This window comes from Pseudomonas sp. B8(2017), from assembly GCF_002113575.1.
Lineage (GTDB): Bacteria > Pseudomonadota > Gammaproteobacteria > Pseudomonadales > Pseudomonadaceae > Aquipseudomonas > Aquipseudomonas putida_Z.
Genome location: NZ_NEIO01000008.1, coordinates 172,129 through 221,314 on the forward strand (window position 1 = coordinate 172,129; position 49,186 = coordinate 221,314).

Annotated in this window: 44 protein-coding genes, 1 tRNA gene and 1 pseudogene (1 of these 46 cut by a window edge); 16 read left to right on the top strand and 30 right to left on the bottom strand. The window is 63.2% G+C overall.

The features are described 5' to 3' along the window. Together CAG22_RS14510 and CAG22_RS14515 are read left to right on the top strand one after the other, a co-directional pair. Positions 1-895, top strand: the 3' portion of a protein-coding gene (locus CAG22_RS14510) for an NCS1 family nucleobase:cation symporter-1 (protein WP_025339793.1). 596 nt of this gene lie to the left of the window's left edge; only the last 895 of its 1,491 coding nucleotides appear in the window; its start codon lies beyond the left edge, outside the window; the stop codon is at positions 893-895. Between the two features lie 137 nt (positions 896-1,032). After that, positions 1,033-2,316, top strand: a complete 1,284-nt coding sequence (locus tag CAG22_RS14515; RefSeq protein ID WP_085692372.1) for a Zn-dependent hydrolase — start codon at positions 1,033-1,035, stop codon at positions 2,314-2,316. Between the two features lie 230 nt (positions 2,317-2,546). Here the strand turns inward: CAG22_RS14515 and CAG22_RS14520 are convergent, their stop codons facing one another. The 5 genes from CAG22_RS14520 to nhaB form a co-directional block, all read right to left on the bottom strand. Next, on the bottom strand, positions 2,547-3,074 hold the full coding sequence (locus CAG22_RS14520; RefSeq protein WP_085692373.1) for an AAA family ATPase: 528 nt from the start codon (positions 3,072-3,074) through the stop codon (positions 2,547-2,549). 34 nt (positions 3,075-3,108) lie between these two features. Beyond that, positions 3,109-4,068 carry a ribonuclease Z gene (locus CAG22_RS14525; protein WP_085692374.1) on the bottom strand — a complete coding sequence of 320 codons (960 nt, stop codon included), beginning with the start codon at positions 4,066-4,068 and terminating at the stop codon, positions 3,109-3,111. A 177-nt stretch (positions 4,069-4,245) separates the two neighbouring features. Next, positions 4,246-4,791: a lipocalin family protein gene (locus CAG22_RS14530; protein WP_085692375.1), complete on the bottom strand. Its 546-nt coding sequence runs from the start codon at positions 4,789-4,791 to the stop codon at positions 4,246-4,248. An 80-nt stretch (positions 4,792-4,871) separates the two neighbouring features. Next, the gene (locus CAG22_RS14535) at positions 4,872-5,486 is read right to left on the bottom strand and encodes a dihydrofolate reductase family protein (protein ID WP_085692376.1); all 615 of its coding nucleotides are present in this window, start codon (positions 5,484-5,486) and stop codon (positions 4,872-4,874) included. Between the two features lie 203 nt (positions 5,487-5,689). After that, positions 5,690-7,192: a sodium/proton antiporter NhaB gene (gene nhaB, locus CAG22_RS14540; protein ID WP_003258843.1), complete on the bottom strand. Its 1,503-nt coding sequence runs from the start codon at positions 7,190-7,192 to the stop codon at positions 5,690-5,692. Positions 7,193-7,342: 150 nt separating this feature from the next. Between nhaB and CAG22_RS14545 the strand changes: the two genes are divergently transcribed. Continuing rightward, a complete protein-coding gene (locus tag CAG22_RS14545; RefSeq protein WP_013973305.1) occupies positions 7,343-8,155 on the top strand; it encodes a crotonase/enoyl-CoA hydratase family protein in 813 nt (270 codons plus the stop codon). 36 nt (positions 8,156-8,191) lie between these two features. After that, positions 8,192-9,022 carry an NAD(+) diphosphatase gene (gene nudC / locus CAG22_RS14550; protein ID WP_085705661.1) on the top strand — a complete coding sequence of 277 codons (831 nt, stop codon included), beginning with the start codon at positions 8,192-8,194 and terminating at the stop codon, positions 9,020-9,022. Here nudC and CAG22_RS14555 read toward each other — a convergent pair. The 12 genes from CAG22_RS14555 to CAG22_RS14615 form a co-directional block, all read right to left on the bottom strand. Continuing rightward, the gene (locus CAG22_RS14555; protein ID WP_013973303.1) at positions 8,990-9,769 is read right to left on the bottom strand and encodes a TSUP family transporter; all 780 of its coding nucleotides are present in this window, start codon (positions 9,767-9,769) and stop codon (positions 8,990-8,992) included. The genes nudC and CAG22_RS14555 overlap by 33 nt on opposite strands. Before the next feature lie 119 nt (positions 9,770-9,888). Beyond that, entirely contained in the window at positions 9,889-10,830 is a 942-nt protein-coding gene (locus tag CAG22_RS14560) for an RHS repeat-associated core domain-containing protein (RefSeq protein WP_256582427.1), read from the bottom strand. A gap of 118 nt (positions 10,831-10,948) precedes the next feature. Then, positions 10,949-11,779 carry an alpha/beta fold hydrolase gene (locus CAG22_RS14565; protein WP_085590565.1) on the bottom strand — a complete coding sequence of 277 codons (831 nt, stop codon included), beginning with the start codon at positions 11,777-11,779 and terminating at the stop codon, positions 10,949-10,951. 239 nt (positions 11,780-12,018) lie between these two features. Continuing rightward, the gene (locus CAG22_RS14570) at positions 12,019-13,308 is read right to left on the bottom strand and encodes an FAD-binding oxidoreductase (RefSeq protein WP_085705663.1); all 1,290 of its coding nucleotides are present in this window, start codon (positions 13,306-13,308) and stop codon (positions 12,019-12,021) included. Positions 13,309-13,540: 232 nt separating this feature from the next. Then, complete coding sequence (locus CAG22_RS14575) at positions 13,541-15,496, bottom strand: DNA topoisomerase III (RefSeq protein ID WP_085705664.1); 1,956 nt, start codon at positions 15,494-15,496, stop codon at positions 13,541-13,543. Positions 15,497-15,719: 223 nt separating this feature from the next. Beyond that, positions 15,720-16,148 (bottom strand): GNAT family N-acetyltransferase, encoded by a 429-nt coding sequence (locus tag CAG22_RS14585; RefSeq protein WP_003258855.1) that lies wholly within the window; start codon positions 16,146-16,148, stop codon positions 15,720-15,722. Next, positions 16,141-17,307 carry a cupin domain-containing protein gene (locus CAG22_RS14590; protein ID WP_013973298.1) on the bottom strand — a complete coding sequence of 389 codons (1,167 nt, stop codon included), beginning with the start codon at positions 17,305-17,307 and terminating at the stop codon, positions 16,141-16,143. Before CAG22_RS14590 ends, CAG22_RS14585 begins: the two co-directional genes overlap by 8 nt. Positions 17,308-17,388: 81 nt before the next feature. Beyond that, on the bottom strand, positions 17,389-18,759 hold the full coding sequence (gene purB / locus CAG22_RS14595; protein WP_013973297.1) for an adenylosuccinate lyase: 1,371 nt from the start codon (positions 18,757-18,759) through the stop codon (positions 17,389-17,391). 235 nt (positions 18,760-18,994) lie between these two features. Beyond that, positions 18,995-19,621: a high frequency lysogenization protein HflD gene (hflD, locus tag CAG22_RS14600; protein ID WP_015270973.1), complete on the bottom strand. Its 627-nt coding sequence runs from the start codon at positions 19,619-19,621 to the stop codon at positions 18,995-18,997. Then, complete coding sequence (gene mnmA, locus CAG22_RS14605; protein ID WP_075045646.1) at positions 19,618-20,742, bottom strand: tRNA 2-thiouridine(34) synthase MnmA; 1,125 nt, start codon at positions 20,740-20,742, stop codon at positions 19,618-19,620. The genes hflD and mnmA overlap by 4 nt, the downstream gene beginning before the upstream one ends. A 59-nt stretch (positions 20,743-20,801) precedes the next feature. After that, positions 20,802-21,242: an NUDIX hydrolase gene (locus CAG22_RS14610; protein WP_025339778.1), complete on the bottom strand. Its 441-nt coding sequence runs from the start codon at positions 21,240-21,242 to the stop codon at positions 20,802-20,804. Between the two features lie 202 nt (positions 21,243-21,444). Next, the gene (locus tag CAG22_RS14615; protein ID WP_085664675.1) at positions 21,445-23,670 is read right to left on the bottom strand and encodes an NADP-dependent isocitrate dehydrogenase; all 2,226 of its coding nucleotides are present in this window, start codon (positions 23,668-23,670) and stop codon (positions 21,445-21,447) included. Between the two features lie 427 nt (positions 23,671-24,097). Between CAG22_RS14615 and icd the strand changes: the two genes are divergently transcribed. Then, positions 24,098-25,354, top strand: a complete 1,257-nt coding sequence (gene icd, locus CAG22_RS14620; RefSeq protein ID WP_025339776.1) for an NADP-dependent isocitrate dehydrogenase — start codon at positions 24,098-24,100, stop codon at positions 25,352-25,354. A 73-nt stretch (positions 25,355-25,427) separates the two neighbouring features. On the opposite strand, the gene cspD is transcribed toward icd, so the two are convergent. Beyond that, entirely contained in the window at positions 25,428-25,682 is a 255-nt protein-coding gene (gene cspD / locus CAG22_RS14625; RefSeq protein WP_025339775.1) for a cold shock domain-containing protein CspD, read from the bottom strand. A gap of 230 nt (positions 25,683-25,912) precedes the next feature. Here cspD and clpS point away from each other — a divergent pair, with 230 nt between their 5' ends. Both clpS and clpA read left to right on the top strand, forming a co-directional pair. Next, on the top strand, positions 25,913-26,275 hold the full coding sequence (gene clpS / locus CAG22_RS14630) for an ATP-dependent Clp protease adapter ClpS (protein WP_013973290.1): 363 nt from the start codon (positions 25,913-25,915) through the stop codon (positions 26,273-26,275). 30 nt (positions 26,276-26,305) lie between these two features. Continuing rightward, positions 26,306-28,576 (top strand): ATP-dependent Clp protease ATP-binding subunit ClpA, encoded by a 2,271-nt coding sequence (gene clpA, locus CAG22_RS14635; protein WP_025339774.1) that lies wholly within the window; start codon positions 26,306-26,308, stop codon positions 28,574-28,576. Positions 28,577-28,741: 165 nt separating this feature from the next. Here clpA and infA read toward each other — a convergent pair whose 3' ends face one another. The 3 genes from infA to aat all read right to left on the bottom strand — a co-directional run bounded on the left by infA (position 28,742) and on the right by aat (position 30,507). Beyond that, entirely contained in the window at positions 28,742-28,960 is a 219-nt protein-coding gene (gene infA / locus CAG22_RS14640; RefSeq protein ID WP_002553999.1) for a translation initiation factor IF-1, read from the bottom strand. A 102-nt stretch (positions 28,961-29,062) separates the two neighbouring features. Further along, entirely contained in the window at positions 29,063-29,770 is a 708-nt protein-coding gene (locus tag CAG22_RS14645; RefSeq protein WP_013973288.1) for an arginyltransferase, read from the bottom strand. A gap of 56 nt (positions 29,771-29,826) precedes the next feature. Next, positions 29,827-30,507: a leucyl/phenylalanyl-tRNA--protein transferase gene (gene aat, locus CAG22_RS14650; protein WP_085705665.1), complete on the bottom strand. Its 681-nt coding sequence runs from the start codon at positions 30,505-30,507 to the stop codon at positions 29,827-29,829. A gap of 35 nt (positions 30,508-30,542) precedes the next feature. On the opposite strand from aat, the gene CAG22_RS28515 reads away from it, so the two are divergent. From CAG22_RS28515 to cysG, 7 genes are all read left to right on the top strand, one after another. Further along, entirely contained in the window at positions 30,543-30,815 is a 273-nt protein-coding gene (locus tag CAG22_RS28515; protein WP_170929301.1) for a hypothetical protein, read from the top strand. A 78-nt stretch (positions 30,816-30,893) separates the two neighbouring features. Next, positions 30,894-33,440 (top strand): DNA translocase FtsK, encoded by a 2,547-nt coding sequence (locus tag CAG22_RS14655; RefSeq protein ID WP_371916854.1) that lies wholly within the window; start codon positions 30,894-30,896, stop codon positions 33,438-33,440. Positions 33,441-33,502: 62 nt separating this feature from the next. Continuing rightward, positions 33,503-34,138 (top strand): outer membrane lipoprotein chaperone LolA, encoded by a 636-nt coding sequence (gene lolA, locus CAG22_RS14660; RefSeq protein WP_003258873.1) that lies wholly within the window; start codon positions 33,503-33,505, stop codon positions 34,136-34,138. 12 nt (positions 34,139-34,150) lie between these two features. Further along, positions 34,151-35,476, top strand: a complete 1,326-nt coding sequence (locus CAG22_RS14665) for a replication-associated recombination protein A (protein WP_013973284.1) — start codon at positions 34,151-34,153, stop codon at positions 35,474-35,476. Then, positions 35,473-35,847, top strand: coding sequence for a fluoride efflux transporter CrcB (gene crcB / locus CAG22_RS14670; RefSeq protein ID WP_075045642.1), 375 nt, complete (start codon positions 35,473-35,475; stop codon positions 35,845-35,847). Before CAG22_RS14665 ends, crcB begins: the two co-directional genes overlap by 4 nt. Positions 35,848-35,877: 30 nt before the next feature. Beyond that, positions 35,878-37,158, top strand: a complete 1,281-nt coding sequence (gene serS / locus CAG22_RS14675; RefSeq protein ID WP_025339770.1) for a serine--tRNA ligase — start codon at positions 35,878-35,880, stop codon at positions 37,156-37,158. After that, positions 37,159-38,550 carry a siroheme synthase CysG gene (gene cysG / locus CAG22_RS14680; RefSeq protein WP_013973282.1) on the top strand — a complete coding sequence of 464 codons (1,392 nt, stop codon included), beginning with the start codon at positions 37,159-37,161 and terminating at the stop codon, positions 38,548-38,550. A gap of 33 nt (positions 38,551-38,583) precedes the next feature. Here cysG and CAG22_RS14685 read toward each other — a convergent pair whose 3' ends face one another. The 8 genes from CAG22_RS14685 to CAG22_RS14725 form a co-directional block, all read right to left on the bottom strand. Next, the gene (locus tag CAG22_RS14685; RefSeq protein WP_085705667.1) at positions 38,584-39,543 is read right to left on the bottom strand and encodes a glutathione S-transferase family protein; all 960 of its coding nucleotides are present in this window, start codon (positions 39,541-39,543) and stop codon (positions 38,584-38,586) included. Positions 39,544-39,635: 92 nt separating this feature from the next. After that, entirely contained in the window at positions 39,636-40,640 is a 1,005-nt protein-coding gene (locus tag CAG22_RS14690) for a glycosyl transferase family protein (protein ID WP_085705668.1), read from the bottom strand. Beyond that, positions 40,637-40,972: a TusE/DsrC/DsvC family sulfur relay protein gene (locus CAG22_RS14695; protein ID WP_003258880.1), complete on the bottom strand. Its 336-nt coding sequence runs from the start codon at positions 40,970-40,972 to the stop codon at positions 40,637-40,639. Before CAG22_RS14695 ends, CAG22_RS14690 begins: the two co-directional genes overlap by 4 nt. After that, positions 40,969-41,265: a sulfurtransferase complex subunit TusB gene (gene tusB / locus CAG22_RS14700; RefSeq protein WP_046614859.1), complete on the bottom strand. Its 297-nt coding sequence runs from the start codon at positions 41,263-41,265 to the stop codon at positions 40,969-40,971. Before tusB ends, CAG22_RS14695 begins: the two co-directional genes overlap by 4 nt. Then, positions 41,265-41,624 (bottom strand): sulfurtransferase complex subunit TusC, encoded by a 360-nt coding sequence (tusC, locus tag CAG22_RS14705; protein ID WP_085705669.1) that lies wholly within the window; start codon positions 41,622-41,624, stop codon positions 41,265-41,267. Before tusC ends, tusB begins: the two co-directional genes overlap by 1 nt. A 1-nt stretch (position 41,625) precedes the next feature. Then, positions 41,626-42,018 carry a sulfurtransferase complex subunit TusD gene (gene tusD, locus CAG22_RS14710; protein WP_061551162.1) on the bottom strand — a complete coding sequence of 131 codons (393 nt, stop codon included), beginning with the start codon at positions 42,016-42,018 and terminating at the stop codon, positions 41,626-41,628. A 279-nt stretch (positions 42,019-42,297) separates the two neighbouring features. Further along, a complete protein-coding gene (locus tag CAG22_RS14715) occupies positions 42,298-43,677 on the bottom strand; it encodes a nucleobase:cation symporter-2 family protein (protein ID WP_013973275.1) in 1,380 nt (459 codons plus the stop codon). A gap of 293 nt (positions 43,678-43,970) precedes the next feature. Further along, entirely contained in the window at positions 43,971-44,642 is a 672-nt protein-coding gene (locus tag CAG22_RS14725) for a Bax inhibitor-1/YccA family protein (protein WP_003251184.1), read from the bottom strand. A 134-nt stretch (positions 44,643-44,776) separates the two neighbouring features. Between CAG22_RS14725 and CAG22_RS14730 the strand changes: the two genes are divergently transcribed. Then, positions 44,777-44,864, top strand: a tRNA-Ser gene (locus CAG22_RS14730). A gap of 65 nt (positions 44,865-44,929) precedes the next feature. Here CAG22_RS14730 and CAG22_RS14735 read toward each other — a convergent pair. Beyond that, a pseudogene (locus tag CAG22_RS14735) lies at positions 44,930-45,198 on the bottom strand (IS30 family transposase); the annotation flags it as partial. Positions 45,199-45,760: 562 nt separating this feature from the next. Here CAG22_RS14735 and CAG22_RS14740 point away from each other — a divergent pair. Continuing rightward, a partial coding sequence (locus tag CAG22_RS14740; RefSeq protein ID WP_139833463.1) for a retention module-containing protein occupies positions 45,761-49,186 on the top strand: 3,426 nt, incomplete at its 3' end.

Sequence of the window (49,186 nt, forward strand, 5' to 3'; positions counted from 1 at the left end):
GGTGGCGGTCGGCGTCGGCCTGCTGTTCTGGGCCTTGCCGCACATGTCGATGACCGAACTGCTGGCCCAGCCGCCCAAGCGCCCGGAAGGGGCGAACATGCTCGGCTACTTCTGCGCCGGGCTTACCGCCATGGTCGGTTTCTGGGCCACGTTATCGCTGAACATCCCCGACTTCAGCCGCTACGCCCGCAGCCAGAAGGACCAGATTCTCGGGCAGATCTTCGGCTTGCCGCTGACCATGTTCCTGTTCGCCGCGCTGGGCGTGGTACTCACCGCTGCTTCGGCGTCGTTGGTTGGCGAGACCGTGTCCGACCCGGTCAGCCTGATCGGCAAGATCCACAGCCCGTTCTGGGTGGCCCTGGCCATGGCGCTGATCGTGATCGCCACGCTGTCGACCAACACCGCGGCGAACATCGTGTCGCCGACCAACGACTTCCAGAACATCGCCCCACGCCTGATCGGGCGCAGCCGTGCGGTGTGGCTTACCGGCTTCATCGGCCTGGCGCTGATGGGCCATGAGCTGCTGAAGAAGCTGGGCTGGATCGTCTCCGACCTGAGCCTGGAGAGCGTGTACTCCAACTGGCTGCTGGGCTATTCCAGCCTGCTGGGGCCGATCGCCGGGATCATGGTGGTGGACTACTTCCTGATCCGCCGGCAGAAGCTGGACCTGGCCGGGCTGTACCGCGACGACGTGTACCCGGCGTGGAACTGGGCCGGTTTTGCCGCCTTTGCGTTGCCGGTCGCGCTGACCGTGATGGCCATTGGCAACAGCAGTTTCAGCTGGTTCTACGACTACGGCTGGTTCACCGGTTCGCTGCTGGGCGGGGCGCTGTATTACCTCTTCGCCGGCGTGGTCGCGCGCAGCCCGGCGCGGGTGGCCAAGCCCTTGCCGTGAGACCGCGCCGGCTCCTTCGCGGGCTCGCTCGCTCCCACAGGTACTGCACGGTTTTCCAGACCTGTGGTGATCCTGTGGGAGCGGGCATGCCCGCGAAGAGGCCGGCACAGACAACAAAAAGCCTGAAGGAGAAACCCGTGACCCCAGTCAAAGAGATCCTGAAGACCACCGCCCACCACATCGACAGCACCCGCCTGTGGCAGTCCCTGATGGACCTGGCCCGCCTCGGTGCCACAGCCAAAGGCGGCGTGTGCCGCCTGGCCCTGACCGACCTCGACCGCCAGGCCCGCGACCTGTTCGTGCAGTGGTGCGAGGCCGCCGGTTGCACGGTCAGCATCGACGCCGTCGGCAACATCTTCGCCCGTCGCCCGGGGCGTAACCCCAAGCTGCCCCCGGTGATGACCGGCAGCCATATCGACACCCAGCCCACCGGGGGCAAGTTCGACGGCTGCTTCGGGGTGATGGCTGGGCTGGAGGTGCTCCGCACCCTCAACGACCTGGGCATCGAAACCGAAGCACCGCTGGAAGTGGTGGTGTGGACCAACGAAGAAGGTTCGCGCTTTGCGCCGTGCATGATGGGTTCCGGGGTGTTCGCCGGCAAGTTCACCCTGGAGGAAACCCTGGCCAAGCGCGACGCCCAGGGTGTCAGCGTTGGCGAGGCGTTGAACGCCATCGGCTACGCCGGCCCGCGCGCCGTATCAGGCCACCCGGTGGGGGCCTATTTCGAAGCGCACATCGAGCAGGGCCCGATCCTCGAAGATCAGCGCAAGACCATCGGTGTGGTGCTGGGCGCGCTGGGCCAGAAGTGGTTCGACCTGACCCTGCGCGGTGTCGAGGCCCATGCCGGCCCTACGCCCATGCACCTGCGCAAGGACGCCCTGGTCGGCGCGGCGGCGGTGGTGGAGGCAGTCAACCGCACTGCCCTCGGCCACCAGCCCCATGCCTGTGGGACGGTGGGTTGCCTGCAGGCCTACCCGGGCTCGCGCAACGTGATCCCGGGCGAAGTGCGCATGACCCTGGATTTCCGTCATCTGGAGGGTGAGCAGCTGAATGCGATGATTGCCGATGTGCGCGCGGTGATCGAGGCGACCTGTGCCAGGCATGGGCTGAGCCACGAACTGGTACCCACAGCCGATTTCCCGGCGTTGTACTTCGACCAAGGGTGTGTCGATGCCGTGCGCGAATCGGCGCAGGCGCTGGGCCTGCCGCATATGGATATCGTCAGCGGCGCGGGGCACGACGCGATCTTCCTGGCCGAACTGGGGCCGGCGGGGATGATTTTCGTGCCGTGCGAGAACGGTATCAGCCATAACGAGATCGAGAACGCCACGCCCGAGGACCTGGCCGCGGGCTGCGCGGTGTTGCTGCGCGCGATGCTGGCGGCGTCGGAGGCGATTGCCAGTGGGCGGTTGGCGGCCTGAGCGGAGATAGAAGGCGCCTGCGCCGGCCCTATCGCCGGCAAGCCAGCTCCCACAGGTACTGCATATGCCCCAAAGGCCAGCTCCCACAGGTACTGCATATGCCCCAAAGGCCAGTTCCCACAGGGACTGCATATTCCCCACAGGTACTGCGTATGCCTCTGGGTCAGTTCCCACAGGATGCACTGGCCCTGAGGCATGTGCAGTACCTGTGGGAGCTGGCTTGCCGGCGATTAGGCCGGAACAGGCAATGAGAGGCTCGCCAGATACGCCGCAATCTGCCGCCCACCCCGCAAATGCACCACCGGTACCTGCGGCCCTGTGGCCTGGCGGCTCGCCTCGATCCCCGGCCGATACCCACGGTCGAACGTCCATACGAACTTCAAAAAGGTCAGAAACGCCCGGTCCAGCCGCTCGGTACATCCCGCCGGCAGGTCCGGTCGGGGCTTGTTCAGCACGCTGCGCAGGATCACCCGCTTGAGGCAGGTCAGTCTCGGCGTATCCAGCCAGATGACCAGGTCGGCCCGCGGCAGACGCAGGTCGAACGTGCGGCGGGCATAATTGCCTTCGCATACCCAAGCCTCCCCAGCCACCGCATCGCGCACGCGGGTACGGAAGGTCTGGGCATCCGGCTCGACCCAGCCGGTCTCCCAGAACAACGTATCGAGGTGCACCACCGGCACTCCCAAGCGTGCGCCTATCTGCCGGGCCAGGGTCGATTTGCCACTGCCGGCGTTGCCCAGAATCACGATGCGTTGCATGGCCAAGTCCTTTTGGAAAACCGGCCATGCTAAATCATCCGGCCGGTTCGAGACAGCCATCGCGCCCGATGTGATAGCGCTGCAGGTCCTGCGCCAGGGTCAGCTGCCCGCTGTAGTGGGCGAGGGCTTCGTCGCGCACGTTGTCGATGCTCGGGCTGCGCCGTGGGTCGTTCTGGTAGCGGGCGCTGAAGTGCGTCAGCACCAGGTTGCGCACGCCTGCAGCTTCGGCAAAGCGCGCCACTGCAGCCGCGGTGCTGTGGCCGAAGGTTACCCCCGTGCGCTCTACCACCGCCTGGGTGAACGTGGCTTCGTGCACCAGCACGTCCGCGCCCTTGGCGACGTCGGCCAACAATTCGGGGTTGTCGTTGTCGCCGCACACGATCACCCGCCGTGGCGGACGCGAAGGGCGCAAGTAGTCATTGCCGTGCAGCAACTGCCCGCCATGCTGCACCGTCAAGCCCTTGGCCATCTCGCCCCACAGCGGGCCGCGGGGGATGCCGTCGGCTTCCAGGCGCGGTATGTCCAGGCGCGGTTCGGGGTTGAGCTCGGTGAACACGAAGCCGACGCTCGGCACCCGGTGCGAAAGCTGCACGCTGGTCACTTGCAGGGCGTCACTGCGCCACTCGACCAGCTCTTCCACGGCCAGCAGGCGCAGTTCGAACGGCAGGAAGGTATCGCTGGCAACCAGCCCCTGGCGCACCCAGTCGTGCAGGGCGGCGGGCAGGACAAGGTCCAGTGGCTGGGTGCGCCCGCTCATGCCGGCGCTGGCCAGCAGGCCCGGCAGGCCGAAGCAATGGTCGCCGTGCACGTGGGTGATGAAGATGGCGCGCAAGTCGCGGATCGACAGCGGCGTATGCAGCAGCCGGTGCTGGGTGCCTTCGCCGCAGTCGATCAGGTACCAGTGGCTGCCACTGGCTTCGATCACTGCGGTGGCGCTGACATTGCGTGCCTTGGTCGGCACGCCGGCGGAGGTGCCCAGGAACAGCAAATCCATGGTCTGGCTCCTTGTTTCAGTCCAGCAGTGACGTCAGCACCAGCGGGCGGATGGGTGTCGGACGGATAAGGGGTGCAGGTAGCGGCGTGGTACTCAACGGGCTCGTTCCTTCGAGGTGGTAAGGGCGCACACCTTAGCCGGATTGCCGCATGTCGTCGATGGCCTGCCAGGTCTTGCCTACTCGGCCTGTCGCCAGATCAGCTTGCTGGTGTCATAGCCTTGCTCCCGGGCGATCGTCAGCAGTTGTTCGCGCAGCTGGTCGGTGACCGCGGGCGTGCGCGAAAGCAGCCACAGGTATTCGCGGTTCGGGTGGCCGACCAAGGCTACGCGGTAGTCCTGGTCGTGGTACAGCACCCAGTACTCGCCCTTGGTCAGGCCGGGCGCGAGGCGGCTGAACCAGTTGTCGAAGCGCACCCAGAGCTTGTCGGTGCTGCCCGGTTGCTGGGCTTCGGCGATGCCCTTGGCCTGGTTCCACTGGCCGCCCTTTTCCTGGCAGCGGTTGGTCACGTCGAGGCGGCCGTCCTCTCGCAGGCCATAGTGCGCTTCGGACTGCACGCAGTTGCGCTGGAAGAACATCGGCAACCGCGCGAGTTCGTACCAGGTGCCCTGGTAACGTTGCAGGTCGACCTGCTGGGTGCGCGGCGGCGCCGGGTGATCGTTGCCGGCGCAGCCGAGCAAGGCCAGGGTCATGCAGGAAAACAGCAACGTGGTGCGTAGCGCCATGGTGAACCTCCTTGATACGGACGGGGCTTACCTGTGTTTCGATGCGAGCGAGAGGCAAAAGTTGTACGCAATCGTGCCTTTCAGAACGAACCGGTCTGCACTTCGCCGGCACGCACGTAACGGGCGATGACCACGCCCTTGGGCGAAACCTGCGAGTGCTGCAGGGTGAAGGCCGCCGCTGCCGCATCGTCGCCGAACAGGCGCTTGCCGTGGCCGAGCAGCAACGGGTGGATCAGCAGTTGCAGTTCATCGACCAGGCCCGCCGCCAGCAGTTGCTGCACCAGATCGCTGCTGCCCTGGGTCAGCAGGTTGGCGCCGTCCTGTTGTTTCAGGTCGCGGACCGTTGCTGTGATGTCTGCGCCCAGGGCGTGGCTGTTGTGCCAGTCGAGGGTTGCCGGGGTGTGGGTGGCCACGTGCTTGGGCACGCTGTTGAACAGGTTGGCGATGGAGAAGTCTTCCGAGCTGTCTTTTACCTTTGGCCAGTAGCCGGCGAAGATGTCGTAGGTGCGCCGGCCCAGCAGCAACTCGAAGGGCTGGCTGAACAGGGCCTGCATGGCCTGGCCGAAGACTTCCTCGGCGTAGGGCACGATCCAGCCGCCGTAGGTGAAGCCGCCGCTGGTGTCTTCCTGCGGGCCGCCGGGGGCTTGCATGACACCGTCGAGGCTGATGAAGGCGGCTACGATGAGTTTGCGCATGGGGGCTCTCCTGTTGGCAGCCGGGGGTGGCTGGGGGCATGGGATAGTCGAATGGCAGGCAGCAGAATCGACAGGGCCTTGTGCTGTGTCTGCACTGGCCCTATCGCCGGCAAGCCAGCTCCCACAGGTACACCACAGTCCTTGAGTGCAGCGTAAAACCTGTGGGAGCTGGCTTGCCGGCGATAGGGCCGGTACAAGCTACATCACAGCCAGTAGGTCACCGCCCACCACCCCAGACCACCCATCACTACGGTATAGGGCAAGGCCATCCACACCATTCGCCCATACGACAGCCGTATCAGCGGCGCAATCGCCGAAGTCAGCAGGAACAGGAAGGCCGCCTGCCCATTCGGCGTCGCCACGCTCGGCAGGTTGGTGCCGGTGTTGATAGCCACCGCCAGCGTCTCGAAATGCTCGCGGCTCATGCTGCCATTGAGGAACGCCTGCTTCACCTCGGTGATGTAGATGGTGGCAACGAACACGTTGTCGCTGATCGCCGACAGCAGGCCGTTGGCCAGGTAAAGCATGCCCGGTTGCTGCTCGGCCGGCAGCGCCAGCACCCAGGCAATCAACGGGCTGAACAGTTGCTGCTGGTGAATCACCGCCACCACGGCGAAGAACACCACCAGCAAAGCGGTGAACGGCATGGCGTCCTGGAAGGCACGGCCCAGGCGGTGTTCGTCGGTAATGCCGGTGAATGCCGTGATCAGCACGATCACCATCAGGCCGATCAGGCCGACCTCGGCAACGTGCAGCCCCAGGCAGACGATCAGGATCAGTGCGGCGAACCCTTGCACCCACAGCGCGATGCGCTGGGCAGTGGTGCGTGCAGCATCGTCCTCGGCGGCGTAGGCGGCCAGTACCTGACGCACCGGCTCGGGCATCAACGTGCCGTAGCCGAACAGGCGCAACTTCTCCAGCAGCACGCAGGTCAGCAAGCCGGCGCCCAGCACCGGCAGTGACACCGGTGCCACCTTCAGGAAGAAATCGGCGAAGTGCCAGCCCATCTCATGGCCGATCAGCAGGTTCTGCGGCTCGCCCACCAGCGTGCACACGCCGCCCAGGGCGGTACCCACCGCGCCATGCATCAGCAGGCTGCGCAGGAAGGCGCGGAACTGGTCGAGGTCTTCACGGTGCAACTGTGCGACCTGCTGGTCGCTGTCCAGCGCACTGTCTTCGCGCGGGTTGGCCCCGGAGGCGACGCGGTGGTACACCGCATAGAAACCGACCGCGGCGCTGATGATCACGGCGGTCACGGTCAGCGCATCGAGAAACGCCGAGAGGAATGCCGACAGCACGCAGAACAGCAACGCCAGGATCGCCTTCGAACGCACCCCCAGCAGGATGCGCGAAAACAGGAACAGCAGCAGTTCCTTCATGAAGTGGATGCCCGCGACCATGAACATCAGCAGCAGGATCACCGGGAAGTTGTGCTGCAGCTCTTCGTACAGGGCTTGCGGGGTGGTCATCTGCAACAGCAGGGCTTCGACCAGCAGCAGGCCGCCAGGCATCAGCGGGTAGCACTTCAGGGCCATGCCCAGGGTGAAGATGAATTCGAGCACCAGTGCCCAGCCGGCAGCGACCGGGCCGACGGTCACCAGCAGCAGCGGGTTGAGCACCAGGAACAGGCAGATGACTGCCTTGTACCAAAGCGGCGACTGGCCCAGAAAGCTGTGGGCGAGGGCGCCGGTCAGGGAGCGCGACATGAATTTGTATCCTTATGATTCGGCGATGGCGCACGGTGCCGGATCAGCGCGTCTTAGGCAAGGCGTAAAGTCCCGTTTTTGGCACAAGTGCGGTCATCGGGGTGGGTTACCATCCGTGCCATGAACCCTTCACCCGCAGGAGTGCCGCCCGTGACCGAGTACAGCGCATTCAAGGTCGAACTGACCAACAGCATCGCCCACGTTCAGATCAACCGCCCGGACAAGCGCAATGCGATGAACGCGGCCTTCTGGGAGGAGATCATCGACATCTTCCAGTGGGTCGACGACACCGACGCGGTGCGGGCGGTTGTGATCAGCGGTGCCGGGAAGCATTTTTCCGCCGGTATCGACCTGATGATGCTGGCTTCGCTGGCCGGGCAGATGGGCAAGGACGTGGGCCGTAACGCACGCTTCCTGCGCAGCACCATCCTGCGCCTGCAGGCGTCGTTCAATGCCGTGGACAAATGCCGCAAGCCGGTACTGGCCGCGGTGCAGGGTTACTGCATTGGCGGCGCCATCGATCTGATCTCGGCCTGCGACATGCGCTACTGCAGCAGCGACGCGCAGTTCTCGATCAAGGAAATCGACATGGGCATGGCCGCCGATGTCGGCACACTGCAACGTTTGCCTCGTATCATCGGTGACGGCATGATGCGTGAGCTGGCTTTCACCGGGCGCAATGTCGAGGCCGAAGAGGCGCTGCGCATCGGCCTGGTCAACCGGGTCTATGATGATCAGGCCGCGCTGATGGACGGGGTCTTTGCCATCGCCGGCGAGATTGCCGCAAAATCGCCGATCGCCGTGGCCGGCACCAAGGAAATGCTCAGCTACATGCGTGACCATCGCATCGACGATGGCCTGGAGTACATCGCCACCTGGAACGCCGCGATGCTGCAGTCCGAAGACCTGCGCGTGGCGGTGGCAGCGCACATGAGCAAACAGAAACCGACGTTCGCCGACTGATCAGGCCGGGGGACGCGCAGTAAGGGAACCCCCGACATGTCAGCACGCTGGACTACCGCAGTACTCGACCCGCAGATCACCGGGGGGCTGGCCGTGGCCCGCAGCCCGGAAGGGTTCCTGGTGGACGACAACGGCGCGCTGTTCCCTCGCGACTGGCTCAAGCGCCAGGACCTCGACGTGCTGTGCGAGCACGGCATCGGCCACTTCGACGGCCAGCCGGTGTTCCTGCTGGAGCTGCGCAGCGCCACCGACGTGCCTGGCTGCGCCTGGCGCGGCCTGCGCGCGTTCATGCTCGAGGGTGACTTCGACACCTACAAAGTACTGGGCTATGCCGCGCAGATCGGCACCTGGGCCCGCGAGCACCGTTTCTGTGGCAGTTGCGGCCAGGCAATGACGCAGATCCGCTGGGAGCGGGCAATGTACTGCCAGCCTTGCGACCTGCGCAGCTACCCGCGCATTTCGCCAAGCATGATCGTGCTGGTGACCCGTGGCGACGAAATCCTGCTGGCGCGTTCGCCACGCTTCGTCACCGGGGTGTACAGCACCTTGGCAGGCTTTGCCGAGCCGGGCGAGTCGGCCGAGGACTGCCTGGTGCGCGAAGTGCGTGAAGAGGTGGCGGTGGAAGTGAGGAACATCCAGTACGTCGGCAGCCAGTGCTGGCCGTTCCCGCATTCGATGATGCTGGGCTTCCATGCCGAGTATGCCGGCGGCGATATCGTCATGCAGCCGGACGAGATCGAGGATGCCAAGTGGTTCAGCGTCCACGACCTGCCGCCGCTGCCGGCCGGGCGGTCGATTGCCCGCTACCTGATCGATCTGTACGTTGCGCGCCGCCTAGGCTTGGCCGAACCAGTGCTGCCACGCTAGGCGCACGGTCAATGCCAGCACCACGGTGATGAAAACCGGGCGGATGAACTTGCTGCCGCCACTGATCGCCGTGCGTGCGCCGAAGAAGGCGCCAACCATCACCGACAGGCCCATGCACAGGCCGACGATGTAGTCCACCTGCCCGGAAATGATGAACACCGTCAGCGCTGCGATGTTGCTGACGAAGTTCATGCTGCGCGCCACGCCGCTGGCACGGACCAGGTCGATGGGGTAGAGCAGCAGGGTGCTGACCGTCCAGAACGCCCCGGTACCCGGGCCGGCCACGCCGTCATAGAAGCCCAGGGTGAAGCCTTGCGGTACTTGCCACTTTTTCCTGATCGGCGCATCGGCATCCAGCGGCGCCTTGGGCGTGCCGCCGAACAGCAGGTAGACGCCACAGGCGAAGACGATCACCGGCAGCATCTTGTTCAGCCATTCGGCCGGCATGTAGTGGGCGATCACTGCACCGAGCAAAGCACCGACCAAGGTGGCGAACAATGCCGGGCGCCATTGCGCCGGGTGGAACAGCTTGCGCCTGTAGTAGGTGAAGCCGGCGGTGGCCGAGCCGAAGGTAGAGCTGAGCTTGTTGGTGCCCAGTACCAGGTGCGGCGGCATGCCGGCGGTGAGTAGCGCCGGGGTGGTGAGCAAGCCGCCACCGCCGGCGATGGCATCGATGAAACCGGCGACGAAGGCGACCAGGGCCAGGATCAGCAGGGTGAGGGGTTCTACGGTGAGTTCGAAGGGCATGGGGTTTGGGCGGATTCAGGAAAGGAGCCGGAGCGGGATTGCCGCTCCGAGAGCTCGGGATGGTAATGCTCACGCGCCAAGGTTGCCAGTGCCAGTTTTCAGGCCCGGTGACTGACGTTTTAGCGCAAGCTGCTGACGTGGTGTGCTTTTCTCATGTCTGAATTCAGTGAGGATAATGAGGGGAGAGGAGATATTGTTACTGGCTCGACAGGGATATAGACTTTTTCGATCATTGCCACTGTTTTGTTGAGTGCCTTCTGATATTTGTCAAATGCAAGGTACCATTGGTCTTCTTCATTCAGTATGATGACCAGATCAGGATTGGGGCTCCATGTTTCTAACCCTTCTGCCAATTGGTGCAGTTTTGCAGCCTGCTTCAAATGCTTTTTCCGAGTATATATGCTATCAAACCAATTCTTGAATTCGGCCAGCGGTGGGGTGCTCTCGGTGACTTCTTTAGCTGCGTTGTAATATTTGTTCTTGGCGGTAAATGATGAGCTCGGGGCGTCGCTTCCTCTATTGACCAGCCTCCTTAAATTCCGGAGCATGTGGCCTGACGGGTCAACGTTGTTCGTTGGATCACCCTCACAATAGGCATATGCGTTTCGCCCTCCGTTACCAAAAGGGCTCAAGGTGTCAGGTGAAAGAAATCGCATCAAAATGGCGCTGTAAGCACGGTATCCATTGCCAAGGAGGTAGTGGTATGTGAAACGATCACAACGTTGCCCGGTGTAACCCAGAACATTATAAATACGGCTGTGCCCATAAGCGCTGTAACTCAGGCTCTGAATGCAGTCTCGATGTGAACTTTCAACGATCGATGCCTGTGAGTTCACTGCGGTGAGCAGTGTTTCGTCAGATCGCTGCGCGAGTGGAGTATCCAGGGCTGAAAATAGCGTCACGGTTTTGTTATAACCATTGATCTGTGACAGGTGGTCTCTGTTGTAGAATAAGTACTGCTTTTTGTTTTCTGGCATGGTCGGGCTTCTGGCGTGGTAGGTAATGAGGTCACCTTTGGCCAAAATAGCCAGACGCGCTACTGTTAAATTTGCCAGTTGCAAGCATGATCCATGGATGAGTTGCCAGGCCAGCCCTATCGAAGGCAAGCCGGCTCCTGCTAAAGATGGCGAATCTCATAGGAGTGGGCTTGCCCGCGAATCGGCCGATCCTGCAATCACATCAGCTACGGATAAACGCCAGCAAATCCGCATTGATCACATCGGCATGGGTGGTCGGCATGCCATGCGGGTAGCCCTTGTAAGTCTTCAGCGTGCCATTGGGCAGCAGCTTCGCCGACAGCACCCCGGAGTTCTCATACGGCACGATCTGATCATCATCGCCGTGCATCACCAGCACCGGTTGCTGGATGCCCTTCAGGTCTTCGGTGAAGTCGGTCTGGGAAAACGCCACGATGCCATCGTAATGAGCCTTGGCACTGCCAATCATGCCCTGGCGCCACCAGTTGCCGATGATGCCTTCGCTGGCTTCGACGCCAGGGCGGTTGTAGCCGTAGAACGGCCCGGCCGGCACATCCCGGTAGAACTGCGCACGGTTGCTGGCAACCTGGGCCTGGAAGCCGTCGAACACCGATTTGGGCAGGCCACCAGGATTAGCGGGCGTCTGCACCATCAGTGGCGGTACGGCGGCGATCAGCACGGCCTTGGCCACCTTGTCTTCAGGGTGCCGTGCCATGTAGCGCACCACTTCACCGCCACCGGTCGAGTGGCCGACATGCACGGCGCCCTGGATGCCCAGGTGAGCGACGACCGCTGCCACATCGTCGGCGTAGTGGTCCATGTCGTGGCCGTCCCATACCTGGCTGGAGCGGCCATGGCCGCGGCGGTCGTGGGCGACCACGCGGTAACCATGGGCGAGGAAGAACAACAGCTGGGCATCCCAATCGTCGGCGCTGAGCGGCCAGCCGTGGTGGAAGTGGATGACCGGTGCGTCACGCGGGCCCCAGTCCTTGTAGAAGATCTGTACGCCGTCCTTCGTGGTTACATAGCTCATGGTCGGGTCTCCTGTGTGCAGGAAGCGAAGGGAGCTATTGAGAATAGGTGGTTTTTTCCTGGTGCTGGAATTTGTGGGGCACTCCCGGCCCTGCTCGGTCCCCTGTAGGAGCGGCCTTGTGTCGCGAAAGGGCTGCAAGGCAGCCCCAGGGTTTCAGCACAGATGCACACATTGCCGGGGCCGCTTTGCGGCCCTTTCGCGACACAAGGCCGCTCCCACAAGGAAGGGGCGTCAACCGATCAGACGCGGTCGCGCATCCGGTACCAGGCCTTGGCTGCAGCTTCCAGCGGTGCCGCCAGCAGATCGCCGCCGGGGAAGCGGCCGTTGTCGAGGCCTTGGTACAGCGTCAGCAGGTCGTCGTCGCCAAGAATGGCATCGCTGACCGCCCGCGCCGCCGCCAGTGTTGGTAGCACGCCATGGCCCGAGAACCCCTGCAGCCAGTAGCGCTGGCCCTCGCGACCGACATCCGGGGTGCGCTGGATGCTGCAGTCGATATGGCCGCCCCAGGCATAGTCGATGGCCACCCCGGCCAGCTGCGGGAACACCCGCTCCAGGTAAGGGCGGGTAGCGCTGGTGACATCTTTGGGAATACCGCCCAGGTAGGTGCAGCCGCCGCCGAACAGCAGGCGATGGTCCGGGGTGAGGCGGAAATAGTCGGGCACGAACTGGTTGTCGATCACGCAACTGTTGCGCGGCAGTAGCGATTGGGCGAAGTCGGCATTCAGCGGTGCGGTGGCTACCTGATAGGAGCCAACCGGCAACAGGCGGCGCGACAGGTTGCGGTCGAGGCGATCGATGTAGGCGTTGCAGGCCAGCACCAGCACCTGGCAGCGTACTTCGCCGCGGTCGGTACGGGCCACATAGCCGTCGCCGGCTTTCTGGTAGTCGAGCACCTGGCTCTGTTCGTAGATCCGCCCGCCAGCCGCCTCGATGGTGCTGGCCAGGCCCTGAGCCAGCTTCAGCGGGTTGAGGTGGGCGCCTTTGGCATCGTATAGCGCGGCCTGGTAGCGCGGGCTGTCGATCCATTGCGGCAGCTCGTCGCGGCCGATCAGGCGCAGGGCGTCGTAGCCCCATTTGTGTTCGGCCTCGTGCAGGGCTTCTTCCAGCATCTTCACCCGGCGCGGCAGCACGGCGGTCCACAGGCTGCCCAGCCGGTAGTCGATGTCGAAGCCATGGCGCTCGGGCAGTTCGCGCATTTCATCGGCGGCCCAGCACATGCTGGCCCACAGGCGTCGGGTGCGTTCGACGCCTAGGGCCTTTTCCAGCGGTGGCATGTCGCACGACCAGCCGAGCAGTGCCTGGCCGCCGTTGCGGCCGGACGCGGCCCAGGCCACGCGGCTGGCTTCCAGCAGCGTTACGCGCTTGCCGGCCTGGGTCAGGCGTAAGGCGGTATGCAGGCCGCTGAAGCCGGCGCCAATGATCAGGACTTCGGTGTCGTGGCTGCCTTGCAGGGTAGGGTGCAGGGGAATGCTGGCGGGGTAGGTCTGGGCGTAGTAGCTGGCGACGTGCTGGGCGGATTGTTTGAACATGCAGGGGGCTCATGAAATTTGTTTTGATTATTTTCATGAAAATTTAGCATTAAAAATTCATGGCGCCAGTATGTTGGTCAGGTTTTGTGGTTTTTCTGAATTCTCTGTATTCCTGGCCTGCCCTATCGCCGGCAAGCCAGCTCCCACAAGTCCTGCGCAGGTTTTGAAAGCTGTGTAGTACCTGTGGGAGCTGGCTTGCCGGCGATAGGGCCGTAATGACAGTGCAAAAGCCTCAGGTTGAAGCTTTTCTCTTGGGCTGCCGCGGCTTGCTGGCAGCCTTGCTTCCAGCCGCTTTACTCTTCCCACTCCCTCTACGCTTCTTCTTCCACGGCGGCGCAGCCCCCGCTGCCGGCCCGCTGATGGTCATGCGCATGCCGCTGCACCGTTCGACCAGCTTGCCCATCCATGCCGACTGCCGGGCGACGAACTCCTCCAGTGTCATCTCGCCACTCTGCACCATGTCCAGCGCCTGCTCCCAGATAGCCGTGGTGCCTGGGTCGGCGATGGCGCGTGGCACGGCGTCGATCAGGCTGAAGGCCGCAGGGGTGGCGGACAGCGCCTTGCCGTTCTTCACCAGGTAGCCGCGGTCAAGCAGGCCCTGGATGATGCTGGCGCGGGTGGCTTCGGTGCCGATACCGGTGGTTTCCTTCAGCTTCTGCTTCAACCGCGGGTCGTCCACCAGCTTGGCCACGTTCTTCATTGCCTTGATCAGGTCGCCTTCGGTAAACGGCTTGGGCGGCTGGGTCCACAGGTCTTTCAGTTGCAGGCCCTGCACTGTGCAGTCCTGGCCTTCGCGTAGCGCCGGCAGCACCTGGGCCGGTGGTGCATCGCGGCCCTTGGCCGGGGTCAGCGCCTCGGGCAGCGCACGGCGCCAGCCTGGTTCGACGATCTGCTTGCCTACGGCACGCAGGGCATGGCCGGCGCAGTCGAAGTCGGCCTGGGTACGGTCGTACTCGTGGTTGGGCAGGAACTGCGCCAGGTAGCGGGCGCGGATCAGGGTGTACACCGCCTTGTGCTTGGCCGGCAGGCGCGACGGGTCGCTGGCGGCGGCGGTGGGGATGATGCCGTGGTGGGCGCTGACCTTGGCATCGTTCCACGCCCGTGAGCGGCGTTGCGGCTCCAGGTAAGGCTGCAGCGGCGCCAGGCTGGCATCGGCCTGTTGCAGGGCGGCGAGGATGGCTGGCGCTTCGGCGTGCTGGCTTTGCGGCAGGTAGCCGCAGTCGCTGCGAGGGTAGGTGATCAGCTTGTGGGTTTCGTACAGGGCCTGGGCGATGTCGAGGGTTTCCTGGGCGCCGAGGCCGAACTTTTTCGAGCACAGCTCCTGCAGGGTGCCAAGGTCGAAGGGCAGGGGTGCCGCTTCACGCACGCGCTCGGTGGTCACCTTCACGGCCCGGGCAGTACCCGCAGTGCCGATGTCGGCGGCAGCCTGCTGCGCCAGGGCCTGGTTCAGGCAGCGGCCCTGGTCGTCGCAGGCGTCCTCGGGGGCGCGCCACTGGGCGTTGAAGCCAAAGCCTGCGTGTTCGAGCTGCACGTCGATGGCCCAGAACGGTACCGGCACGAAGTCGGCGATGCTGCGGTCGCGGTCGACCACCAGGCGCAAGGTGGGCGTTTGCACCCGGCCCACCGGCAGCACGCCCTGATAGCCCGACTGGCGGCCCAGCAGGGTGAAGAGCCGGCTCATGTTCATGCCGATCAGCCAGTCTGCGCGCGAACGGCCCAGCGCCGAGTGGTACAGGTTGAAGGTTTCGTGGCCCGGCAGCAGCCGCGCCAGGGCCTTGCGAATGGACGCGTCGTCCAGTGCCGACAGCCACAGGCGCTGCACCGGGCCGCGGTAGCGGCAATGCTCGACCAGTTCGCGGGCGATCATTTCGCCTTCGCGGTCGGCGTCGGTGGCGATCACCAGTTCGCGCGCTTCGCCGAGCAGGCGCTTGACTGCCTTGAACTGGCTGGCGGTCTTGGGCTTGACCAGCATCTTCCACTTTTCCGGGATGATCGGCAGGTCGGCCAGGTTCCAGCGCTTGTAGCGTTCGTCGTAGCTGTCGGGCGGGGCGGTTTCCAGCAGGTGGCCGATGCACCAGGTCACGCAGACGTCGGTACCTTGCCAGCAGCCATCGCCCTTGCGGTTGGCGCCGAGCACTTTGGCGATGTCTTTTGCCTGGGAGGGTTTTTCGCAGAGGAACAGGCGCATGGCCGGGGACGCTTCATCGGGGGTGATGGGCGATAGGATGCGCAAGCGAGGGCGCGGAGGCAAGTTTTATCTGGATGGATGTACAGGTTTTTGTCAGGGAAGATGTATTTTGCTGTGCCGGCCTCTTCGCGGGCTTGCCCGCTCCCACAGGTACTGCACAGCATTCAATATCTGTGGGGTCCTTGTGGGAGCGGGCAAGCCCGCGAAGAGGCCGGTACAGGGATCAGGCGCGCGAGTCGCGCACCATGTCCACGTGCGGGATGCCGGCTTCGAGGAACTCTTCGCTGACTACGCGAAAGCCCAGCCGCTCGTAGAACGGCGTGGCGTGCACCTGGGCGCTGAGCATCTGCTGCTTCAGGTCGCGGTTCTGTGCTTCGACAATCACCGCGTTCATCAGCGCGTCACCCACCTTCAGCCCGCGCCAGTCCTTCAGCACCGAGACCCGGCCAATGGTGCCGTCAGGCAGCAGGCGAGCGGTGCCGATCGGGTAGTCGCCTTCCAGGGCCAGGAAGTGCGCGGCGGTCGGGTCGTCCGAGTCCCACTCCAGCTCCGGCGGCACGTGCTGTTCGGCAATGAACACCGCTTCGCGGATGCGGCGGATGTCGGCGTTGTCCTTGTGCCAGTCGGCGAGGCGCACACGAATCTTATTCATTGGCGAATCCCAGGCTTCCTTGTTTGACCAGCTGCTGTACCAGCATAAGGCCATCTTCATCCTGCAGCCATTCGCCCAGGTTGTCGATGTGCAGGGCGTCGGCTGCGCAAACCAGCTTCAGCAGCTCGCGCAGTTTGCCCGGCAGCGGGCAGCTGCGGCCGCTGGCGAACAGCAGCAGGTCTTCTTCGAACTCCGACCAGGCCAGGCGCGCGCTCGGGTTGCGGATCAGGATGGCGCCTTGTTCCAGGGCATCGATCAGCTCTTCCTCGGACAGCTCTTCACCGACGATCTGCTCGGGGTAGCGTGGCTCGGTCATGAACTGGCCGAACCAGGTCAGCAGCAGGTCCTTGTCGCCCATGTGCTTGTCGAGCAGCGCCTTGAGGCGGTCGAGGGCGTCGTGCTGGATCTGGTGCGGGTCGCTGACCGGCTGGGCATCGGCGTCGCTGTAGCGTTCTTCGTCGGGCAGGAACTGGCCGAGGAAATCGGTGAAGTGGGTCAGCACTTCGGCGGCGCTTGGCGCGCGGAAGCCTACCGAGTAGGTCAGGCAGTCGTCCACGGCCACGCCGTAGTGGGCCAGGCGTGGTGGCAGGTAAAGCATGTCGCCCGGCTCCAGGGTCCACTCATCGCTCTGCTCGAAGTCGGCGAGGATGCGCAGGTCGGCGTGCTCCAGCAGCGAGCTGTCGCTGCTGCACATCTGGCCGATTTTCCAGTTGCGCTGGCCGTGGCCCTGCAGCAGGAACACGTCGTAGTTGTCGAAGTGCGGGCCGACGCTGCCACCAGGGGCGGCGAAGCTGATCATCACGTCATCGATGCGCCAGCTGGGCAGGAAGCGGAAGTTTTCCAGCAGTTCGGCTACTTCCGGGACGAACTGGTCCACGGCCTGCACCAGCAGGGTCCAGTCCTTTTCCGGCAGCTCGGCAAAGGTATCTTCGGTGAACGGGCCGCGGCGCAGCTCCCACGGGTGCGCGCCGTGCTCGAGCACGATACGCGACTCTACTTCCTCTTCCAGGGCCAGGCCGGCCAGCTCGTCGGGGTCGATCGGGCTGATGAAGTCCGGGAAGGCCTGGCGCACCAGCAGCGGCTTCTTCTGCCAGTAGTCGCGCATGAATTCGCGGGCCGAGATGCCGCCCAGCAGCTGCAGTGGAGTATCAGGATTCATGTTCAACCTATTGAAAAAATGTAATTTTCGTTCGGGAATAAAAACGCCCGGCCAGGCCGGGCGTTGAACGCGACGGTCAGCTTAGATGCGTTTGGCCTGTGCTGCCGCGTTGCCGATGTAAGTAGCAGGGGTCAGCTGCTTGAGCTCGGCCTTGGCTTCGGCTGGCATGTCCAGGCCGTCGATGAAGGTCAGCAGCGCTTCCGGGGTGATGCCCTTGCCACGGGTCAGCTCTTTGAGCTTCTCGTAGGGGTTTTCGATGTTGAAGCGGCGCATCACGGTCTGGATCGGCTCGGCCAGCACTTCCCAGCAGGCGTCCAGGTCGGCGGCGATGCGGGCTTCGTTGACTTCCAGCTTGCCGATGCCTTTCAGGCTGGCTTCGTAGGCGATGACGCTGTGGGCAAAGCCCACGCCCAGGTTGCGCAGCACGGTGGAGTCAGTCAGGTCACGCTGCCAGCGCGAGATCGGCAGCTTGCTGGCCAGGTGCTGGAACAGCGCGTTGGCGATACCCAGGTTGCCTTCGGAGTTTTCGAAGTCGATCGGGTTGACCTTGTGCGGCATGGTCGACGAGCCGATTTCGCCGGCAACGGTCTTCTGCTTGAAGTAGCCCAGCGAGATGTAGCCCCACACATCGCGATCGAAGTCGATCAGGATGGTGTTGAAGCGGGCGATGGCGTCGAACAGCTCGGCGATGTAGTCGTGCGGCTCGATCTGGGTGGTGTACGGGTTGAACTGCAGGCCCAGCTCGTCTTCGATGAAGGCGCGGGCGTTCTGCTCCCAGTCGATCTGCGAGTAGGCCGACAGGTGGGCGTTGTAGTTGCCCACGGCACCGTTGATCTTGCCCAGCAGCGGTACGGCGGCAACCTGGGCGATCTGGCGCTCCAGGCGGTACACGACGTTGGCCAGTTCCTTGCCCAGGGTGGTCGGCGAAGCCGGCTGGCCGTGGGTGCGCGACAGCATCGGCACGTCGGCGTGGGCGTGGGCCAGGGCGCGGATGGCGTCGGCGATCTGGCGCATCAGCGGCAGCAGCACTTCGTCACGGCCGGCGCGCAGCATCAGGGCGTGGGACAGGTTGTTGATGTCCTCGCTGGTGCAGGCGAAGTGGATGAACTCGCTGACCTTGGCCAGCTCAGGGAGCTTGGCGGCCTGCTCCTTGAGGAGGTATTCGATCGCCTTGACGTCGTGGTTGGTGGTGCGCTCGATTTCCTTGACGCGTTCGGCGTGCTCGAGCTTGAAGTCGGTGGCCAGGCTGTCCAGCAGGGCGTTGGCTTCGGCGGAGAACGCCGGCACTTCGCCGATCTGCGGGTGGGCGGCCAGGCGCTGCAGCCAGCGCACTTCGACCAGGGCGCGGAAACGGATCAGGCCGAATTCGCTGAAAATGGGGCGCAAGGCCTGGGTTTTGCCGGCATAACGGCCGTCTACAGGGGAAACCGCAGTGAGCGAAGAAAGCTGCATGGGGTGTTCTCGGACAGTCAGGCTTTTGGAAGGGCGCATATCATACATGAAAAATGCGCTCAGGTCGGGTGGCTGACCAAAGGTCGGGCCATAAATCAGCTGTGCATTGTGCATTGCCTGTTCTGGCCCTATCGCCGGCAAGCCAGCTCCCACAGGTACTGCACCGGTCTTGAGCTCAGTGCATATCTTGTGGGAGCTGGCTTGCCGGCGATGAGGCCGGAACTGTCAGCCCCTGTCAGGAGGGGCTGCGCATCATGTCGTACAGTTCGTTCAACAGCTTGCGCCGGCTGAATACCAGCTGCCAGCGGTGCCCGCCCAGCTGGCGCCACAGGCGTGCGGCGCGGATGCCGGCCAGCAGCAGGGCGCGGATCTTCGAGGCGTTGCTGGCCTGCTGCAGGAAGCGCATGTCGCCATGTACCTGGATGCGCTGGCGCAAGGTGCTCAGGGTGTCCTGGTACAAGGCTCCACTGGAAGCGATGACGTTTTCATGAACCAGACCGAAATGCTCGGCCTGGGACTGGATTTGCGGCAGGCGGTTGCCAATGGTGTCGAGCAGGTCGCCGCGCTTGTTCAGCTGGCGCTCCAGGCCCAGCATCGACAGGGCGTAGCGCAGCGGCTCGCGTTGCAGGCTGCTGGGGTCGCGCTCCAGCGCGCCGACCAGCGCGCGATAGCCGTCGCGCAGGTTCAGGTCGTCACCGCCGAACACCTCCAGGGTGTCCTTGGGGTCGCGGACCAGCAGGCTGCCCAGCATGCAGCCGATGTTGGCCTCGCTGGCCTGGCCGGTGCGGGCGATGCGGTCGACCAGTACGGCGGCCTGGAACACACCGCCCAACGCAATCAGCTGCTCCTGCAGGTTGCTCATGCGCGCGGGCTCCACGGCTCGGCGGCTTCGATCACGCCGCCGCCCAGGCACACTTCGCCGTCGTAGAACACCACCGACTGGCCCGGGGTAACGGCGCGTTGCGGTTCGTCGAACACTGCGCGGTAACCGCTTTCGGTCAGTTCCAGGGTGCACTGTTGGTCGCTCTGGCGGTAGCGCACCTTGGCGGTGAGCTGGCGCGGGCTGCCGAGGTCGACCGGGTTGACCCAGAAGATTTCCGAAGCGAGCAGGGCGCGGGAGAACAACCACGGGTGTTCATTGCCCTGGCCGACCACCAGCACGTTGCGGGTCAGGTCCTTGTGCAGCACGTACCACGGCTCGTCACCGGCGTCCTTCAGGCCGCCAATGCCCAGGCCCTGGCGCTGGCCGATGGTGTGGTACATCAGCCCGTGGTGGCGGCCGATCACTTCACCGTCGGTGGTCTCGATGTTGCCCGGCTGGGCCGGCAGGTATTGCTTGAGGAAGTCGCTGAAGCGGCGCTCGCCGATGAAGCAGATGCCGGTGGAGTCCTTCTTCTTGGCGGTGGCCAGGCCGTGCTTTTCGGCAATGGCGCGTACTTCGGGCTTTTCCAGCTCGCCAACCGGGAACAGGGTGCGGGCGATTTCCTTGCCGCCGACGGCGTGCAGGAAGTAGCTCTGGTCCTTGTTCGGGTCCAGGCCCTTGAGCAGTTCGGTGAGCTCGCCGGTGTCGCGGCGGCGCACGTAGTGGCCGGTGGCGATCAGGTCGGCACCCAGCGACAGGGCGTAGTCAAGGAACGCCTTGAACTTGATTTCGCGGTTGCAGAGGATGTCCGGGTTGGGCGTGCGGCCGGCCTTGTACTCTTCGAGGAAGTGCTCGAACACGTTGTCCCAGTATTCGGCGGCGAAGTTGGCGGTGTGCAGCTTGATGCCGATGCGGTCGCACACGGCCTGGGCGTCGGCCAGGTCTTCACGGGCGGTGCAGTATTCGGTGCCGTCGTCTTCTTCCCAGTTCTTCATGAACAGCCCTTCCACCTGGTAGCCCTGCTCCATGAGCAGAAGGGCGGAGACGGAAGAGTCCACGCCGCCGGACATGCCGACGATGACGCGGGTCTTGGCGGGGTCTTTGAGTGCTGGGCTGGTCATGGTTACCGGTGTGTATCAAGGGGGAAAAACGCCGATTCTATCAAACCTGCGGCGGCGCGTCAGTCGCGCAGCAGGTCGAGGCTGTGCAAGGGGCCTTTCAGGTAGTCGTCGAGGCAGCGTGGCACCAGCTCGCTGCGCCAGCGGGCGGGGTCGGCCAGCAGTTCGTCGCGGGTCAGCCACACGGCGCGGACGATGTCGCTGTCCAGCGCCAGGTCGGCGTGATGGCGCACGGGGCGGGCGGCGAAGCAGATGCGCTGGTAGGTCACGCCGTTGCTTGGGGCGGTGTACAGGTAGATGCCGACCACGCCGGTGAGCTCGACTTCCCAGGCGGTTTCTTCGAGGGTTTCGCGCAGGGCGGCCTGGGGCAGGGTCTCGTTGGGTTCGAGGTGGCCGGCGGGCTGGTTGAAGACATGCTGGTTGGCTTTGAATTCTTCGACGAAGAGGAACTTGCCTTCGTGTTCGACGATGGTGGCGACGGTGATGTGGGGTTGCCAGGTCATTTGTATGTCCCTTCAGATTGGTGGGGCCGCTTTGCGGCCCATCGCCGGCAAGCCAGCTCCCACAGGTGCAGTGCAAGCTTGAGGCATTCACAATACCTGTGGGAGCTGGCTTGCCGGCGATGGGTTGCAGAGCAACCCCATTTCCCAGAAAGCACAAACCCCGGTGCGTGGCCGGGGTTTGTGCTGTTACTTCAAGCGAACCTTACAGGGCGGCAATGGCGCTGTTCAGGGTCTGGCTTGGGCGCATCACCTTGGCGGTCAGCTCGGCATCCGGGGCGTAGTAGCCACCGATGTCGGCCGGCTTGCCCTGGACGGCGTTGAGCTCGGCGACGATGGTCTCCTCGTTCTCGGTCAGGGTCTTGGCCAGTGGTGCGAAGCGTGCCTGCAGGGCAGCGTCGTCGTTCTGCGCAGCCAGGGCCTGGGCCCAGTACAGGGTCAGGTAGAAGTGGCTGCCGCGGTTGTCGATACCACCGACTTTGCGCGAAGGCGACTTGTTGGTGTCGAGGAACTTGCCGGTGGCCTGGTCCAGGGTGTTGGCCAGCACTTTGGCGCGCGGGTTGTCGTAGGTGTTGCCCAGGTGCTCCAGGGAAGCGGCCAAGGCCAGGAATTCACCCAGCGAGTCCCAACGCAGGAAGTTCTCTTCCACCAGCTGCTGCACGTGCTTCGGTGCCGAACCGCCGGCGCCGGTTTCGAACAGGCCGCCACCGCTCATCAGCGGCACGATCGACAGCATCTTGGCGCTGGTGCCCAGCTCCATGATCGGGAACAGGTCGGTCAGGTAGTCACGCAGCACGTTGCCGGTCACCGAGATGGTGTCCTTGCCTTCGCGGATGCGGGCCAGGGAGAACTTGATGGCGTCTACCGGTGCCAGGATGCGGATGTCCAGGCCGGAGGTGTCGTGATCCTTCAGGTACTTCTGCACCTTCTCGATCATCACGCCGTCGTGGGCGCGGGCCGGGTCCAGCCAGAACACTGCAGGGGTGTTGCTCAGGCGGGCACGGTTGACGGCCAGCTTGACCCAGTCCTGGATCGGCGCGTCCTTGACCTGGCACATGCGGAAGATGTCGCCGGCTTCGACGTTCTGCTCGAGAACGACCTGGCCTTTGCTGTCGACCACGCGCACGACGCCGTCGGCCTTGATCTGGAAGGTCTTGTCGTGGGAGCCGTATTCTTCGGCCTTCTGTGCCATCAGGCCGACGTTCGGTACGCTGCCCATGGTGGTCGGGTCGAAGGCGCCGTTGGCCTTGCAGTCTTCGATGGTGGCCTGGTAGATGCCGGCGTAGCAGCGGTCCGGGATGATCGCCTTGGCATCCTGCAGTTCGCCGGCGGCGTTCCACATCTTGCCCGAGTCACGGATCATGGCCGGCATCGAGGCGTCGACGATGACGTCGCTCGGCACGTGCAGGTTGGTGATGCCTTTGTCGGAGTTGACCATGGCCAGGGCCGGACGCTGGGCGTACAGGGCCTGGATGTCGGCTTCGATCTCGGCCTGCTTCTCGGCTGGCAGGTCCTTGATGCGGGCGTACAGGTCGCCGATGCCGTTGTTGGCGTTGAAGCCTACTTCAGCCAGGGCGGCGGCGTGCTTGGCCAGCACGTCGTTGTAGAACTCTTCGACGATGACGCCGAACATGATCGGGTCGGAGACCTTCATCATGGTGGCTTTCAGGTGTACCGACAGCAGCACGCCAGAAGCCTTGGCATCGGCGATCTGCTCGGCGATGAAGGCTTTCAGGGCCTTGCGGCTCATGGTGGCACAGTCGATGACTTCGGCAGCTTTTACCGCAGTCTTTTCTTTCAGTACGGTGGTGTTGCCGTCTTTGCCGACCAGCTCGATGCGCAGGCTGTCGTCAGCTTCGATCAGTGCGGCTTTCTCGCTGCCGTAGAAGTCGCCCTGGGTCATGTGGGCAACGTGCGACTTGGAGTCGGCAGCCCAGGCGCCCATCTTGTGCGGGTGCTTGCGGGCGTAGTTCTTGACCGACAGCGGCGCGCGGCGGTCGGAGTTGCCTTCGCGCAGGACCGGGTTCACGGCGGAACCTTTGATGCGGTCGTAGCGGGCGCGGGATTCTTTCTCTTCCGCGGTGGCCGGCTCGTCGGCGTAGTCAGGGATGTTGAAGCCCTTGCCCTGCAGTTCCTTGATCGCGGCTTTCAGCTGCGGTACCGAGGCACTGATGTTCGGCAGCTTGATGATGTTGGCTTCAGGGGTGGTAGCCAGCTGGCCCAGTTCCGCCAGGTGATCGCCTACTTGCTTCTCTGCGCCCAGTTGCTCCGGGAAGGCGGCGAGGATACGGCCAGCCAGGGAGATGTCGCGGGTTTCGACGGCGATGTCAGCCGAAGCGGTGAAGGCTTCGATGATCGGCAGCAGCGAGTAAGTGGCGAGGGCGGGGGCTTCGTCGGTGAAGGTATAGATGATCTTGGAACGGGTGGGCATGCGGGTTAACTCTCTGTGTGCTGAGCGTGCTCGAGTCTCGTGGTGCGCAGGGTAGGCGCATCGCCCTGGCAACGCCATGAGCGGAAAGTCGAGAGGCTGCGAGCGGTGATGGTGGATGCATCAGTCGAGCGTCAAGTGCTGGGCTGCGGTAACAGTCCAGGCTTCGTGGCCAGGCTTTGTGTCCATTCATGGCCAAGGGCGGTCCGCATTTTTCCAAGGGATCGCCCCGATGACCCTTCGGTCGCGGCGGAGTATACCAAACCATTCGGGCTAATCAGCAAGGCCAAGTGATATCGGCCCATTTATAAGACCAAAGACTAAGCGGCAATGTGGCGGGTTGTCGCATGCCTTGCAGGTCGGCAGATGTGGTTTAGGCTCAGTGGATCGCATGATGTCCAATCACACCCGACAGCGGAGTAGTGCAAGCATGGGATACCAGAAAATCAAGGTTCCGACCGACGGCGCGAAGATCACCGTCAATGCAGACCATTCGCTCAACGTTCCTGACAACCCGATCATTCCTTATATCGAGGGCGACGGGATTGGCGTCGATGTCTCGCCGGTAATGATAAAAGTGGTCGACGCCGCCGTGCAGAAGGCCTACGGCGGCAAACGAAAGATCGCCTGGATGGAGGTATACGCCGGCGAAAAAGCCACCCAGGTGTACGACCAGGACACCTGGCTGCCCCAGGAAACCCTCGATGCCGTGCGTGATTACGTGGTGTCGATCAAGGGGCCGCTGACCACCCCGGTGGGCGGCGGTATCCGTTCGCTCAACGTGGCCTTGCGCCAGCAACTGGACCTGTACGTGTGCCTGCGCCCGGTGCTGTGGTTCCAGGGCGTGCCCAGTCCGGTGAAAAAACCCGGCGATGTGGACATGGTGATCTTCCGCGAGAACTCCGAGGACATCTATGCCGGCATCGAGTGGAAGGCCGGTTCGCCCGAGGCGAACAAGGTGATCAAGTTCCTCAAGGAGGAAATGGGCGTTACCAAGATCCGCTTCGACCAGGACTGTGGCATTGGCGTCAAGCCGGTGTCGAAGGAAGGCACCAAGCGCCTGGTGCGCAAGGCGCTGCAGTACGTGGTGGACAACGACCGCGAGTCGCTGACCCTGGTGCACAAGGGCAACATCATGAAGTTCACCGAGGGTGCCTTCAAGGACTGGGGCTATGAAGTGGCGCGCGACGAGTTCGGGGCCGAGCTGCTCGATGGTGGCCCATGGATGAAGTTCAAGAACCCCAAGAGCGGCCGCGAGGTCATCGTCAAGGACGCCATCGCCGACGCCATGCTGCAGCAGATCCTGCTGCGCCCGGCCGAGTACGACGTGATCGCCACCCTCAACCTCAACGGTGACTACCTGTCCGATGCCTTGGCGGCGGAAGTGGGCGGTATTGGCATTGCGCCGGGTGCCAACCTGTCCGACACCGTGGCCATGTTCGAGGCCACCCACGGCACCGCGCCCAAGTATGCCGGGCAGGACAAGGTCAACCCGGGTTCGGTGATCCTGTCGGCGGAGATGATGCTGCGGCACATGGGCTGGACCGAGGCGGCGGACCTGATCATCAAGGGTACCAATGGCGCGATTGCTGCCAAGACCGTGACCTATGACTTCGAACGCCTGATGGACGGCGCCAGGCTGGTGAGCAGTTCAGGCTTTGGCGATGAAATGATCAAGCATATGTAAGGCAACGGAAAACCGGCCGCTTCCAGTCAGGAGGCGGCCGGTTTTTTCGTGTACCGGCAGGCGGCGCGGCAGTTCAGGCGTCGGCAGTGCTGCTGGTGTGCGGAGCCCTGGCGGCCGCGGCGGCAGTGGCGCTGCTGATATTCACCGCGTGCAGGCCTTTGGGGCCCTGGACGATGTCGAAGCTCACGGCCTGGCCGGCCTTGAGCGTCTTGTACCCGTCCATCTGGATGGCTGAATAATGAGCGAACAAGTCGTCAGTCTTGCCCTCTTCATTGATGAATCCGTAGCCCTTGGCATTGTTGAACCACTTGACTTTACCGCTTGCCATCCCTATGTCCCTCTGCAAAGGACTCCATCACTGGAGTATCATCCACTTCATCCGCATACGAACCATGCGAAAAATCTGGTTGACTGCGCGGATCTTTATCGACCACGGTGGGTTCTTATTGGTTGTAACACCGTTTTGCCGATAGTCAAGGTCGCCCGGCGCCTGCGCTGGCCGTGCCCTTCGCAGTCAACCCACAACCTTAACCTGTCGCTCATGATGAAATTCTTTCCATGCATGCACCTAGTGAGATTCGACTAACATTCAATCAGGATCGCCCGCAATCGAATGAGGACGACGGCTCGGGTCTTGCAGTTCAGGAAGCCAAGCCGATCCTGCAGGCGCCACCGATGTACAAGGTGGTTTTGTTCAACGATGACTACACGCCGATGGATTTCGTCGTCGAAGTGCTCGAGACGTTCTTCAATCTGAACCGCGAGCTGGCGACCAAGATCATGCTGACCGTCCATACCGAAGGGCGGGCAGTGTGCGGATTGTTTACCCGTGACATCGCCGAAACAAAGGCTATGCAGGTCAACCAATACGCCAGGGAAAGCCAGCATCCGCTACTCTGTGAAATCGAGAAGGACGGTTAATCGCCGACCACTTGGGTATGAGGTGAAGCTATGTTAAACCGCGAGCTCGAAGTCACCCTCAATCTTGCCTTCAAGGAGGCTCGTTCGAAGCGTCATGAGTTCATGACCGTCGAACATCTGCTGCTGGCACTCCTTGACAATGAGGCTGCCGCGACCGTTCTGCGCGCCTGTGGCGCCAATCTCGACAAACTCAAGCACGACCTGCAAGAGTTCATCGATTCCACCACACCCCTGATCCCGGTCAACGATGAAGATCGCGAAACCCAGCCGACCCTGGGCTTCCAGCGTGTACTGCAGCGTGCCGTGTTCCACGTGCAAAGCTCCGGCAAGCGTGAAGTCACTGGCGCCAACGTGCTGGTGGCGATCTTCAGCGAACAGGAAAGCCAGGCCGTGTTCCTGCTCAAGCAGCAGAGCGTGGCCCGCATCGACGTGGTCAACTACATCGCCCATGGCATCTCCAAGGTGCCGGGCCATGGTCCGCATTCCGAAAACGACCAGGAAATGCAGGATGAAGAGGGCGGCGATACCGCCTCTTCGAGCAACCCGCTGGATGCCTATGCCAGCAACCTGAACGAACTGGCCCGTGCCGGCCGTATCGACCCGCTGGTAGGCCGCGAGCAGGAAGTGGAGCGCGTGGCGCAAATCCTTGCCCGTCGGCGCAAGAACAACCCGCTGCTGGTGGGTGAGGCAGGCGTGGGCAAGACCGCCATCGCCGAAGGCCTGGCCAAGCGTATCGTCGATGGCCAGGTGCCCGATTTGCTGGCGCAGAGCGTGGTGTATTCCCTCGATCTCGGCGCACTGCTGGCGGGTACCAAATACCGTGGCGATTTCGAGAAGCGCTTCAAGGCGCTGCTCGGCGAGCTGCGCAAGCGCCCGCAGGCGATCCTGTTCATCGACGAAATCCACACCATCATTGGTGCCGGTGCGGCGTCGGGCGGGGTGATGGATGCGTCCAACCTGCTCAAGCCATTGCTGTCGTCCGGTGAGATCCGTTGCATCGGTTCGACTACGTTCCAGGAATTCCGCGGCATCTTCGAGAAGGACCGTGCCCTGGCGCGGCGCTTCCAGAAGGTCGATGTCAGCGAGCCGTCGGTCGAAGACACCGTGGGCATCCTGCGTGGCCTGAAAGGCCGCTTCGAAAGCCACCACAACATCGAGTACAGCGACGAAGCCTTGCGCGCCGCCGCTGAACTGGCCTCGCGCTACATCAATGACCGGCACATGCCCGACAAGGCCATCGACGTGATCGACGAAGCCGGTGCCTACCAGCGCCTGCAGCCGGAGGCCAACCGCGTCAAGCGCATCGACGTGCCGCAGGTCGAAGACATTGTCGCCAAGATCGCGCGGATTCCGCCGAAGCACGTCACCAGTTCCGACAAGGAACTGCTGCGCAACCTCGAGCGTGACCTGAAGCTGACCGTATTTGGTCAGGACCAGGCGATCGATTCGCTGGCCACCGCCATCAAGCTGTCCCGCGCCGGCCTCAAGTCGCCGGACAAGCCTGTCGGTTCGTTCCTGTTCGCCGGCCCGACCGGCGTCGGCAAGACCGAAGCAGCACGGCAGCTGGCCAAGGCGCTGGGCGTGGAGCTGGTGCGCTTCGACATGTCCGAGTACATGGAGCGCCACACCGTGTCGCGCCTGATCGGTGCGCCTCCTGGCTATGTTGGCTTCGACCAGGGTGGTTTGCTGACCGAGGCGATCACCAAGCAACCGCACTGCGTATTGCTGCTCGACGAAATCGAGAAGGCTCACCCGGAAGTCTTCAACCTGCTGCTGCAGGTGATGGACCACGGCACCCTGACCGACAACAACGGGCGCAAGGCCGACTTCCGCAACGTGATCCTGATCATGACCACCAACGCTGGCGCAGAAACCGCCGCGCGGGCCTCGATCGGCTTTACTCATCAGGACCATGCGTCCGATGCCATGGAAGTCATCCGCAAGAGCTTCACGCCGGAGTTCCGCAACCGCCTGGACACCATCATCCAGTTTGGCCGCCTGAGCCACGAGACGATCAAGAGCATCGTCGACAAGTTCCTTATCGAACTGCAGGCGCAGCTGGAAGACAAACGAGTGCTGCTGGAAGTCAGCGATGATGCACGCGGCTGGCTGGCGGCCTCGGGCTACGATGTGCAGATGGGTGCGCGGCCGATGGCGCGGCTGATCCAGGACAAGATCAAGCGGCCGCTGGCCGAAGAGATCCTGTTTGGCGAACTGGCCGAGCATGGTGGCGTGGTGCACGTCGACTTGCGCGATGGCGAACTGGTGTTCGACTTCGAGACCACGGCTGAGGTTGCGTGACAGATGGGGCCGCTATGCGGCCCTTCGCGGGCACACCCGCTCCCACAGGGGGATAGTTATTACCTGTGGGAGCGGGCGTGCCCGCGAAGGGCTGCAAAGCAGCCCCTGCAATCCTGAAGGCACAAAAAAGCCCGGCACATGGCCGGGCTTTTTCATGGCTTGAGCTTAGCGCGCACGGTAGGTGATGCGGCCCTTGCTCAGGTCGTAGGGCGTCAGTTCGACGCGGACCTTGTCGCCAGTGAGAATACGGATGTAGTTCTTGCGCATCTTTCCGGAGATGTGCGCGGTTACGACGTGCCCGTTTTCCAACTCCACGCGGAACATGGTGTTGGGCAGGGTGTCGACGACAGTACCTTCCATTTCGAAGCTGTCTTCTTTCGACATGCAGTAGAGCCCTCGGATCCAGTGTTGGCCCGACGCATAACCGCACCGGGCAAAAAAGTGGCGTGGATTATGCCCGAAAACTGTGTGTCAAGCCAATGCCTTTCAGTTGAGGGTGACCCAGCGCTGATTTATCAACAGTTCGATAGGCCGATACTGCGTCTTGTAGTTCATTTTCTTGCAGTTCTTGATCCAGTAACCCAGGTAAACCGCCTCCAGGTCCTGGCGCAGGGCTTCGGTGATCTGCCAGAGGATGGCGAAGCGGCCCAGGCTGCGGCGTTCTTCGTCCGGCTCGTAGAAGGTGTACACCGCTGACAGGCCGTTGGGCAGCAGGTCGCACACCGCTACCGCCATCAAGCGGCCTTCCAGGCGGAACTCGTAGAACCAGCAGAACGGCAGGTCGCGCACCAGGAAGGTGGAGAACTGGTCGCGGCTGGGCGGGTACATGTCACCGTCGGCGTGGCGCGTTTCGATATAGCGCCGGTACAGCTCGAAGTACTCTTCCTTGAACGCCGGGCGCGCGGCGGTCACGGTCAGGTCGGCGTTGCGCTTGAGGATGCGCCGTTGCTGGCGATTGGGGATGAAGCGCGCCGCCGGGATGCGTGCCGGCACGCAGGCATTGCAGTTCTGGCAATGCGGGCGGTACAGGTGGTCGCCACTGCGGCGGAAGCCCATTTCCGACAAATCGGCGTACACGTGCACGTCCATCGGCTGGCTGGGGTCGAGGAACAGTGTGGTTGCCTGTTCGTCGGGCAGGTAGCTGCAGGAGTGGGGCTGAGTGGCATAGAACTTCAACCGCGCCAACTCTGTCATGATCAACCCCCTCGGTGAGACTTTGCTTTAAGTGTAAGCCAGCTATGAGAACTCGCCTAGGGAAGCCATGTGGCGCTGTTGGGCTGGTCGAGGTGGCGTGCCAGGTAGCCAGCGAACTCGGCGCGGCTGATGGCGTGGGCGCCCAGGCTGTGCAGGTGGTTGGTCGGCATCTGGCAGTCGATGAGGACGAAGCCGGCCTGGCGCAGGTGGTTGACCAGGGTCACGAAGCCGACCTTGGAGGCATTGTCGGCGCGGCTGAACATCGATTCGCCGAAGAACAGCTGGCCCATGGCCAGGCCGTACAGGCCGCCGACCAGCTCGCCATCCTGGCGCACCTCCACCGAATGGGCGATGCCGCGCCGGTGCAGCTCGCAGTAGGCGGCGCGCATGGTGTCGGTGATCCAGGTGCCGTCGGCGTAGTCGCGTGGCGCGGCGCAGGCGGCGATCACCGCCGGAAAGTCGGTGTCGAAGCTGACCTGGTAACAACCCTGGCGCATCAGCTTGGCCAGCGAGCGCGACACGTGCAGCTGGTGCGGGAGCAGCACCGTGCGCGGGTCGGGTGACCACCAGAGGATCGGCTGGCCGTCCTGGTACCACGGGAAGCAGCCATGGCGATAGGCCTGCACCAGGCGCTCGGGGCTCAGGTCGCCGCCGGCGGCGAGCAGGCCGTTGGGGTCGTGCAGGGCCTTTTCCAGGGGCGGGAAGGTCAGCGAGTCGCGGGTCAGCCAGGTGAGCATGGTCTATCGTGCGGTGGGGGAGGGGAGAGGGCAGCATGGCGCGGGTGAAAAGCAGGGTCAATCTCTTTGGCTTCTTCGCGGGCGCGCCCGTTCCCACAGGCCATGTGCAGGCCCTGAAGCCTGCGGGGGTACCTGTGGGAGCGGGCAAGCCCGCGAAGAGGCCGGCACAGGCGATGAAAATAGGCAATTTCCTACACATTCATGGAACAGCAGGCACCATCCGCTACATTTGCTGTCACACCTGTGCAAAAACACAGCATAAGCCTTTGTCACAAAAGAAAATGCATGCTCAAATTGCAGCTATATGAAAGTCGCCCCCGGCCATACCCCCATCTGGCGTGCCGCCATGGCGGCTGGCGGGCAGTAATGTTAAAAGTAGTGGTTCATTGGCCGCACCGTCGGCCGATCACTATTGGACGCGCAGCACGCGCAGGAATAGACGCGTTTTGAAGAAATCCACCGCAACTCCAGCTCCCTTGCCCGTCCCCCTGTGGCGGCAGCAGCTGCATTATCGCCTCAAGGAAGGTGCGTTGATCGCTGTCGGCGCCCTGTGCCTGTACCTGTGGATGGCGCTGCTGACCTACGATACGTCGGACCCGGGCTTCAGCCACACCAGCAACGTCGACCAGGTGCAGAACGCCGCCGGGCGTGCCGGTGCCTACTTCGCCGACATCCTGTTCATGGTGCTGGGGTACTTCGCCTACATCTTCCCGCTGCTGCTGGCGATAAAGACCTGGCAGATTTTCCGCGAACGCCACCAGCCCTGGGACTGGAGCGGCTGGCTGTTCTCCTGGCGGCTGATCGGCCTGGTGTTCCTGGTGCTGTCTGGTGCGGCGCTGGCGCATATCCATTTCCACCCGCCTGCGAGCATGCCGTTCTCCGCCGGTGGTGCACTGGGCGAGAGCCTGGGCGACCTGGCGCGCAACCTGCTGAACGTGCAGGGCAGCACGCTGATGTTCATTGCCCTGTTCCTGTTCGGCCTGACCGTGTTCACCGACCTGTCGTGGTTCAAGGTGATGGACCTGACCGGCAAGATCACCCTCGACCTGTTCGAGCTGGTGCAGGGCGCCGCCAACCGTTGGTGGGAAGCACGTAACGAACGCAAGCGCCTGGAGGCGCAGCTGCGCGAGGATGAACCGGTGGTCAAGGCCGCGCCAATGGCCGCCGACAAGCGCGAACCGGCCAAGCCGGCGCTGCGCGAGCGTATTTTCAAGCGTGAAGAAGCACTTGCCCAGCCGGTCGAGCCACGTGAGCCAACCCTGTCACGCGAGCCTGTGGTGCCACGCGAGTCGCCGGCACCTCGTGAGCCGGTAATCTCCCGCGAACCACCTGCCGCGGCCCCGATGATCGTGCCACCGACACCCGCCAGGGCGCCGGAGCCGAGCAAGCGGGTGATGAAGGAGAAGCAGGCGCCGCTGTTCGTCGACAGCGCGGTGGAAGGTACCTTGCCGTCGATCTCCATCCTCGACCCGGCCGAACAGAAGAAGATCGAGTACTCGCCGGAATCCCTGGCCGGTGTCGGCCAGCTGCTGGAAATCAAACTCAAGGAATTCGGCGTGGAAGTGGCGGTGGACTCGATCCACCCGGGCCCGGTGATTACCCGTTACGAAATCCAGCCGGCCGCCGGTGTGAAAGTCAGCCGTATCGCCAACCTGGCCAAGGACCTGGCGCGTTCGCTGGCAGTGACCAGTGTGCGTGTGGTCGAGGTTATCCCCGGCAAGACCACCGTGGGTATCGAGATCCCCAACGAGAACCGGCAGATGGTGCGTTTCTCCGAAGTGCTGGCCACGCCGCAGTACGACGAGCAGAAGTCGCCGGTCACCCTGGCCCTGGGCCACGACATCGGCGGCAAGCCGGTGATCACCGACCTGGCCAAGATGCCGCACCTGCTGGTGGCCGGTACCACCGGTTCCGGTAAGTCGGTGGGTGTGAACGCGATGATCCTGTCGATCCTGTTCAAGTCCAGCCCGGAAGACGCGCGGCTGATCATGATTGACCCGAAAATGCTCGAACTGTCGATCTATGAGGGCATCCCGCACCTGCTGTGCCCGGTGGTCACCGACATGAAGGACGCCGCCAACGCCCTGCGCTGGAGCGTGGCCGAGATGGAGCGGCGCTACAAGCTGATGGCGGCCATGGGCGTGCGTAACCTGGCCGGCTTCAACCGCAAGATCAAGGACGCCCAGGAAGCCGGCGAGATCATCCATGACCCGCTGTACCGCCGCGAGAGCATGGACGACGAGCCGCCTGCGCTGAAAACCCTGCCAACCATCGTGGTGGTGGTCGACGAATTCGCCGACATGATGATGATCGTCGGCAAGAAGGTCGAAGAGCTGATTGCCCGTATCGCCCAGAAGGCACGTGCGGCCGGTATCCACCTGATCCTCGCTACCCAGCGCCCGTCGGTGGACGTGATTACCGGTCTGATCAAGGCCAACATCCCGACCCGCATGGCGTTCCAGGTGTCGAGCAAGATCGACTCGCGGACCATCATCGACCAAGGTGGTGCCGAACAGCTGCTGGGCCACGGTGACATGCTGTACATGCCGCCGGGCACCAGCCTGCCGATTCGTGTGCACGGCGCGTTCGTCTCCGACGACGAGGTGCACCGCGTGGTGGAAGCGTGGAAGCTGCGCGGCGCCCCGGACTACAACGACGACATCCTCAACGGCGTCGAGGAGGCCGGCAGCGGCTTCGAAGGCGGCGGTGGTGGCGATGGCGAAGATTCGGAAAGCGACGCCCTGTATGATGAGGCCGTGCAGTTCGTGCTGGAAAGCCGCCGCGCGTCCATCTCGGCCGTGCAGCGCAAACTGAAGATCGGCTACAACCGCGCCGCCCGCATGATCGAAGCCATGGAAATGGCCGGCGTGGTCACCCCCATGAACAGCAACGGCTCGCGGGAAGTGATAGCCCCGGGCGGCCCGCGCGACTGACGAACACCTTGCCGGGCGCCAACGGTGGCGCCCGGCCTTTTCAATGCTCGATGAGGACTCCCATGCGCGCGATTCGCATGCTGTTGGTTTCTGCCCTGGCCGCGGCTTCTGTGTCGGCCACCGTATCGGCTTTTGCCGGTGAGCAAGACGTACAACGCCTGACCCAATTGCTGGAAAAGTCGCAGACCATCGAGGCCAACTTTTCCCAGCTGACCCTGGACGCCGGCGGCACCAGCCTGCAGGAAACCTCCGGCAAGATGACCGTCAAGCGCCCGGGCCTGTTCTACTGGCACACCGATGCGCCGCAGGAGCAGGTGGTGGTATCCGACGGCAAGAACGTCACCCTGTGGGACCCGGACCTGGAGCAGGCGACCATCAAGAAGCTCGACCAGCGCCTGAACCAGACCCCGGCGCTGCTGCTGTCCGGTGACGTGTCGAAGATCAGCCAGAGCTTCGACATCAGCTCGAAGGAGCAGGGCGAAGTGATGGACTTCACCCTCAAGCCGAAGACCAAGGACACCCTGTTCGACTCGCTGCGCGTGTCGTTCCGCAAGGGCCTGATCAACGACATGCAGCTGATCGACAGCGTCGGCCAGCGCACCAACATTCTGTTCAATGGCGTGAAAGCCAACCAGGCGGTGCCGGACAGCAAGTTCAAGTTCGACATCCCCAAAGGCGCGGACGTCATCAAGGAGTAACCAGAGCTCGCCATGGACCTGTTTCGAAGCGAACCCGTCGCCCAGCCCCTGGCCGCTCGCCTGCGCCCGTCCAACCTGGACGAGTACGTCGGCCAGGAGCACCTGCTGGCGCGCGGCAAACCGCTGCGCGAGGCGCTGGAGCAGGGGGCGCTGCACTCGATGATCTTCTGGGGGCCGCCGGGGGTGGGCAAGACCACCCTCGCGCGGCTGCTGGCGCAGTTCTGCGACGCACACTTCGAAACGGTGTCGGCGGTACTGGCCGGGGTGAAGGAGATTCGCCAGGCGGTCGAGGTGGCCAAGCAGCAGGCTGGCCAGTACGGCCGCCGTACCATCCTGTTCGTCGACGAAGTGCACCGTTTCAACAAGTCGCAGCAGGATGCCTTCCTGCCCTATGTGGAAGACGGCACCCTGCTGTTCATTGGCGCCACCACCGAAAACCCGTCGTTCGAGCTGAACAACGCACTGCTGTCGCGGGCGCGGGTGTATGTGCTCAAGAGCCTGGACGAGGCGGCGCTGCGCAAGCTGGTCAACCGCGCGCTGACTGAAGAACGCGGCCTGGGCAAGCGCAACCTGCGGGTTGGTGACGACGCCTTCAAGATGCTGATGGCCGCCGCCGATGGTGATGGCCGGCGCATGCTCAACTTCCTGGAAAACGCCTCGGACCTGGCTGAAGACGGCAGCGAGATCGATGTCGAGATGCTGCAGAGCCTGCTCGGCGACAGCCGCCGCCGCTTCGACAAGGGTGGCGAGGCGTTCTACGACCAGATTTCCGCGCTGCACAAGTCGGTGCGCGGCTCCAACCCCGATGGTGCCCTGTACTGGTTCGCGCGCATGCTCGACGGCGGCTGCGACCCGCTGTACATCGCCCGCCGCGTGGTGCGCATGGCCAGCGAGGACATCGGCAACGCCGACCCGCGCGCGCTCAGCCTGTGCCTGGCGGCCTGGGATGTGCAAGAGCGCCTGGGCAGCCCCGAGGGCGAACTGGCGGTGGCCCAGGCCATCACCTACCTCGCCTGCGCACCGAAGAGCAACGCGGTATACATGGGCTTCAAGACCGCCCTGCGCGAGGCCGCCGAGCACGGTTCGCTGGAAGTACCGCTGCACCTGCGCAACGCCCCGACCAAGCTGATGAAGCAACTGGGCTATGGCGACGAGTACCGCTATGCCCACGATGAACCCGACGCCTATGCCGCCGGCGAAGACTACTTCCCCGAGGAGCTCGAGCCGCGCCAGTACTACCAGCCGGTGCCTCGTGGCCTGGAACTGAAGATTGGCGAGAAGCTGCGCCACCTGGCCGACCTTGACCGCAACAGCCCCCGCCAGCGGAGAAAACCGTGATTGCACTGATTGCCGCCGTCAGCGCTGGCGGTATTGCCGGTACCTTGTTGCGCTTTGCTACCACCAACTGGGTGGCTGCCCACTGGCCACGGCACTTCTATCTCGGTACGCTGGCGGTCAACCTGATTGGCTGCCTGCTGATCGGCCTGCTCTATGGCCTGTTCCTGCACAAGCCGATCGTGCCGGTCGAGCTGCGCGCCGGGCTGATCGTCGGCTTCCTCGGTGGCCTGACGACTTTTTCCTCCTTTTCGCTGGATACCGTACGCCTGCTGGAAAGCGGGCAAGTGCCGCTGGCTCTGGGCTATACCGGTATCAGCGTGGTGGGCGGGCTGCTCGCGACCTGGGCCGGCTTGTCCCTGACCCGATTCTGAACCAACACCTACACATAACGAGAGAACGATATGCTCGATTCCAAACTGTTACGCGGCCAACTTCAGGAAGTGGCGGATCGCCTGGCCTCCCGTGGCTTCAGCCTGGATGTCGCGCGCATCGAATCACTGGAAGAGCGCCGCAAGGCTGTGCAGACCCGCACCGAGCAGCTGCAGGCCGAGCGTAACGCCCGTTCCAAGTCCATCGGCCAGGCCAAGGCCAAGGGCGAAGACATTGCGCCGCTGATGGCCGACGTCGAGCGCATGGCCAACGAACTGGCTGCCGGCAAGACCGAACTGGACGGCATCCAGGCTGAACTGGATGGCATCCTGCTGACCATTCCCAACCTGCCGGACGCCAGCGTACCGGTCGGTGCCAGCGAAGACGACAACGTCGAAGTGCGTCGTTGGGGCACGCCGAAGGCTTTCGACTTCGAAATCAAGGACCACGTCGCCCTTGGCGAAGTCAGCGGTGGCCTGGATTTCGAAGCCGCCGCCAAGCTGTCTGGCGCACGCTTTGCCGTGCTGCGCGGCCCGATCGCCCGCCTGCACCGCGCCCTGGCGCAGTTCATGATCAACCTGCACACCGGCGAGCACGGCTACGAGGAGCACTACACCCCGTACCTGGTCCAGGCCCCGGCCCTGCAGGGCACCGGCCAGCTGCCGAAGTTCGAGGAAGACCTGTTCAAGATCAGCCGCGAAGGCGAGGCCGACTTCTACCTGATCCCGACCGCCGAAGTGTCGCTGACCAACCTGGTGGCCGGTGAAATCCTCGACGCCAAGCAGCTGCCACTGAAACTGGTTGCCCACACCCCGTGCTTCCGCAGCGAAGCCGGTGCTTCCGGCCGTGACACCCGCGGCATGATCCGCCAGCACCAGTTCGACAAGGTCGAGATGGTGCAGGTGGTCGAGCCGTCCAAGTCGATGGAAGCCCTGGAAGGCCTGACTGCCAACGCCGAGCGCGTGCTGCAGCTGCTGGAGCTGCCGTACCGCGTGCTGGCCCTGTGCACCGGCGACATGGGCTTTGGTGCGGTGAAGACCTACGACCTGGAAGTGTGGGTACCAAGCCAGGACAAGTACCGCGAAATCAGCTCGTGCTCCAACTGCGGTGACTTCCAGGCGCGCCGCATGCAGGCCCGCTGGCGCAACCCGGAAACCGGCAAGCCAGAGCTGGTGCACACCCTCAACGGCTCTGGCCTGGCCGTAGGCCGTACCCTGGTTGCCGTGCTGGAAAACTACCAGCAGGCCGACGGTTCGATCCGTGTGCCGGAAGTGCTGAAGCCTTACATGGGCGGCGTCGAGGTTATCCGCTAAATGGATTACCTGCCGCTGTTCCACAAGCTGCAGGGCGGCCGCGTGCTGGTCGTTGGCGGCGGTGAGATCGCCTTGCGAAAGGCGCGCCTGCTGGCCGATGCCGGCGCCGCGCTGCGCGTGGTGGCACCGGATGTCGACGGCCAGTTGGCCGCGCTGGCCCGGGAAGGTGGCGGCGAGGTGCTGGTGCGCGGCTATCAGGCAGCAGACCTGGTCGGTTGCCGGCTGGTGATCGCGGCCACCGATGACCCCGGGCTCAATGCCCAGGTGTCGGCGGATGCGCAGGCCCTCAGCCTGCCGGTCAACGTGGTGGATGCGCCGGCCCTGTGCACGGTGATCTTCCCGGCGATCGTCGACCGTTCGCCGTTGGTGGTTGCGGTATCCAGTGGCGGTGATGCTCCGGTGCTGGCGCGTTTGATTCGCGCCAAGCTGGAGGCCTGGATCCCGTCCGCCTATGGCGAGCTGGCCGGCCTGGCCGCGCGCTTCCGCGACAAGGTCAAGGCCTTGTACCCGGACGTCAACCAGCGCCGTGGCTTCTGGGAAACCGTGTTTCAGGGGCCGATTGCCGAGCGCCAGCTGGCCGGGCAGGGCGCCGAGGCCGAGCGCTTGTTGCAGGCGATGGTCGACGGTGCGCCGGTGCAGCAGGGCGGTGAGGTGTACCTGGTGGGGGCGGGCCCTGGCGATCCGGACTTGCTGACCTTCCGTGCCTTGCGCCTGATGCAGCAGGCCGATGTGGTGCTGTACGACCGCCTGGTGGCACCGGCGATCATCGAGATGTGCCGCCGCGATGCCGAGCGTATCTACGTGGGCAAGCGTCGCGCCGACCATGCCGTGCCTCAGGACCAGATCAACCGCCTGCTGGTCGACCTGGCCCGGCAGGGCAAGCGTGTGCTGCGCCTGAAGGGCGGCGACCCGTTCATCTTCGGCCGGGGCGGCGAAGAGATCGAAGAACTGGCCGAGCATGGTATCCCGTTCCAGGTGGTGCCGGGCATTACCGCGGCCAGTGGGTGTTCCGCCTATGGTGGAATTCCGCTGACTCACCGCGACTACGCCCAGTCGGTACGTTTCGTGACCGGGCACCTGAAGGATGGCACCAGCAACCTGCCTTGGCATGACCTGGTGGCACCGGCGCAGACCCTGGTGTTCTACATGGGCTTGGTGGGCTTGCCGACCATCTGCGCCGAGCTGATTCGCCATGGTCGCGCGGCCAGTACCCCGGCGGCGCTGGTGCAGCAGGGGACTACGCGTAATCAGCGGGTGTTCACCGGCACCTTGGCGGACTTGCCGGACCTGGTGGCCCAGCATGAAGTGCATGCGCCGACCCTGGTGATTGTCGGGGAAGTGGTGCAGTTGCGTGACAAGCTGGCCTGGTTCGAAGGTTCGCAGAACAGTTGAAATCGTTGGGGCTGCAAAGCAGCCCCTGCAATCTCAAGCCTGCCAAATCCCCTTGCCTGCCAACCGCTCCCGGTCATGTGGCAGGTTGAAGTCCTGCAGCGGCCCCTTGGGCACGATCCCGTTCGGGTTGATGGTCTTGTGGCTCATGTAGTAGTGCTTCTGGATATGCTCCATGTCCACTGTGCCCGCCACCCCCGGCCACTGGTACAGTTCACGCAGCCAGTTCGACAGGTTGTGATAATCGCTCAGGCGGCGCAGGTTGCACTTGAAGTGCCCGTGGTACACCGCATCGAAGCGCACCAGGGTAGTGAACAGGCGCACATCGGCCTCGGTCAGGTATTCCCCGGCCAGGTAGCGGTTGCGGCTGAGCAAGTCTTCCAGGTAGTCCAGTTCGTTGAACAATTCGTCAAACGCGGCCTCATAGGCTTCCTGCGTAGTGGCAAAGCCTGCGCGATACACGCCGTTGTTCACCGCCGGGTAGATGCGCTCGTTCAGCGCCTCGATGGTCGGGCGCAGCGGCTCTGGGTACAGGTCCAGTGTATTGCCGGTCAGTTCGTTGAACGCGCTGTTGAAGATGCGGATGATCTCCGACGACTCGTTGTTGACGATGCGTTTCTCTTTCTTGTCCCACAGCACCGGTACAGTCACACGGCCGGTGTAGTGCGGGTCATCCTGGGTGTAGCGCTGGTGCAGGTACTGCAGCGCGTCGAGGTGGTCGCCGCTGGAACCTTGCTGCTGGTCGAAAGACCAGCCATGGTCCTGCATCAGCCAGCTGACCACCGACACGTCGATCAGTGGCTCCAGGCCCTTGAGGGCACGGAAGATCAGGGTGCGGTGCGCCCATGGGCAGGCCAGCGAGACGTACAGGTGGTAACGGCCAGCTTCGGGAGCGGGCAGCTGATTGCGGCGTTGGGCATTTTCGCGTTTGAACGTGCCGTCCTTGCCGTTTTCATACCACTGGTCATGCCAGCGGCCGTCGATCAAAAGGCCCATGGTGAGCTCCTCGGAACAAAGTTGTTTGTCGTTGGAGCCCAGTCTAGGGGAAAACGTTCGAATAACTAGCGCAAAGACTGCACTCTTACTATCTAGTTATTCGATTGGTTGCGTGCGCCCCAGTAACCGCGTGCCGTGGCGAAAGCCTGCTCACGGTCCTGGCCCAGGCCGCGCAGGGCCAGGGCGATGGTCGCGACCACGGCCATTTCACCGTAGCTGTCCTCGGTCTCGCCGCGCCAGACCGCCAGCAATTGCTCGGGCTGCAGGCTTGGCGGCTTCACGTGGCGGCGTTCGCTCAGCGCTGGCCACTCCTCGTCCCAGGCTTCGCCGGCGGTGGTGCCGTACAGATGGCTGATGACATCGGGGTTGACCTCGATCTCGCCGCCATCACCCTTGATTACCACGGCATGGTCGCCCAGCAGGCGGCTGGCCTCGCGGTGCACCGCCTGGTAACCGGGGTGGAAGATGCTCTGCAGGCCACAACGCGCAGCCAGCGGGTTGAGCACCCGGGCCAGCGAATGGATGGGCGAACGCAGGCCCAGGGTGTTGCGCAGGTCGATCATGCGCTGCAACTGCGGCGCCCAGTCCTGCAGCGGGAAGAAGGCCAGGCGCTGCTGGTCCAGGGCCCGGCTGACCGCAGCCCAGTCACGGCACAGTGGAATTTCCAGCAAGGACAGCAGTTGCTCGGTGTACATGCGCCCGGCGGTATGCGCACCGCCACCGTGCATCAGGATGCGCACACCATTGTTGGCCAGGCATTTGGCAGCCAGCAGGTACCAGGGCAGGTGGCGCTTCTTGCCAGCGTAGGTGGGCCAGTCCAGGTCAACGGCGATGCGCGGCGCCTGCAAGTGGGCGCGCAGGGCCTCGGTGAAGCCGGCCAGTTCTTCGGCGCTTTCTTCCTTGTGCCGCAGCAGCATGAGAAAGGCACCGAGCTGGGCATCTTCGACCTTGCCTTCCAGCAGCAGGGTCATGGCCGTGCGGGCCTCTTCACGGGTCAGGCCACGCGCGCCGCGCTTGCCTTTGCCAAGAATGCGCACGAACTCGGCGAACGGGTGTTCGGCGGGGGTTTCCAGGGTAAGCGGGCGAGGTTCTGTCATATGCAGTTGGTCGGCTTGGGCAGGCCCGCCAGCTTGGCGGCCAGTTTGGCGGGAGTGCCGTTGAACAGGCGGTTGAGGTGCGGGCTGTTGCCCTTGTCCGGGCCCAGTTTGAGGGCCGTGTACTTGATCAGCGGGCGCGTGGCCGGGGACAGCTGGAATTCTTGATAGAACTGGCGCAGCAGTTCGAGGATTTCCCAGTGGTCCGCCGTCAACGGGATGCCCTCGCGCGCGGCCAAAGCCTCGGCGGCGGCATGCGACCAGTCTTGCAGGTCGACCAGGAAGCCGTCCTTGTCCAGGGCGATCGCCTGATCGCCAACGTTGAGGGTATTCATAGCCAGCTGTTGACCTTGTCGTAATGCAGCGACAGTTCGACGAACCCGGCGTAGTCCACGGCCTTGGCCAGCTCGTTGCCGACCGCGCGGGCCTGCACGTCTTCTTCCAGGGCGAACAGGCGCTGGGCCAGGCCGGCGGCTTGCAGCTGGCGGTGCGGTTCGCTGCCGCTGCGCAGAGCATATACAGCATCGCCGCACAGCAGCAGGGCGTCGTCGGTGCCGAGCAGGCGCAGGCAGCTGGCCAGGCGCTCGTCGCCAAACGGGGAGTGGGCAATTACATGCAGGGTCGTCATCAGAGCGTTACCACCTGGTCGAAACGGGCGATCAGCGCGGCCAGGGCCGCGTCGTCCAGCACTTGCACCGGCAGTGTCAGAGTGTCGGCTGCCAGGCCGCGGCGAGTGAGGCTGTGGCTGCAGACGAACAGTTCCTCGACGCCGAACATTGGCAGTGCCTGCAAGTTGGCGGCCAGGTTCTTCTGTTGCACGGCGGTGGGCTGCTGGTCCGCAGCGAGCTGGAACACGCCGTCATCGAGGAACAGCATGCCCAGCGGCAGATCGAACGCGCCGCCAGCCAGGGCGATGTCCAGTGCTTCACGGGCCGATGGGCCGTTCCAGGGCGCCTGGCGGCTGATGATCAACAAGGATTTGGCCATTTCAGTCGCCTCCGAAGCAGACAAGGCGATCGGCAACTTGCGCCGCCTCATGCAGCTGGCCAAGCCCCGACAGCTCCCAAGGCTTGGGCAGGTTCACGGCCGGGCGCTGGTAGCGGTTGGCCTCGGCCTCGTCGAGCACGCCACGGCGCAGGGCGGCGGCGATGCACACCACTGCGTCCAGCTGGTGGGCTGCAATGAACTCGCGCCATTGGCTGGCAACATCCAGCTCGTCCTGGGGGGCGACCACGTTGGCCGAGGCACTGTGTACCCCGTCCTGGTAGAAGAACAGCCGGGCAATCTCATGCCCGCCGGCCAGTACCGCCTCGGCGTAGCGCAGGGCGCGCCGCGAGGAGGGCGCATGGGCCGGGGAGAACACCGCGATAGCGAATTTCATGGATAACTCATGCAAAAGGAATGGTGCCATGATAAAGCAAAAAAGCCCGCGCCCGCTTGTGCATGGCGGGGCGGGCTTTTTGTCTTGCACCAATCTGAAGGCCGGCGCTATCCCGGTAGGGGCAACTGCCTTGTGTTGTCTGTACTGGCCTCATCGCTGGCAAGCCAGGCTCCTACAGGGACTGCGCATGGCTTCAGATCAGTGCGGTCGAGGTGGGAGCTGGCTTGCCTGCGATGGGCTGCGCAGCAGCCCCATGGCCCTGACAGTCGAACACCAGGCTCAAGCCTGTTCCTTGCTCTCCGGCAAGAACCAGTTCAACACCAGGGCACAGATACCCCCGGTGGCCACGCCCGACTCCAGCACATTGCGAATCGCCGCCGGCATGTGCGCCAGGAACTCCGGCACCTGCGCCACACCCAGGCCCAGGGCCAGGGATACAGCGATGATCAGCAGGGCGCGACGGTCCAGGCGAGTGCTGGCCAGGATATTGATCCCCGAAGCCGCAACCGCCCCGAACATGACCATGGCCGCACCACCCAGCACCGGTTCCGGCACCGCCTGGATCACCCCGGCAACGCTCGGGAACAGCCCCAGCAGCACCAGCATCACGGCAATCCACATACCGATATGGCGGCTGGCGATCCCGGTCAGCTGAATCACGCCATTGTTCTGGGCAAAGATCGAGCTCGGGAAGGTGTTGAACAAACCGGCCAGCAGCGAGTTGGCCCCGTTGACCAGCACACCGCCCTTGATCCGCTGCATCCACACCGGCCCTTCGACCGGCTGGCGCGACACCTTGCTGGTGGCGGTGACGTCACCGATGGCTTCCAGCGAAGTTACCAGGTAGATAACCAGCATCGGGATGAACAGTGCCCAGGAGAAACCCAGGCCGAAGTGCAGCGGCGTCGGCACCTGGAACAGCGCGGCTTCGTGCATGCCGGTAAAATCCAGGCGGCCCAGGTAACCGGCCAGCGCATAGCCGACCGCCAGGGCGATAACGATGGCGCAGCTGCGCATCCACACCACCGGGATGCGGTTGAGGATGACGATGATCGCCAGCACCACGCCCGACAGCAGCAGGTTCTCGCCATTGGCGAAGGTGCCATTGGCCATGGCGCCGAAGCCACCACCCATGCTGATCAGGCCGACCTTGATCAGGGTCAGGCCGATCATCAGCACCACGATGCCGGTGACCAGCGGGGTAATCAGGCGTTTGACGAAGGGCAGGATGCGCGACACGCCCATCTCGACGAACGAGCCGGCGATTACCACGCCAAAGATGGCCGCCATCACGCCTTCTACCGGCGTACCTTGCTTTACCATCAGCGCCCCGCCGGCAATCAGCGGGCCGACGAAGTTGAAGCTGGTGCCCTGGACGATCAGCAGCCCGGCACCGAACGGCCCGAAGCGCTTGCACTGGACGAAGGTGGCGATACCCGAGATGACCAGCGACATGGAGACGATCAGGTTGGTATCACGTGCGGAAACCCCCAGCGCCTGGCAAATCAGCAGGCCAGGGGTAACGATCGGCACGATGATCGCCAGCAGGTGCTGCAGTGCTGCCAGCAGGCCGATCAACAGCCGTGGCTTGTCCTCAAGACCAAGCACCAGTTCATTGGCAGGCGCCGCCGCGCCTGGGCTGTGTTCGTGTGAGCTCATTGCGAAAAGCTGCCCCGGAAGAAAAAAGGAGCGCATTCTACGGGGTGATGGCGAATTGGGGTAGAGAAAAGCACGATGGCGGCATGATCGACGACCATTTGCCTGATTATCTGACTTTATGGTCAATTATTGGTGCTGTTTGTTCAAGCCTGAAACCTGCGCGGACCCTGTGGGAGCGGGTTCACCCGCGAAGAAACCAACGCGGTGCCTGGCACCGGCTGCGCCGGTGTTCGCGGGTGAACCCGCTCCCACAAAAAAGCCCGCCGAAGCGGGCTTTCTCTTGCAGCAATCAATCAGTCATCACGACCCATGATGCCAAACAGCTGCAGCAGGCTGACAAACAGGTTGTAGATCGACACATACAGGCTGATGGTCGCCATGATGTAGTTACGCTCGCCACCGTGAATGATCGCGCTGGTCTGGAACAGGATGCAGACCGACGAGAACAGCACGAAGCCAGCGCTGATCGCCAGTTGCAGGCCGCTGATCTGGAAGAAGAAGCTGGCCACGACAGCACCCAGCAGGACAAAGAAGCCCGCAGTGATGAAGCCGCTGAGGAAGCTCATGTCCTTGCGGGTAATCAGCACATAAGCCGACAGACCACCGAACACCAAGGCAGTCATGGCAAATGCCGAGCTGACCACTTCGGCGCCACCGGCCATGCCCAGGTAGCGGTTGAGGATAGGGCCGAGGATAAAGCCCATGAAGCCGGTGAGGGCGAAGGTGGACACCAGGCCCCAGGCCGAATCACGCAGTTTGTTGGTAAGGAAGAACAGCCCGTAGAAGCCGATCAGCACCACGAACACGTTCGGGTAGCCGACGCGCATCTGCTGGGCCACGAAGGCCATGACACCGCTGAAGGCGAGGGTGAGCGCCAGCAGGCTGTACGTGTTGCGCAGGACCTTGCTGATCTCCTGCTGCTCGACCTGCTGGCCGTGGTGTACGGCGTAATCCTGTTCGCGCATGGCGACACTCCTTGGTAAACCTGTGGTTTTCAGACGTTCAGATGCTAGGAGTCTATCAGAGCTCCCGCAACCCGCGACACAGAGAGTTTGACAGCTTGTTTCATTACGGTATTATGGCGGCCGCAAAACGAGCTGGAAGCGTGGCCGAGTGGTTTAAGGCAACGGTCTTGAAAACCGTCGATGGGCAACTATCCTAGAGTTCGAATCTCTACGCTTCCGCCATCATTCCTCATTAAAGCCCTGATTATTCAGGGCTTTTTTGTTTTTTGGGCCTTGCCCCTTCACCCGGGAGCAAGCCCTTGGCCTCCCTCGCGAGACAAATGGACGAGCACTGTGAATCGGGTTGAGCGCTCGATCAGCGTTCCAGTTGCAGAACGGTTCAGGCCTATGAACTTGCCGCTTGTTCACGTTTGAGGGCCTCTCGTGCCTGAATGTAGAGAGCCTGACAAATTGCTCCCTCACAGAGCCGCATAGACTTATCGTCCGGAAAATCGATCTGTAGACGGTTGATAATCTATTCGGGTGACCAGTCGTTGACCCATTTACGATAACTACGCGCGCCAGTTCCCGCTGGATTGTTAGAGGTTTCGTAAACGACGGCGAGCAGTTCTACGCGCGACAATATTTTGTGCTCGGAGCAAGCCAATATCTTGTCGGGCCGCGAATGTTAAATATCTTCTCTGGATGCAGCGCTCTCGCAAGATGCTGGGGAACAAGCACCCGATGTAAAAAGTTGCAGGTCTGTCGGCTCCTGAACAGGCATGAAGCTGTTTCAAAACCTGACACTTTGGGCAGGCTTCGGGCCGCCCCGGACGGAGCGAGGACAAACGGAATAGAGGAAACGAGTGACGCTCGCATTTATCTTTCTCTATAGCCGCTGATACCAATGCTCCAGATTGCGAGTAGGGTGGCTGTAGCTTGCAGGTAGAAGCAAAAAATATCATCTTTAATATCGAAATGTCATTAGGCCATTATTTGTTTTGTTGTTTATTATTGGGTAACTGATATCAATAGCGGTGTTATATAAAGATTGAATCACGAAGCCTGATAGTTGGCGTCAAAAAATAAACACTAATAAAAATAAACCATCCTTGTAGCCAGCCGACAACACTCGAAGCATGGCCGAACATGGAAGCCAATCGCACACGTTACCCGGGAGAGCCGCCTTGAGCATCGCCATAGTCAAAAGTATTGTTGGCCAGGTAATCGCTATTTCCCCAGAGGGCACCCAGCGTGTGCTTGTGGAAGGGGATCGAGTGTTCGCGGGTGAACAGATCCAGACCGGCCCTGGTGGCGCGGTGAGCCTGGAACTGGCCGATGGGCGCATCCTCGACCTGGGGCGCGACACACAGTGGAGTGCCGATGCCCCAGATAGCGTGGCCGACCTGAGCGCAGCCACTGCGCAGGCCGCACCATCCGTTGACGAGCTGCAACAAGCCATCGCCGCCGGTGCTGACCCGACAACCGCACTCGAAGCGACCGCGGCAGGCCCAACCGGGGCAGGTGCGAACCCTGGTGGCATCGGAGGCGGCCATTCGTTTGTGATGCTTGAAGCAGTGGGCGGGTCGGTCGCCCCCACCATTGGTTTCCCCACCGGGCCACTTGGCGTTGCTGTTGAGCAAGCGCGAGAGTTCGTGGGCAATGCAACACCGGCACAGCAGGCAGCGGTGCTAGTACCTGAATTACCACCCGAGCCTCAGCCGCTTGCGGCCACGCTGACCCTGAGCAGCACCAATGTGCAGGAAGGGGGGCTGACCAGCATCACCGGTACCCTGAGCCAGCCGGCGGGCAGGGATTTCACGGTGACCCTGAGCAATGGCCAGACTTTGTCGTTCAAAGCCGGTGAAACGGTCGCAACGACCGGTGAGTTCGCTGCCCAGAGCGATGATGTGTTCCAGGACGGTGAAATCCAGAACATCACCGTCACCAATGCGGGCGATCATGGCTTTGGCAGCCTCAATACCGGTGCAACTTCTACCCTCACTGTGACCGACACCGTCGATACCGTGAGGGCCGAGCTGAGCATCTCGCCGAACCCGGCCGTGGAAGGCCAGGCGGTGACTTACACCATTACCCTGACCGGGCCGGCCGGTGCCGATTTGACTCAACACGGCGGTCTGTCCATCGCCCTGAGCAACGGTGAGGTGATCAACATCCCTGCTGGCCAGGTCAGTGCGTCGCAAACCGCTAACCTGGCGAACGACGTCTATGTGGGCAGCAGTGCTCCGAGCATCGCTATCTCTGGGATCACCGAGCAAGGCACCGGCAAACAGGTCTTTGAGAACCTGGTCAAAGGTGATCCGGTGACCCTGCAGATCACCGACGAACCGGGTACTCCAGGCAACCCTGGCACTCCAGGCACGCCGAATGGTGGCGATGAAGTGACGCTGACCCTCTCCGGCAATGCCGTGCAGGAAGGCAATACCACGACCATCACCGGCACCCTGAGCCACCCGGCAGGCCAAGCGTTCACCGTCACCCTGAGCAACGGCCAGACCCTGACCTTCGCCAAGGACGCCACCACCGCGACCACCGCACCGTTCGTGGCGCAGAGCGATGATGTGTACCGTGACGGCGAAACCCTGACTGTCAGCGTGAGCGATGCCGGTAGCCACAACTTCGAAAATCTGAACACCGGTGCCACCACGACCCTCACGGTCACCGATACCATCAACACCGTGAAGGCCGAGCTGAGCATTTCGCCGAACCCGGCCGTGGAAGGGCAGGCGGTGACTTACACCATTACCCTGACCGGGCCGGCCGGTGCCGATCTGAGTCAGCACGGTGGCCTGTCCATCACACTGAGCAACGGCGAGGTGATCAACATCCCTGCGGGCCAGGTCAGCGCGTCGCAAACCGCTAACCTGGCGAACGACGTCTATGTCGGCAGCAGTGCTCCAAGCATCGCCATCAACGGAATCACCGAGCAAGGCACTGGCAAACAGGTCTTTGAAAACCTGGTCAAAGGCGACCCGGTCACCCTGCAGATCACCGACGAACCGGGTACCCCAGGCAACCCTGGTACCCCGGGCACGCCGAATGGCGGCGATGAAGTGACGCTGACCCTCACCGGCAATGCCGTGCAGGAAGGCAACACCACAACCATCACCGGCACCCTGAGCCACCCGGCAGGCCAAGCCTTCACCGTCACCCTGAGCAACGGCCAGACCCTGAGCTTTGCCGAGGGTGCGCTTACTGCGACCACCAATCCGTTCGTGGCCCAGAGCGATGATGTGTTCAAGGACGGTGAAACCCAGACCGTCAGCGTGGCCGATGCCGGTAGCCACAACTTTGAAAACCTGAACACCAGCGCCACCACGACGATCACCGTGAACGACACCGTCGACACCGTGAAGGCCGAGCTGAGCATTTCGCCGAACCCGGCAGTGGAAGGCCAGGCGGTGACCTACACCATCACCCTGACCGGTCCTGCCGGTGCCGACCTGAGTCAGCACGGTGGTCTGTCCATCGCGCTGAGCAACGGCGAGGTAATCAACATCCCAGCGGGCCAGATCAGTGGCTCGCAGTCGAGCGTCCTGGCGGACAACGTCTATGTCGGCAGCAGTGCTCCAAGCATCGCCATCAACGGAATCACTGAGCAAGGCACGGGCAAACAGGTCTTTGAGAACCTAGTCAAAGGCGATCCGGTCACCCTGCAGATCACCGACGAGCCGGGTACCCCAGGCAACCCTGGCACTCCGGGCACGCCGAATGGCGGCGATGCAGTAACGCTGACCCTCACCGGTAATACCGTGCAGGAAGGCCACACCACAACCATCACCGGCACCCTGAGCCACCCGGCAGGCAAGGCGTTCACCGTCACCCTGAGCAACGGCCAGACCCTGAGCTTTGCCGAGGGCGCCACCACCGTGACCACCGCACCGTTCGTGGCGCAGAGCGATGACGTGTTCAAGGATGGCGAAACCCAGACCGTCAGCGTGATCGATGCCGGTAGCCACAACTTCGAGAACCTGAACACCAGCGCCACCACGACCGTCACCGTGAGCGACACCGTCGACACCGTGAAGGCCGAGCTGAGCATCTCGCCGAACCCGGCGGTGGAAGGTCAGGCGGTGACCTACACCATTACCCTGACCGGCCCGGCCGGTGCCGATTTGACCCAGCACGGTGGTCTCGATATCGCGCTGAGCAACGGTAAGGTGGTTCACATCGCGGCCGGGCAGATCAGTGGCTCGCAGTCGGGTGTTCTGGCGGACAACGTCTATGTCGGCAGCAGTGCCCCAAGCATCGCCATCAACGGAATCACCGAGCAAGGCATCGGCAAACAGGTCTTTGAGAACCTGGTCAAAGGCGACCCGGTAACCCTGCAGATCACCGACGAGCCGGGTACCCCAGGCAACCCTGGTACCCCGGGCACGCCGAATGGCGGCGATGAAGTGACGCTGACCCTCACCGGCAATGCCGTGCAGGAAGGCAACACCACGACCATCACCGGCACCCTGAGCCACCCGGCAGACCAAGCCTTCACCGTCACCCTGAGCAACGGCCAGACCCTGAGCTTTGCCGAGGGTGCGCTTACTGCG

Coding starts and splice junctions, on each gene's coding strand:
- nhaB (WP_003258843.1), bottom strand. CDS start 7,192: ATGTCGCGCTCCCTGACCGGCGCCCTCGCCCACAGCTTTCTGGGCCAG.
- cysG (WP_013973282.1), top strand. CDS start 37,159: ATGGATTACCTGCCGCTGTTCCACAAGCTGCAGGGCGGCCGCGTGCTG.
- CAG22_RS14585 (WP_003258855.1), bottom strand. CDS start 16,148: ATGAATAAGATTCGTGTGCGCCTCGCCGACTGGCACAAGGACAACGCC.
- clpS (WP_013973290.1), top strand. CDS start 25,913: ATGCATGCACCTAGTGAGATTCGACTAACATTCAATCAGGATCGCCCG.
- CAG22_RS14565 (WP_085590565.1), bottom strand. CDS start 11,779: ATGAGCTATGTAACCACGAAGGACGGCGTACAGATCTTCTACAAGGAC.
- mnmA (WP_075045646.1), bottom strand. CDS start 20,742: ATGACCAGCCCAGCACTCAAAGACCCCGCCAAGACCCGCGTCATCGTC.
- CAG22_RS14715 (WP_013973275.1), bottom strand. CDS start 43,677: ATGAGCTCACACGAACACAGCCCAGGCGCGGCGGCGCCTGCCAATGAA.
- CAG22_RS14665 (WP_013973284.1), top strand. CDS start 34,151: ATGGACCTGTTTCGAAGCGAACCCGTCGCCCAGCCCCTGGCCGCTCGC.
- tusD (WP_061551162.1), bottom strand. CDS start 42,018: ATGAAATTCGCTATCGCGGTGTTCTCCCCGGCCCATGCGCCCTCCTCG.
- CAG22_RS14610 (WP_025339778.1), bottom strand. CDS start 21,242: ATGACCTGGCAACCCCACATCACCGTCGCCACCATCGTCGAACACGAA.
- clpA (WP_025339774.1), top strand. CDS start 26,306: ATGTTAAACCGCGAGCTCGAAGTCACCCTCAATCTTGCCTTCAAGGAG.
- CAG22_RS14570 (WP_085705663.1), bottom strand. CDS start 13,308: ATGTTCAAACAATCCGCCCAGCACGTCGCCAGCTACTACGCCCAGACC.
- CAG22_RS14615 (WP_085664675.1), bottom strand. CDS start 23,670: ATGCCCACCCGTTCCAAGATCATCTATACCTTCACCGACGAAGCCCCC.
- CAG22_RS14590 (WP_013973298.1), bottom strand. CDS start 17,307: ATGAATCCTGATACTCCACTGCAGCTGCTGGGCGGCATCTCGGCCCGC.
- lolA (WP_003258873.1), top strand. CDS start 33,503: ATGCGCGCGATTCGCATGCTGTTGGTTTCTGCCCTGGCCGCGGCTTCT.
- CAG22_RS14520 (WP_085692373.1), bottom strand. CDS start 3,074: ATGCAACGCATCGTGATTCTGGGCAACGCCGGCAGTGGCAAATCGACC.
- tusB (WP_046614859.1), bottom strand. CDS start 41,265: ATGACGACCCTGCATGTAATTGCCCACTCCCCGTTTGGCGACGAGCGC.
- CAG22_RS14535 (WP_085692376.1), bottom strand. CDS start 5,486: ATGCGCAAACTCATCGTAGCCGCCTTCATCAGCCTCGACGGTGTCATG.
- CAG22_RS14575 (WP_085705664.1), bottom strand. CDS start 15,496: ATGCGCCTGTTCCTCTGCGAAAAACCCTCCCAGGCAAAAGACATCGCC.
- CAG22_RS14685 (WP_085705667.1), bottom strand. CDS start 39,543: ATGGGCCTTTTGATCGACGGCCGCTGGCATGACCAGTGGTATGAAAAC.
- infA (WP_002553999.1), bottom strand. CDS start 28,960: ATGTCGAAAGAAGACAGCTTCGAAATGGAAGGTACTGTCGTCGACACC.
- nudC (WP_085705661.1), top strand. CDS start 8,192: ATGTCAGCACGCTGGACTACCGCAGTACTCGACCCGCAGATCACCGGG.
- cspD (WP_025339775.1), bottom strand. CDS start 25,682: ATGGCAAGCGGTAAAGTCAAGTGGTTCAACAATGCCAAGGGCTACGGA.
- CAG22_RS28515 (WP_170929301.1), top strand. CDS start 30,543: ATGGCGCGGGTGAAAAGCAGGGTCAATCTCTTTGGCTTCTTCGCGGGC.
- CAG22_RS14690 (WP_085705668.1), bottom strand. CDS start 40,640: ATGACAGAACCTCGCCCGCTTACCCTGGAAACCCCCGCCGAACACCCG.
- CAG22_RS14725 (WP_003251184.1), bottom strand. CDS start 44,642: ATGCGCGAACAGGATTACGCCGTACACCACGGCCAGCAGGTCGAGCAG.
- CAG22_RS14555 (WP_013973303.1), bottom strand. CDS start 9,769: ATGCCCTTCGAACTCACCGTAGAACCCCTCACCCTGCTGATCCTGGCC.
- tusC (WP_085705669.1), bottom strand. CDS start 41,624: ATGGCCAAATCCTTGTTGATCATCAGCCGCCAGGCGCCCTGGAACGGC.
- icd (WP_025339776.1), top strand. CDS start 24,098: ATGGGATACCAGAAAATCAAGGTTCCGACCGACGGCGCGAAGATCACC.
- CAG22_RS14530 (WP_085692375.1), bottom strand. CDS start 4,791: ATGGCGCTACGCACCACGTTGCTGTTTTCCTGCATGACCCTGGCCTTG.
- CAG22_RS14695 (WP_003258880.1), bottom strand. CDS start 40,972: ATGAATACCCTCAACGTTGGCGATCAGGCGATCGCCCTGGACAAGGAC.
- CAG22_RS14645 (WP_013973288.1), bottom strand. CDS start 29,770: ATGACAGAGTTGGCGCGGTTGAAGTTCTATGCCACTCAGCCCCACTCC.
- serS (WP_025339770.1), top strand. CDS start 35,878: ATGCTCGATTCCAAACTGTTACGCGGCCAACTTCAGGAAGTGGCGGAT.
- aat (WP_085705665.1), bottom strand. CDS start 30,507: ATGCTCACCTGGCTGACCCGCGACTCGCTGACCTTCCCGCCCCTGGAA.
- purB (WP_013973297.1), bottom strand. CDS start 18,759: ATGCAGCTTTCTTCGCTCACTGCGGTTTCCCCTGTAGACGGCCGTTAT.
- CAG22_RS14525 (WP_085692374.1), bottom strand. CDS start 4,068: ATGGATTTGCTGTTCCTGGGCACCTCCGCCGGCGTGCCGACCAAGGCA.
- hflD (WP_015270973.1), bottom strand. CDS start 19,621: ATGAGCAACCTGCAGGAGCAGCTGATTGCGTTGGGCGGTGTGTTCCAG.